The sequence below is a fragment of the Halopseudomonas sp. L-58 genome, from assembly GCF_056859475.1.
Window position 1 is genome coordinate 1 of record NZ_JBSXON010000085.1, and the last position, 57,671, is coordinate 57,671.

Below are 57,671 nucleotides of genomic sequence, written 5' to 3' on the forward strand. Positions count from 1 at the left end.
TGACCCGCACAGCCCCTGGCAGCGCGGCAGCAACGAGAACATCAACGGACTGATCCGCCAGTACCTTCCCAAAGGCACGGATCTGTCGGTATACAGCCAGGAGCAGTTGGATGCTATTGCCTACGAACTGAACATTCGGCCACGTAAGCGCTTCGGCTTCAGGTGCCCCATCGAGGTCATGACCGAGCTGATGGCTACGTATCATGAGGCTCCTGCCTCAATCCAGTAACCGTGTTGCACTCAGTTCCTGCAACCGCCCTGCATATGAGTGACTTCTTCATAACAACACCTCCCTCCGCCCCGCCATAAAAATAAAACTCTTTATAAGCAATAACTTACGATCAGCAGCGCAACCCAATCCGTATTCGCTTGACCGCTTCATATTCACGCTTCAATCACTCCCCTACCCGCCAATGTCGAGCGCGCAGGCGCGGGTACGCCGCCTCGACCGAGGTTGCTGATAGATGAACATGGCACCATCCTTGGGCTCTCGTGACATGGCGGCTTGCCATATAAAGAAAATAGCGCTGTCTCCCTGACGGGTAAAGCACTTATTCCCTGTGGGGTTACACAGGTGAAGCTCCGTTGGTACGCCGCTCTGCCCGCAAACCGCAGATTGCCAAACCCACTGCCAGCGGCGGGTGTCCGGCGGCCAGTAGGATTATTTGCCCTGCTCCACTGGCTGCGCCCGGCCAGCCGGTTGACGTAGCTGGAGTGCACCCAACATCAGTAGATCACGCACTTGAGCTGGGAGCAGTCCGACTGGATGTTCAGCTCGTTGGCGGTACGTATCTGCCCACCGCCTGTGGCAATACGTGCAGCAGTATCTCTCTGCTGCGATGCCAGAACGCTGACAGCAGCAACAGCATGGAGCCGATAAACAGCCCGGAGATAGCCAGGCTGGAGCTAAGCGAGCCGTAGGTCTCGAACAGTTCGCCGAAGGCGTACAACACGTAGATCAGTGACGACACCATCAATGCACGGCGATCCACGGTGATGGAAACCACCGCCAACAGCAGGTAAAGGACAATGACGGCAGCGATGCCGAACAGACCGCCATTGCCGTCAAACAGACCCAGCGCAGAAAACACCGGATGCACGATCAACGGAGCAGCCAGCAGGTGCAACCAGAAGGCAACATCTGACTTTCTGGTGGTTCTATCAACGTCCTGCGCGTCCCAGCGCATCGCCAGCAGGAAGGTGGCCAGCCCTGCGCAGCAGAGGAAGTAGTTGGTGAACTCGCGCAAGCCTTCAATCTGCATCAGCAGCGCCAGCAGGAACGCAAGCAGGCTGGCGACACCGGCAGCGACGGTGATCGGTACATGAAACTGGTGCCAATGCGCCCAGGCCGCGATCGCACCGATGGCGGTAGCAACCATGATCGCGGTGTCTTTCTCTATTCCCGCCGCAACCTGCGCGAAGACAAGGAACGCAACCGTACTGAGTACAAAGGATGCCAACAGCAGCACCGCAGGCAGTGCCAGCTTGCGGCGTTTGACGAAGAATACCGACAACCCCCACGACAGCAGCGCAACCACACAGAAGCCCAACGCAGGCGACTGCAGGCCAAACACCCAGCCCGCCGACGCCAGCAGGATGAACGCTGCAATGCTGACGAAGATGTCGTTAAAGCCGGATATCAGCCGGAAGTTCTCTTCATCCACCAGGCGGGTATGGGCGCGGCCAGACACAAAGCTGCGGAAACGCTCAACTGCCGTTTCATCCAGCACACCGTCCTTTACTGCTGCGTACAAATCTTCGTCTGTGTACATCGCGTTGTTCGCTCCTTGATCAGGTATCGGGCCAGATTGGCAGCATCCCTTGCACAGTCGCTGCGCGATGAGTGGTTTGGCTCAGCCCGAATGCTCCTCAAACAACTTCATCGCCAGCAACCCATGCCCCACCGCAGCACCGGCACGCAGCGCAGAGGCGATAAATACCGTTTCGGCCAGTTCTTCCTTGGTGGCTCCTGCCTTGACCGCGTTCTCGACGTGGGCATCGATGCAGTAGGAGCACTGGGTAGACAAAGCAACAGCGATAGACATCAGTTCACGGTATTTCTCTGGAATCGCGCCGTCTTTGCGCTCGGCTGTGGCCTTGAGATTGAGGAAGGCGGTGGCTTCTTTGTTGGCGGCCTGCATCAGTTGCTTGGCGTAGGCCTTGTCACTGCGGGACTGGTAGTCACTCATTGGTATGGTGCTCTTGTTATTGTGATCTGAGGGTATAGCTGGGGTTGGCACAGGAGCGCTCAAGTGCCCTTGCGTTCGTAAGCCGGCTGGTCGTAGTGGTTGTAGTCGATGGTCGCTTGCGGCCAGAGGCTAGCGCTTGACTCTCGCCGCTCGGCGATGGTTTTGCCGAACACCGAGAAGTGCACCCGCTCCATCAGGTCGGCCAGTTGCTGGCTGGTGGCAAAGCCCATAAAGACGGCGCCTTGCATAAAGCCTTCGAGGCGATGCCGGTCCTGATCGGGGAGTTTGTAGCCATCACGCGAGGCTGAAAAGTGTTTGCGCAGGCGTTGTTCGATTTCGGAAAGATACTGGTCTGCAGTCATGGGCTCGAACTCGCATCGGGATTGGAGACAGAACCCCTATCTTGCGTCGGGTTGACTGCAGGCGGCAAGCCGGAATACCAGGTGACCAGTGCCTGCTTGCCAGCCTAATGCCCGCGCAACACCTTTGAAGGGCTTAAACGCAGGCACCCGGCAGCATCAGGGCGTCAGGACAGTGCGGCGATAAACCCGACAGCAACAAACCAGAGCAACCACAGCACAACGCCGATGTAACCCAGAATCAGGCCGGTCAGGGCCATGCCGTCACCAGTCTGGGTACCGCCGCTGCTTTTAATCTGCGAACGCGCAATGTGGCCGCAGATAATCGCGATGATCGAGCCGAAGATAAACAAGCCGGCAATACCCGCGATAAGGCTGACAATGGCCAGTGAGGAGGTGGACGCAACCTGCGGCTGCTGCACAGGCTGTGCAGCCGCGCCCTGCGGTGCGGTATTGGCAACGCCGTACACATCGGTTGCTTCATTGCCGACAGCAACAAAGTCGACAGCGACGCCGGGCACTGGAACACCTGCGCTCTTCCACTGGGGGCGCGTAAAGGTGTATCGATTGCCTGCTTCGCAGCTGATCACACCGCCACCACTGATGGAATTGAAATCCAGTACTGTCCCTTTCATATTCTTTACACCTTTCCCCTGAAACCCAAGTCGAGTACGACACCAACGGCGCCACCACCGCATCCGCCTGATGCTCTCGGATGCGTTCGGCGATTATAAGGAATGGAACGGTGAAGGCATACGATGACAGCCACCTTGGTAGCTGTCATCCAGGCAGAGCAGACAGCTCAGATACAGGTACTGCCGCCGTCAACCGGCAGCGCGATCCCCGTGGTGAAGCCGGAGTTTTCGCCGCAAAGATACATCACGGCGGCCGCGATTTCCTCGGCGCGGCCAATGCGGCCAACCGGGTGCATGGCAGCAGCAAACTCGGCCTTGCGCGGTTCGATGGCAGCGGCGCGGCGGAACATGTCGGTGTCGATTACCGCGGGGCAAACGGCGTTGACGCGAATACCCTGCTTGGCGTATTCAACAGCCACAGAGCGGGTCAGGCCCAGCACTGCGTGCTTGCTGGCGGCGTAGATGCTCATCTTCGGTGCGGCGCCCAGGGCAGCGACAGAGGCGGTATTGACGATCGAGCCACCACCGTTCTTCAGCATCAGCGGAATCTGGAAGCGCATGCACTGCCAGACGCCCTTGACGTTGACGTCCATGATGCGGTCGAACACGGCTTCATCGCCGTCGGCCAGTTTGCCCTGCTCGATTTCGATACCGGCGTTGTTGAAGGCGCAGTCCAGACGACCGTAGTCGGCTTCGATTCCGGCGATCAGCGCTTTGACCTGCTCTGCATCGGCAACGTTGCAGGCAACAAAGCGCGCATCACCGCCGGCCGCGCGAATGGCTTGCGCGGTGGCTTCGCCCTGTTCGGCGTCGATATCGGATGCAATGACCCGCGCGCCTGCCGCGGCGAAGGCCTCAGCGGTAGCCTTGCCGATGCCGGCTGCTGCGCCGGTGATCAGAACAACCTTGCCGGAAAACTCCATGCTCATACGTTAACTCCTGACTCTAAAAGAGCGCCCACCGGCGCTCGGACACGCAGGATAGTAGCAACGCTGCGAGTCACAGTTCGACCAAAGTCAGGTCTGTTGTTCATGCATCATGCCTGGCGCTGATGCTGGTCACGCAACCACGCGACGATCTCCGCCTGATCGCCGCTGAACACCACACGGGAGCGCTTGTTTTCGCGCTGATAGACGTACATCGGGTCGTAGTAGTGGGTCAGCAGCCCTTCGATCCAGCCGCGGTGGGCATGCACATCGCCGGTGCGCTTCTGCTCGACCAGCGCCGCTTCCATCAGCGCGTTCAGCTCGCTGTGGCGGTCGCCGCCAAGCCGCTTGTAGATGCGCTGCAAGCTGCCCAGCAGATAGGTTTCAAACGCAGCGAAGGCAGCTTCCGGGTCGCCCGGCTGCTGCGCGCGGTATTCGGCCAGCATGTTGACCACATAGTCGCCAAGGATACGGGTAACGCGGTTCTCAAAGCTGTCTTCCAGCCAGACCAGCGGTGCTTCCTGCATTTCCCGGTAGAGCGTCAGCGGCAACGAGCAACTGCCGACGATGCGGCCTTCGTCTTCCAGCACGATCTGTGTTACGCCGGCGGCGCGCAGCTTGAGGGCGTCAATCGCCAGCCGGTTTTCAAAGTCGATCTGCGCCGGCTGCGGCGTGGCATGACGGCCAAAGCTGGAACCACGGTGATTGGCGCGCCCTTCCAGGTCCAGGCTGTTATCCAGCGCGGTGATCACTTCAGTCTTGCCGGTACCGGTCATGCCGGCCACCAGAATCGGCGAGCATTCCAGCGCAGCGGCGTTCAGGGTATCGATCAGAAAGCGGCGCATGGCCTTGTAGCCGCCAACCACCCGCGGATACTGCACGCCGGCGTCGGCCAGCCACTGCTGAACCAGTTGCGAACGCAAGCCGCCGCGAAAGCAGTACAGGTAGCCTTCGGGGTTGGCCTTGACATGCGCCAGCCAGGCGTCGACCCGCGCCTGCTTGACCTTGCCGCAGACCAGGCTGTGACCCAGCGCAATGGCGGCCTGCTGGCCCTGCTGCTTGTACATGGTGCCGACTTTCTGCCGCTCCACGTCGACCATCAGCGGCAGGTTGACCGACTGGGGAAAGGCTCCCTTATCAAACTCGACCGGCGCCCGCACATCCATCAACGGCACATCGTTGAGGAACAGTGAGCGAAAGTCCTCGGTGTTGTCGCGCATCACATTACCTCGACGCGCGGGCCCTGATCGTACTCGACCAGCTCACCAATACAGCCCAGCTCAAGCCCCAGATCAGCCGCCAGCGCCAGAAACTCGGCTTCACCGTCAGGCGCAACCGCGACCAGCAGCCCGCCACTGGTCTGCGGATCACAGAGCAACTGCTTCTGGGCTTCGCCAAGGGCGCCGATCTTGTGGCCGTAGCTGTCGAAATTGCGCAGCGTGCCGCCGGGCACACAGCCCTGCTCAAGGTAGTAGTCGACCGCCGGCAGCCTGGGTACGGCGGCAAACTGCAACTGCGCCTTGAGGTTGGCACCTTCAGCCATTTCGGTCAGGTGGCCAAGCAAGCCAAAGCCGGTGACATCGGTCATCGCCTGCACCCCTTCCAGTGCAGCAAAACGGTGGCCCGGGCTGTTCAGCCGGCACATCAGATCACGGGCTACGCCGGCATCCTCGGGGCGCAGTTTCTTCTGCTTTTCTGCGGTGGTCAGGATACCGATGCCCAGCGGTTTGGTCAGAAACAGGCGCGCGCCCGCTTTGGCCTGATCGTTTCGCTTGAGCTGGCTGCGCAGCACGTGGCCGGTCACAGCCAGGCCAAAGATCGGCTCCGGGGCATCAATCGAGTGACCGCCCGCCAGCGGCATGCCGGCCTCGGCGCACACCTGGCGGGCCCCTGCCAGCACTTCGCCGGCAACCGCGGCGGGCAGCAGATTGACCGGCCAGCCCAGAATGGCAATGGCCATCATCGGCGTGCCGCCCATGGCATAGATGTCGCTGATCGCATTGGTCGCTGCAATGCGGCCGAAATCGAAGGGGTCATCAACAATGGGCATGAAGAAATCGGTGGTGCTGACAATGCCCTGCTCGGCGTCAAGGCCGAATACGGCGGCGTCATCACGGCTGTCATTGCCTACCCAGAGCCGTTCAAACGCCGGGCCGGGCTGGCCGACCGCGAGCATCTCGTCCAGCACCTTGGGTGAAATCTTGCAGCCGCAACCGGCGCCGTGGCTGTACTCGGTCAAACGAATGGTCTGGGTCATGCTGCTCTCCACCGACGGGACATCAAACTCAATCGGCGGATTCTAGCAGCGACAGGGTCACAAGCCTATTTTCCTGCCGCTCAGCAGTGGCGACGCTCGAACTGGTCCAGGGTATCACTGGCGACCATGCGGCCCAGTTCGATCAACTCCGGCGCGCGGTAGAACTCGAAGAACCGGCACAGCCGTTTGGGCACATTGAAGATGACATCAGGCGGATAGCCGGCAATCTTGTATTGGGTGAGCGAGGACTGCATGGCCTCAAACGACAGGTTCACCAGCTCGAGCATGCTGGCCGGGCCCGGTGGTGGCTCCACCTCCACCGGTGCACGCGTATCCTGACGGCGTGAATGCACCAGCTCCATCGACGCTTCACCTTCGGCCGCCAGCAGCGCGAGATCGTCGTCAGAGCCGGCCTCGTCGACCCTGCGTCCCAGCCAGGACGGCTTGATTGCCGCCATCCACTGATCCCATTGCTGACGTATTGGCGCCGGGCGCTCGATGACCGGCATACGGTAGTGGGTACTTTCAATCGAGTTGAGGTTGACCGCCATGATCAGATCGCAGTGCGCCGACACCACCGGGACAATCGGCAGCGGGTTGAGCAGACCGCCGTCAACCAGCACACGATGGCCCTGCTTCACCGGCGAGAACAGGCTGGGAATCGCCGCCGACGCGCGCATGGCCTGATGCAGACAGCCGCTTTGAAACCAGACTTCCTGCTGATTGGTCAGGTCGGTCGCCACCGCGGTAAACGGGATACGCAGGTCCTCGATCTCCATTTCGCCGAGAATCTCGCGAATACGGCCAAATACCCTTTCTCCGCGAATGGCGCCGAGATTGCCGAAGCCGATATCCAGCAACCGAATCACATCCAGATAATCCAGCCCGGAGACCCAGTCCCGGTAGTCGGCCAAGCGGCCGGCAGCATGGATCCCCCCCACAACCGCGCCCATCGAACAGCCTGCGATGCAGGCAATCTCGTAACCCCGGCGTTCAATTTCTTCAATCACGCCAATGTGCGCATAGCCCCGCGCACCGCCGCTGCCCAAAACCAGGGCGACTCTCTGTGCCATCTTGCTGTTACTCCTTAACAATCCCGGCTGAACCTGATTGACGCAGCCCACCGGCGTGATCATCATGCCGAAACTCTTTTTTGCTGCACAAGGCTCATCGTGAACGCTCGTACCAACCGCTCTGTGAAATTGCTGATCTGTCTTGTCGTGCTGTTGACCTTAGCCGCACTGACGGTGCTCTGGATAGTGCATTCGGCTCAGGCAAAGCGCGAAGGTGAGCTGCAACTGGAGGGCCTGCAAGGGCCGGTAGCGGTGTTTTACGACGCCTGGGGCGTGCCGCATATCGACGCGACCAACGAGGAAGATGCCTACCGAGCGCTGGGTTATGTGCACGCGCAGGACCGGCTGTTCCAGATGGATCTTCTGCGCCGCATCGGTGGCGGGCGCCTGGCAGAACTGTTCGGTGCCGACTCATTCGAAACCGATCGTTTCTTCCGCTCACTCGGCATCAGCCGCCACGCGCGAGATTATGCGGCGCGCCTGGACGCCGAGCCGGATAGCCCTCACGTTCGACTGATTCACGCCTACCAGGACGGCATCAACCAATACATCGATCACGGCGGCATGCCGGTCGAGTACCGGCTGCTGCTGACGCGACCGGACTACTTCTCTACCGAAGACATCGCCAACACCATGGGCTACATGGCCTACTCCTTTGCCGAGGCCTTCAAGACCGATGCCCTGGTCGACAGTATCAGGGGTACTCTGAGCGAGCGCCATTACCGCGATCTGGTGCCCAGCTGGCCGGACCAGTTGCCGCCCGTACGCTCTTCGGGTCAGCCCTATATCGAGCTGCTGACACCGATGCTGGAGCAGATCAGCCAGGTCGAACGCACCTTCCCGAGCGGCCAGTTCCTTGGCAGCAACGCCTGGGCCGTCAACGCCGAGCACAGTGCCAGCGGTGCGCCGCTGCTGGCCAACGACCCGCACATCGGATTCGCCGCTCCGGCAGTGTGGTACGAGGCCCACATCCGCACGCCGGACAGCGAGGTCTATGGCCATTTTCTGGCAGGCATTCCCTTCCCGCTGCTCGGCCAGACCCGTCATCACGCCTGGGGCCTGACCATGCTGATGAACGATGACGTCGACTTCTACCGCGAGCGCGCCAACCCCGATAATCCTGAGCAGGTCTGGGCGGTTGATCACTGGGAGCCGCTCAAGGTTCATGAGGAAGTGATCAAGATTCGAGGTCAGGAAGATCGTCTGATCCGCACTCGCAGCAGCCGCCACGGCCCCATCATCAACGACCTGCCGGGCAGTATGGAGCGTCAGCCGGTCAGCCTGTTCTGGAGTTTTCTCGACCCCGACAGCGACTCGACACGCGCCTTTTACGGCTTTACCCGCGCTACAAGCATGAGCGAGTTTGAAGCGGCTGCGGCATTGCACGGCGCGCCGGGCCTGAACCTGCTGTATGCCGACGTAGACGACAACATTGCCATGTGGGCGATCGGCAACCTGAAACGCTGGCCGCAGAGCAGCAACGGCTTTTCGCTGCTCAATGGCGGCTCCGGCCGTGACGATTTCCTCGGCTATCAGCCTTTCGAAAACAACCCGCGGATCATCAACCCGCGCGACGGGATTCTGTTCTCGACCAACAACCCGTACCCGGAACGCAATCCGCGGCGCAAGCTGCCCGGCTATTACGCCCCGACTGATCGCGCCCAGCGGCTGGAGCAGCTACTGGCGAGCAAGGATCAATTTGACCTGTCGGATTTCAAGGCCTTTCAGCTGGACGACCAACGCCCGGTTGCCCTGAGCATGGTCGCCGATGCCTTGCCGCTGCTTGACGCCGAGCAATTGCCCGAGGATCTGCGCGAACCGGCAGCCGCTGCCGCCGTCCTGCTCGCCAGCTGGGACGGGCGCTACGCCCAGGACAGCGCTGCGGCCAGCATCTTCCAGCGCTGGCAGGATGCGCTCTCGGAGGCGCTGTTTGCCGACGAACTGGGGCCGCGCTACAGCTTCTTCCGTAACACCTTCATGGCCGAGAAGACCCTCGCCAGCCTGTACTGGAAACCCACCTCGCCCTGGTGGGATAACCGCCAGCAGCCAAGCCTTGATGGCCGCCAGTCGGCTATTCAGCACGCCTGGCAGAACGCAATTGCGGGTCTGGTTGCCGACTTTGGCAAGGAGCCCGGGCAGTGGCAATGGTCACGTCTGGCCAGTTTGCAGCACCAGCACGCACTGGCCGAGCGCCTCCCCTTTGGCAGCTATCTGAACAGCGAACCGGTAGCGGTCAATGGTGGCAACGAGACGCTCAACAACATGGCCTTCGACCGCGGCGAACAGCATTACCGCATCAAGGCCGGCCCGTCCACCCGGCGCCTGATTGATCTGTCGGACCCCAATGCCAGCCTGGGCATCAACCCGCTGGGGCAGGCCGGCAACCCGCTGGATGATCACGCACGCGATCAGGCCGAGATGTTCAATGAGGGCCGCTATCGCACGCAGTTGTTCGATTGGCTGTCGATTCAGGCCTTGCCAGATCGACTGCTGCTGCAGCCCGCCAGCCGGCAGCGCTGAAACGCTCAGCGTACCTGCCGGATGATCGCGCCCTCTGCCGGTTCCGGGCTGCCCAGGGTCAGGCGCTGCGCAGCCACGCCCGCTGCCTTGAGGGCCTCTGCCAGCGCTGGCGCATCGGCGCCATCGAGCTGCACCCGCAGCAGCGAGTCCAGGCGCATCATGCGTACCAGCAAACGGCTCCAGCTGGCCATCAGCTCGGCGTCTCCGGCCATCGCCGGCAGCGTCAGCTGCTCTTCCGAGCGCAGCACCTTGAGCAGCGTCGAAGGTGTCGGATACAGCGCCTGTTCGACCGCAGCAGTCGGCGTGGTCTGCTCGAGATTCAGATAGCTGCGGCGGTTGCCACGGGTAATAGAGTAGAGCGAGACAAAGCGCTGCGGTTCGGTATCCAGCCGCAGCGCCAGGTAGCGCTGACCGTCCTCCGGACCATATAACTGTGAGTTGTGCAGAACCTGATTGGCCCACAGGCTGCTGCTGCCGCATTCACGGCCGTCGCAGGCGTAAAGGAGGGTGTGGGGTTGCTCGACCAATTGACCGAGAACGTGGCGAAAGGCATCTTCGGGTGGGTAACCGTCGGTGATCTCCCAGGTGACCTGCGCCAGCTCGCCGCTTACGCGGATCTCACGTTCAGCGCGCAGCTGGTTGTTAATGCGCCTTACACTGCCGATCACGACCGGGTGATCGATCTGTGCAGAGAGGCCTTCGCTGACAATCCGGGAATGGGGAAACGGACTGACCACCAGTTGCTCCAGCGCCTGCGCTGCCTGAGCCCCCGAGCCACCCGCCAACATGAAGCCACCCACCAACAGCGGCAGAGTACGAACCAATAAAGCCATGCGTCTCCCTAGACGCGCTCCGGCACACCCGGCCGTAGCGCACAGAACTGGTTGCCGAGAAGCCAGCAACGCAATGAACCTGCTCAGAGAATAGCGCGTGACGCCCTGGCGGTCAGCTCAAGCTTGTGTAGAAGTCTTTCAGAATCGCCGCGACCTGCGGCGCCGGCTCTTCCAGATGCAGGTGGTGGCCGCCGTCGACCCGGTGCACGGTCAGGTGCTTGAAGGCATCAATGCGGGCCAGCACCTCGGGGTGTTTGTGCATGACACCCTGATTGGCGAGTACCAGACAGGTCGGCGCCGTGATGTTCTCGATGAATGAAGATGCATGACGCTGGGTAAAGCGCAGCGGCGACGGCAGCATCAGCTGCGGATCGGTACGCCAGGTCCAGCCGCCATCGTGGGGCATCAGCCCACGCTCGACCAACGCTGCGGCCGCATCCCTAGAGATTGGCGTGGTGCCGCCCAGCACGCGGGCAGACACGGCCTTTTCGACGCTGTCGTATACCGGCTTGCGCTTGTTGCCCAGCTGCAGCGTGGAGTTGAAGAAGCGCGCCATCTGCCGCGGAGCGTCATCGGCTTCGGAGGTAAACGGCATCAGACCGTCAATCATCGCGGCGGCAATAATGCGGTCCGGCAGACTGCCGGCCAGTACGCCACTGATAATCGCCCCCATTGAATGCCCAAGCAGGGCAAAGCGCTCCCAGCCCAGATCCTCAGCCACCTGCAACACCGTGGCTGCCTGCTGCCAGAGGCTGTAGCCGGTCGCCGGCATGTGTCCGGAGAGGCCGTGGCCCGGCAGATCCAGCGCGACCAGATAGACCCCTTCCAGCGACGGTGCGATGCGATCAAAGGTCGCCGCGTTATCGAGCCAGCCATGCAGCGCGATCACCGGCAGGCCGCCGGGCTCTCCCCAGACCTTGCCGGCGACTTCAATATGCGGCAGGGAGAAGCGAATTTCGTGACTGCTGATGGGCATGGGGGCCTCCGGGACCGTAGCGGAATTAAGCAGAACGCAATCTAACGGCCTGCACCGCGTCGGACAAGCGCCCACGTCTGCGTGAATGCATGCCCATATTTGGCACTTTTGCCCTGTTCTACTCGGCTTTCAACGGCACAATGGCCATGGTCAGGCGGGAAATACAGGTTTGATTGCCGGCATCGTCATGCAGCCGAATGTCCCAGACATGCGTGGTTCGGCCCAGGTGCACGGCTTTGGCCACCGCCGTGACACGCCCGGAACGCACCGCGCGCAGATGATTGGCGTTGATATCGAGGCCGACGCAGTAATAGCGGCTGGTATCAATGCACTGATAGGACGCGATGCTGCCAACGGTCTCGGCCAGCACTACCGAGGCACCGCCATGCAAAATGCCATAGGGCTGATGGGTCCGCTCATCCACCGGCATACTGGCGCTGAGCCAGTCGTCGCCGGCGGCTTCGATACGAATATCCAGCAGGCTGTTGATGGTGGGTGACGGCGCATTCAGCCGCTCAAGATCAATCGGGGTTTTCCAGATACTGCTCATGTCGTCTCCTGCCGCTGCTCAGACTGATGCCAGACAACACTCTGGCCGCTGACCAGCCAATCGTGAAAGTGAGCCTGCCAGGTGGCTTCCACCACGTTCCGGCGCAGCTTGTGCGTTGGCGTACGAAAGCCGCCGTCTACATCCCAGAGGGTATCAACGACGACAACGCAGCCCAACCGCTCGCTGCTCGCCAGTGTTGCGTTGAGACGTTCCAAAGCCTCTGCCAGCGCGCGCCTGACGGCATCAGCCCGCTCGTATTGCCCGTCGCCAAGCCGAACCAATGCCAGCGGCTGCGGCAAATCCTGCCCGACCACACAGGCTTCGTCGACCTCTGGCAGATCCATCAGCGCCTGCTCGATCGGTGCCGGCACCACGTAGCGTCCGCGAGACGTTTTGAAGATATCCTTGACGCGTCCGGTCAGACGCAGAAACCCCTCCTGATCAATCTCACCAACATCTCCGGTATGCAGGAAGCCCTGTTCATCCAGCACCTCGGCGGTACGCGCCGGCTCCTTGAAGTAGCCCATCATCAGCGTTTTGCTGCGCACCAGAATCTCACCCTGCTCACCGAGTCGGCACTCGACACCCGGATTGGGCAAGCCGATATATCCGGCCTTGGGGCGGCCGGGCCGGCCCAGATGGGAATAGCCGCAGTTTTCGGTCATGCCATAGCCCTCGACAACGACCAGACCGAGACGGGCAAACCATTGCTGCACCGCCGGCGCCAGGCGGGCCGCACCGCTGACTGCATAACGAACCTGATCCAATCCTAGCCAGGCCAGCACGCGCCGCGCCTGCCAAGGGCCAATAACAGGCAAGCGAAGGGCCAGCTTCAACCAGCGCCCACGCCCGCTCTGTTCGACCGCGCGCATGCATTGCTGCCATACCCGAGGAGATCCAAACAGCAGCGTTGGCCGGGCACAGCGGGCATCCCGGACAAAGGTCTCCGCAGACTCGACAAAATACACCTGCTGCCCGCCCAGCAACGACGACTGTTCAATGAACTGGCGCTCACCAATGTGGCTGAGAGACTGAAAGGAAAGCATGCGGTCAGTCGCCGAAATCACGAAAAGCCGCTGGTAGTTGGTCGCAGCCAGAAACATGCTGGCAAAGCTGAGCATAACCCCCTTGGGCATGCCGGTTGTACCGGAGGTATAGATGATTGTTGCCAGTTGGTCCGGACGCGGAAGAACCGGCTCGGCAAGTGGTTCGCAGGTTGTCAGCAGCTGCTCCCAGCCTGCCAGGCCCTGCCCTTTCGGCCCGTTTGGCAGGCTCACACAGGCAACCCCGTCTGGTACTGCATCGGCGATTTTTGACCAGGCCGGAAGCGGCCCGATAAACAGCGCGCGCAACTCCGCGTGCTCGATCAGCTTGCCGGCAGCATCGGGGGTCAGGTGAGGGTGCAGCGGGACCGACACATGCCCTGCCATCCAGATCGCCAGGTCGGCGATGATCCAGTGCGCGCAGTTCTTTGCAAGCAGACCGATGTTGCTGGCCGCAGGCAGGTCAAGCGATTGCAGATAGCGGGCAATACGACGGGCCTGATCGCCCACCTCGGCCCAGCTGTATCGGACGAGTTGGCCATCGCGCCCGGGCTCGAGAAGGAAGTCGCTGCGCGGACGCAGGCTTTCGTGCCGGAAAAAAGACTCCAGCGCGGTCTCTGGTTGCGTTGTCAGTGCGCCCATGCCGTGTCCCTTGAGGATTGTTATTGTTATATGTCGTCATATTGCGGTGACGGTGCGTCACTCGAATGGGGGAACACTATCCCAGCAAGCGGTGGCCTACAAGCGTCTTTGTCAGGCGCCTTGCTCCGCCGGCGTGCGCTGCAGCACCAGTGATCCCAGTCCGGCGGCAACAAAGTCGGTTTCGATACAGACCAATGCGGCGGTGGGCATCGGCACATGGGCACGGCGATGCCCCTCGCACAGCAGACTCACCAGTTGACTGACGAGCGGCTGATGGCTGACCAGCAGCAGATTCTGCTCCGGTCGCTCGGCCAGATAGCGCAGTACGTCGTTCGGCTCATCATCCGGCGTCAGCCAGGGTGCGGTGGCTATTGCGCGCTCAAACCCAATCTGCGAGCGGACCAGTGCGGCGGTCTGCTGGGCTCGCACATAAGGGCTGGCGAGAATACCGTCCAATGATTGCCCCTCAAGCAGCGAGGCCATCAGACGCACTTCAGTTTCTCCGGCGACCGTCAGCGCACGTTCCGCGTCGGTGGCAGCCTGCGCCGCAGCCTGGCCGTGGCGCATGATCCAGACTCTCACTCAGCCTCATCCTCCGACTGCCGCGTCCAGCGCGCGCCTGACGCCGGCCAGTCGCTGAACGGCCAGGGTTTCTGCTCGCTCACGCCAGTCAGATAGCGCCCAGTCTGCCAGGCATACTGGGAAAAACTGTCGCCCCAGCCGGCACAATCGGCGTCGGGCGCCCCGGTAAACAGGCGGTAGCCAATCTGCACCAGCGCAATCACCGCAATCGCAACTTCGGCGACCTGCCAGGCGAGAGCAAAAAACAGTACATAGACCAGCCGCAACCAGAAGTCGGCGCTGCACAGGTTATCGATAAACGAATTCACGAATTTTCCTCACGATTGATGGGCGCGGTCGACATCACGGCAGCGAACTCGACATCACTCTTCTGCTCGGCGGACATCAGCTTGGCAATTACGGCAGGCAACGGCTGGTTGTCGAAGACAATGGCGTACAGACCGGCCACCAGCGGCATGTAGACGCCCTCCTGTTCCGATTTCTGCTTCAGCACCTTCAAGGTATTGACGCCCTCTGCCACCTGCCCCAGCCGGGCTACGCCCTGCTCAAGGGTTTCGCCCTTGCCCAGGGCAAAGCCCACCTGGAAGTTGCGCGATTGCGGCGAGGTGCAGGTCACAATCAGATCACCCACCCCCGCCAGACCAAGGAAGGTCAACGGGTTGGCACCCATATGCACGGCAAAGCGGGTCATTTCAGCCAGTGCCCGGGTTATCAGCATGGCCTTGGTGTTTTCCCCCAGGCCGAGCGCCGATGCCATGCCGGCAATGATCGCATAGACATTCTTCAGCGCGCCGCCCAGTTCAACGCCATAGCGGTCCTGGCTGGCGTACACCCGCAGGTTGCGCCCACCCAGTACCGCCTGCACATCACGGCACAGTTGCTCGTCCTCACTGGCCACCACGGTAGCCGTCAGTTCTCCGGCCGCCATCTCCTTCGCCAGATTGGGACCGGACAGCACAGCTACCCGAGCCTGCGGCGCCTCCTGCTCGACGATCTGACTCATCATCAGAAAACCGGGCTGCTCAATTCCCTTGGTGGTACTGACCACCTGTTTGCCGGCGAGCAGAGGTCCGATGTCCTGCAGCACACTGCGGAACGCACTGGACGGGATAGCCAGAAATACCAGGTCCGCCGAAGCGATAGCTGCTTCAATGTCGGTGGTAACCTGCAACCTGTCGTCAAGCACATAGCCCGGCAGATAGCGCGGATTTTCATGGGTTTCAACAATCTGACGGGCCACATTCGGGTCGCGCAGCCAAAGTGTGACAGGCACCCCTTCCGCAGCCATCAAATTGGCCAGCGTGGTGCCGAAACTGCCGCCACCCAGAACGCAGACGGGCGCTTTACGGTCGGTCATGCAACATCCTTGAACAATGAATCTGGCGCCAGTATAAGCCGAGCACGTCAGATCGCGCGATTTGGCTGTGTAAAAAGGGCGATGGCTGGGTAATATGAGCGAGCTTAAACCAACAAGAGCACAGTGCCGCCACCTATGCCTGCTTTCAGACGAACACTTCCGATCGCCCTGCTGGGTGCCATTCTCCCGTTACATGCTCAAGCGCTGGATGACGCGCTGTTGCTGGGGGAGGTGAAACTGCCAACGGTACTCAGTGCGACGCGCCTGAAGCAAAGCGCGGCCGAAGTCCCCGGCAGCATGACGGTCATCGACCAGCAACTGATTCGCGCATCCGGAGCCCGTGATGTGCCTGAATTGATGCGCCTGGTCCCAGGCATGATGGTCGGCTACAACAGCGGCAACGTAGTCAACGTCAATTATCACGGCACCAACATCACCGAAGCCCGGCGCATGCAGGTGCTGGTAGACGGTCGCTCTGTCTATCGCTCGGGTCTGGCTACTGTTGACTGGACCGATATCCCGCTGGCTATTGAGGATATCGAGCGCATCGAGGTGTTCCGCGGCCCCAATACCGCGGCCTATGGCGCCAATGCCCTGATGGGCGTAATCAACATCGTGTCCAGCCGACCGGAGTTCGGCCAGGGCAGCCGCATCAAAGTCACGCGCGGCAACCGCGGTGTCAGCGACGTCTACGCCAGCCAGGGCTTCAGTTTTGCCGGATCGCACGCGCGTCTGAGCCTGTTCGGCAAACAGGATGACGGTTTTGACTTTGATGAAGATGGCGCGGACTACCGCGACGGGCGCCGGCTGGATGCCTTAAATCTGCTCGGCACCACCAACCTTAACGCAACCCAGACCCTGACCTGGCAACTCGGCGCCAAGGAAGGCACCAAGCAGCGCGCCAACGATTATTCCGAGATGGCAGAGCCGATAGACTCAAGCTACGAGTTCGACCGGCAGATGTACCTGCAGCAGAGCACCGACTCCGATATTTCAGCCAAAGACTATTTCGTCCAGCTGAACTGGAAAAACGACATCAGCCCGAACCATCAGATTCAGGTCAACACCTACGCCCAGCATATGGAGCGGCTCAGCCAGATGCGGGCGTGCGACTCGCCCATTGTTTTTTCGCCGGAAATGCGTGAGCTCTACCTGATCGGCAATGTCTATACACGGCGCATGAACTACATCCTGCGCAACCGCAACGGCGTATGGGGCATTCGGGAAAATTATAGCGACTGGCTGGTCAATTGGGATGGTCTGGACCCGGCCTATCTGCCGCTGGTCGACAGCATCGTTACGCAGCACAACGCCATCCGCAACGGTCCGCCGACCTGCTTCAACCTGAACGAAAACCTGCGCGAAACCCGCTACGAGGCCGAGGTTCAGAACACCCTGCAGATCAACGACGCCCTGCGAACGGTGTTCGGGGCCAATCTGCGTTACGATCAGGCAAAATCCGAAACCTACTTCGGTGGCAAGATGGAAAACTCGGTTGGCCAGCTGTTCGGTAACCTCGAATATCGTCTGGGCGAGCGCTGGCTTCTGCACGCCGGGGCCATGGCCGAGCAGGATCGACTCAGCGGGTTTTCCTTTTCCCCCCGCCTGGCCGCGCACTACTTTCTCGCACCGGCCCACAGCCTGCGAGCCGTCTACTCTGAGGCAGTGCGCTCACCGGACATGTATGAAAACAACGCTTACTGGACCTATAAGCCCAGCAATCTGACTGGCGCCCCAACCACCGGTGATAGCTACTACGCCCTGGCCAAAGGCCCGGGCGACCTTGAGCAGGAGGAAATGCGCTCTTGGGAGCTGGGGTATAACGGCACATTCCACCGGATCGGTCTGAACGTCGACATCAAGGCGTTTTACGACGAAATCGACAACATGATCAGCCAGCCGCTGCAGGTAGTGAACTTCGAGCCGGATAACAGCAGTTTCGCTCACTTCAGCGGCGTGGAAGCCCAGACAGACTGGCGCCTCACCGGGCAGGACCGCCTGCGCCTGACCTATGCCTATGTCGACTTCTATGCCAGCAATCGCCTTGACCAGCGTCTTACCGCCCGCAACAGCGGGTCAGCTGCCTGGCTGCGCAGCTGGGGTGGCGGCATCGACACCAGCCTCATCTATTATGGGTCAGACATGCTCAATGAGCGCCGCTTCGAGCGTCTTGATGGGCGAATCGGCAAGCGTTTCGATATTGGCCGAACCAGCCTGGAGCTTGCAGCAAACTGGCAGTATCGACTGGACGACGAGGCACTGACCTGGTCAGAGAACCTGTACGACAGCCCCAGTCAGTTTTATCTGACAGCTGACTTCAGGTTTTGAGCAAGCGCTTGGAGCGAACCTACCGATTGACAAGACACGGACTGTCACCATGCTTTTTTGTGCATTCAGGAGCAGGCGAGTGAAACGCTGGCTGGCGGCGCTGCTGGTGTGTTGCCTGCCGGCGCAGGCTACCATTGCCGAGCAGTATGCCGTGATCATGCCCGGCACCTCGGCACTGACTCAGCAGTTCATGGCGTCACTGGGCAATGCCCTGCCCGAAGACCGAATCATCGAGTTGTCAGTAAACGACGCGGTACCGGAAGGTACCGATCTCGTCATCACCATGGGTCGGCAAGGCCTGGAGGCTCGCCTGCAGCAGCCCGACGGGCTGCCTACACTTGCGACCTACGTCACCGCCGAAAGCCTGCTCGCCACAGCCGCAGCAGACAAGCCGATGCACGCCCTGCTGGCCAACCCCAAGCCCGCGCGCCAGGTGGCTCTCGCCAAACTGCTGGTACCCGGTATACGACGCATCGGCATCCTGCTGACCGAGCAAACCCAGGCTGGGCTGCCAGAATGGCGCCAGGCCGCCGCGCAACAGAACACCGACCTGGTAAGCGTCACGGTTGACCCCCAGCAGAATCTGACCCGCAAGCTGGTCGACATCATTACCGACAGCGACATCCTGCTCGGCACCGATGACTCGCTGATCTACAACGCAGACAATCTGAAGACAATCCTGCTGACAAGTTACTCACGCAGCAAGGTGCTGATCGGCCCCAGCGCACCATTCATCGATGCGGGCAGCCTGACCACGACTTACAGCAGCCCCGACGACATGGCGCGCAGCACCGCCTGGCTGATCAAGCAGGGAGTGCCCGGCAGCGGCAGCTCCTACCCAAAACATTTCTCCGTTCTCAGTAATGCCCAGGTAGCACGCTCACTGGGTATCCCACTGCCGGACGACGCCACCCTCGCCCAACGCCTGGCCGAGCTGGAGCACGCGCAATGAGCTTTCTGCAACGTGGAACCATATACAGTCGCCTGATCCTGATAGCGACATTACCCGCCCTGCTGATGGGCGTGGTCGGTTTTACCTTTTTCACCACCGCACGCCTGGACGACGTCAACCGGGAGCTGCAGGTGACCGGTCAGCTGATTGCCGACCAGCTTGCCCCAGCGGCCGAGTACGGTGTGATCAGCGGTAACCTGGATACGCTAGAAAGTATGGTGACGGGCGCACTGAACGTACCGCATGTACGGGAAGTAACGGTCTATGACCGCTCAGGCAAGCAACTGCTCAAACTCAACCGCGACCACAGCGAGGAGACAGAGCTGCAGGTATTTGTCGCCGATATCATGCGCCAGCGCATCCCGCTGCAGAACGACCTGTTCCTGCTTGATGCCCCGGCGGCGTATCAGGACGAACAGCAACGCTACCTGGGTCAGGTACAGGTCAGCCTCAGCAACGCAGCCTTCATCCAGCGCCAGCAAAGCATACTGCTTAAAACCCTCGCCCTTGCCGCACTGGTACTGGCAGCAACTCTGGTGCTGGCCATCCGTCTGGCCAAGGTACTGGCCGACCCGATGGAGCGAATGGGGCACGCCGTCTCGCAACTCCGCAAGGGCAAACTGGACACCCGTCTGGACGTTACCGATGAACACGAGATCGGGCATTTGATGCACAACATCAACAGCCTTGCAGCGACCCTTGAGCGCGCCGAGAGCCAGCAGCAACGGGCCATGCAGGATCTGGTGACCGCCCGCGAGGGAGCCGAAGCAGCCAACCGCGCCAAATCCGAGTTCCTGGCGATGATGAGCCACGAGCTGCGAACCCCCATGAATGGAGTTCTGGGCATGCTGCAGTTATTGGAAACCACCGATCTGAACAGCGAACAGAGCGAGTATGTGCATATCGCCGGCGAGTCGACCGACCATCTGCTCAAGGTGATCAACGACATCCTCGACTTCTCGCGCATTGAGCGCGGCGCGCTGGAACTTGAAGAAATTGCCTTTAACCTGCCCCAACTGATCACGTCATCGATCAATGTCTTCGAACACACCGCGCGCCAGAAAGGCTTGCGCCTGCTCTGCAACCTTACCGGGCACGAGAGCTGCGAGGAAGTCATCGGCGATCCGACACGCATTCGTCAGATTCTGGTCAACCTGGTCGGTAACGCGCTGAAGTTCACCGAACAGGGACAGATTGAAGTCAATGCCAGCTGGCGGATGACCAGCACCAACGAACTGTGGCTGGAGTGTGCGGTAATCGATAGCGGTATCGGCATCTCACCCGACCGTCTGGAAAGCATGTTCGACGCGTTCCAGCAGGCCGACAGCAGCACCTCCCGGCGCTTTGGGGGCACCGGCCTCGGGCTGTCCATCGCCCGTACCTTCGCCCGCAAGATGGGGGGAGACCTCACGGCCAGAAGCCGCGATGGGGAAGGCTCTTCCTTCATGTTCAGCATTCCGCTCAGAACCACCGGGCACGCCACAGGGCAATCGCTGGAACCGGCACTTCCCCGCCAAGCCTTCAATCAACGCCCAGTCCTTCTGGTGGAAGACAACCCGGTCAACCAACTGGTCATCCAAGGCATGCTGAAGCAGACGAATATCCTGTTAGACATCGCCGACACCGGCGAAAGCGCCCTGCGGATGCTTTGCGAACGCCCGGAGCGCTACGCCGCCATCTTGATGGACATTCACCTGCCGGACATCGACGGTCTGGAGGTCTGCCGACGCTATCACGCCCACTGCCGGGCCGAGGGCTGGATGGCTGCACCCTGTGTTGCTCTGACCGCCAGCGCCCTTGATATTGACCGCCGGGACTGCGAAGCCGCCGGCATGCAGGGTTTTCTCAGCAAGCCGATCAGCCGCCCGGCGCTGCTTGGCGCATTGGCCGCCTGGACAGAAACCGACAGCCATCATTCAAGCTGATCGCTTAACATTTCATCAACAATTAAGCGCCCCGGGACGCTGGATTCGACTTGACCAAATCGGGAGACTAGCTAACGCAAACGACTGTCTCATCCCGACACAGACAGCCTGCTCTAATAAACCCAACAAACTCGAGCGTCCAGATCATGTCAACCGTTACCCTTGAATCGCCCTACACAACCCTTCCCGCCCTGATTGCCATTCATGGCAAGGATCGCGCAGAGCATCCCGCGCTGATCGAAGGCGAACAACGGATGACTTATCGGCAGCTGGACGCGGAAGCAAACCGCGTTGCGGCAGCATTGCAGCGCGACGGTGTAGAGCCCGGCGATGCTATCGCCATCTGCGGCAGCAACTCGATCAATTATGCGGTGCTGTTCGTCGGCGCCCTGCGCGCCGGCGTCACCGTCGCCCCGCTGGCGCCTTCATCCACCCCGGAAAGCCTGCTGGGCATGCTCGCCGACTCCGCCGCGAAACTGTATTTCGCCGATGCCAGCGTCCAGAGCGCCATGGCCGGCGTCCGGGATCGCCTCAGCATGCCGCTGATCAGCATGGACAACAGCGGCAGTGAAACGCACTACAGCGACTGGCTGGCAGAAACGGGGGCGGTACCGACCGCGGTAGAGATCACACCAGAGATGACTTTCAACGTCATCTACTCCTCCGGCACCACCGGCGAGCCGAAGGGCATCGTGCAATCCCATGGCATGCGCTGGTCGCACATCCAGCGCGGCTTGCCGTTCGGCTATGGTCCGGACTGCCGCACCCTGATCTCCACCCCGCTGTACTCCAACACCACCCTGGTCTCCTTCCTGCCGAGCATCGGTCTGGGCGGCACCGTTGTGCTGATGGCCAAGTTTGACGCCGAGCGCTACCTGAAACTGGCCGAACAGCACCGCATCACCCACACCATGCTGGTACCGGTTCAATATCAGCGCATCATGGCCCGCCCTGACTTCGACAGCTATGACCTGGACAGCTACGTCATGAAGTTCAGCACCAGCGCCCCCTTCCATGCCGAGCTCAAGGCCGACATTCTCAAGCGCTGGCCGGGCGGCCTGATCGAGTTCTACGGCATGACCGAAGGTGGTGGCTCCTGCATGCTGGCGGCCCACACCTACCCTGACAAGCTTGCCACCGTGGGTATGCCACTCGACGGCCACGACATGCGGGTTATCGATGAAGACGGCGTTGAGCTGCCGCGCGGCGAGATCGGCGAGGTAGTCGGTCACTCGCCAGCGATGATGGCCGGCTACCTGAACAAGCCGGAGAAAACCGCAGAAGCCGAGTGGTACGACAGCACCGGCAAGCGCTTCATCCGCACCGGCGATGTTGGCCGCTTCGACGAAGAAGGTTTTCTGACCCTGATGGATCGCCGCAAGGACATGATCATCAGCGGTGGCTTCAACATTTACCCCAGTGACCTGGAGGCCGAGCTGCGCCAGCATCCGGACCTGCAAGACGTCACCGTGGTCGGCGTCGCCTCAACCAGTTGGGGCGAAACCCCGGTGGCCTACGTCGTGCCCTTTGCCGGTCGTGACGTCGATGCCGAACAAGTGCAAGCCTGGTTCAACGAGCGCGTCGGCAAGACCCAGCGTCTGAACCGCGTCATCATCACCGACGAGCTGCCACGCAGCGCTATCGGCAAGGTACTCAAGCGCGAACTGCGCGACCAGTTCCTGGCCGAGAACGGCGTTCTGGCCTGATCCTTCCTGCTCTCCCGCAGGCGGGTCAGGACACAGAAACTTTGTCCTGACCCGCCTTCGCGGGTATCCTCAACGCCTCATCACACGCAAAACGTGGATGTTGTGACTTTCTTGGCAGGCGCTGAGTCTGAGCTTACGCGAGCAAAAAACGCTCAGCAGCCAACCGAAAGTGCAGTGCAGGCCGGCCTGCAGCGTGCATTAGCTTGACTCAGGTCATGCCAATGGCACAGCGAACGCCTTCAAGCTCATTTATCATGAGTGACCGCGCGCACTTTCGGATGCTTGCTGACACAGAACAAGCCGAATCAATAGTGCCCCGAAGACGGGGACGAGCAGGAGCCTCTATGACACGACAGAATGCGTACACCCGGGAAGAGCTGCTCAAATGCAGCCGTGGCGAGATGTTTGGCCCCGGAAACGCACAACTTCCAGCCCCCAACATGCTGATGATTGACCGTATTACCCACATCAGCGAGACCGGCGGTAAATACGGCAAGGGTGAAATCGTTGCCGAGCTGGATATCACCCCTGACCTGTGGTTTTTCGCCTGCCACTTCGAAGGTGACCCGGTCATGCCCGGTTGCCTCGGTCTCGATGCCATGTGGCAGCTGGTTGGCTTCCACCTTGGCTGGCTGGGCTTCCAGGGTCGCGGTCGCGCACTGGGCTCCGGTGAGGTGAAATTCTTCGGTCAGGTCCTGCCTACCGCCAAGAAAGTGACCTACACCATCCACATCAAGCGCACCATGAACCGTGCCCTGACCCTCGGCATCGCCGATGGCAGCGTTGCCGTCGATGGTCGCGAGATCTACAGCGCAGAAGGTCTGCGTGTGGGTCTGTTCACTTCTACCGATAGTTTCTGAGGATCATCACTATGCGTCGCGTCGTGATTACCGGCATGGGCATCGTTTCCTGCCTGGGCCAGGACCTGGACTCCGTTTCTGCCACTCTGAAAGAGGGCAAATCCGGCATCCGTTTCAATCCCTCGTACGCCGAGATGGGTCTGCGCAGCCACGTTTCCGGCTCCGTGGACATCGACCTTGATGCCGCCATCGACCGCAAGGTCAAGCGCTTCATGGGTGATGCTGCCGCCTACGCCTACCTGTCCATGCAGCAGGCCATCGCCGATGCAGGCCTGGCTGACGATCAGGTGAGCAACGTGCGCACCGGTCTGGTTGCCGGCAGCGGTGGCGCCTCCACTCTGAACCAGATGGAAGCCATCGACATTCTGCGCGAGAAAGGCGTCAAGAAGATCGGGCCCTACCGCGTGCCGCGCACCATGGGCAGCACCGTTTCTGCCTGTCTGGCGACGCCGTTCAAGATCAAGGGCGTCAACTACTCCATCTCCTCTGCCTGCGCCACCAGCGCGCACTGTATCGGCCACGCAGCTGAACTGATCCAGCTGGGCAAGCAGGACATCGTCTTCGCTGGCGGTGGTGAAGAGGAACACTGGTCTCAGACCATGCTGTTCGACGCCATGGGCGCCCTCTCCACTCAGTACAACGAAACGCCCGAAAAGGCGTCCCGCGCCTACGATGCCAACCGTGACGGCTTCGTCATCGCTGGTGGCGGCGGCATGGTCGTTGTTGAGGAGCTGGAACACGCTCTGGCCCGCGGTGCCAAGATCTACGCTGAAGTGGTTGGCTACGGTGCCACCTCCGACGGTTACGACATGGTCGCACCGAGCGGCGAAGGCGCAGTACGCTGCATGCAGCAGGCGCTGGCGACCGTCGAAGGCACTATCGATTACCTGAACACCCACGGCACCTCCACTCCAGTCGGCGACGTTGCCGAACTGAAGGCGATCCGTGAGGTATTTGGCGATAAGGCACCCAAGATCAGCTCCACCAAGAGCCTGTCGGGTCACTCGCTGGGGGCTGCCGGCGTACAGGAAGCGATCTATTGCATGCTGATGCTGCGAGACAACTTCCTGACCGCCTCGGCCAACATCGAGGAACTGGACGAAAACGCCGGCGATCTGCCGATTCTGCGTGAGCGTCTGGATCAAGCCGTTGATCTGATCATGTCCAACAGCTTTGGTTTCGGTGGTACCAACGCCACCCTGATTCTCAAGCGCTGGAACGACGCGTGATCCTGATCCGCTGAAAAAGAGCCGCAGCTTTCGCTGCGGTTTTTTTTGCCCACCGATCAGGCATCCTGCCCCACCTTCTGCACCACAACCACGCACGCTGCGCAGCCAGGAGCGGCACAATACCCCACTGCACGCATTATCCAGGCACTGGCTTGGTTTTTGCTTGCCCCTTGCATGATGGCAGAGTGATACAAACCGCCGACAAGGAGTACGTATGGGGATCTTCAATATCGCCCGCTACAACCGCGAGTCAGGCAGCAGCACAGATGCACTGTTCAAGGATATGAATCTCGCTGCCGAGCTGCCGCAGCAGTACGGCCCGCTAGCACACCTCAACACATTTGCCCGGGAACTCCAGAAACGCATCACCCTGAGTCTGCATGCCGCGGTGGGTATTGCTGCACACGCCCCCGAGTTGGCGCGCATCGCCGCGGACAGCCGTGCCCACGGCGAGCAGCTGGCCCAGTCTTCAGAGGAGATTGCCAGCGCCACCGAACAGGTCAGTACCACCCTGGACTCTGAGCTGGTTCCCGGAGCAACTGCGGTTTCACAACTGTCCAGCGAAGTCAGCACACAATTGCGACAGTGCGAGCAGGACAGCAGTAATGTTCTCAGCCAGGTCGATACCATTAATGGCTGCGAGAGCGAGCTGACCGCCCAGATCGGTGAAATCGGCAAACAACTGGAAGAAATCACCCAGGTCATCGGCATGATTGCCAACATCTCCCAGCAAACCAACCTGCTGGCACTCAATGCCGCCATTGAAGCGGCCCGGGCTGGTGAACAGGGACGCGGCTTTGCCGTGGTCGCCGATGAGGTCCGAACACTCGCTGGCAAGACCACCGCTGCGACCGACAAGGTGGCCGAGATCATCGATAACTTCCGCTCCGGCATGCAAAGCCTTAACAATGCCAGCGCCCAGATGCAGGCAGCGGTCGCCAACGGCCGCGAACGCATCATCAGCATGGATCGCAGCCTGAGCGAAGCGACCTCAGCCATGGGGCAGCTGGATCAGCGTATCGCCAGCATTGCCAGCGGTGCAGAGCAAATCGGCGCTGCGGTGCGTTCGGTGAGCCAGGATGTGCAGAGTGTTGCCGGGGTGGCCAGCGCGATGATGCAAAAAGCCTCCTCGGTACTGGAGCACAGTGAGGCAGTGCGCAGTGAGGGCGACCGGCTACTGGAAGGTCTCGGCGGCTTCCAGCTTGGTGTTCATCAGGTGATCCGCCAACGCGTCACCGAAATGGCCGCCAGCGCCGAGCTGGCCCGTGGCGGTGCCAGCGCAGAGCAAGCCATGCGGCGCTGGATTGATCAGGACGGTCGATTTGAGCTGCTGTATCTGGTTGGCGCAGATGGTGTGCAGGTCAGCGAGAACATTCTGAGTGCCGACCTGCAAGACGGCAGCCGCAGCAGTGCACGGGGTAAAAACTGGTCAAACCGCCCGTGGTTTTCAAACGTACGCGATACGCTTTCGCCGTTTATCAGCGACGTTTACCGCTCCGCCGCTACCGATGGCTTCTGCTTTACCCTGTCGGCGCCGGTGCTGGATGAACGCGGACAGCTGCGATACGTTCTGGGGGCCGATATCCGCCTTTCTGCGCTGCTCCAGGAAGGACACTCGCCGCAGGCGCATGGCAGAGTAAACGCGCCTGAAACGCATCCAGTCTGGGCGTAGAAACCAATAAGCCATAGCCGGGCAGCCGCGACAAGGCTGCCCGGCCTGCACTCAGAAGCGGTAATTCATACCCACTTCAAACGAGCGCTCGGGGCCGACATAGATACCCTGACGCAAGCCGGTAATGTAGCGCTTGTCGGTCAGATTCTTAACCGCACCCTGCAGACGCAGATGATCGTTCACCTGATACTGAGCCAGCAGGTCGTACAGGGTATAGGAGCGAATCTGACCACCCCAAATACCACCCTCGGCGCCAGACGGAATATCCTTGCGATTGCCGGCATCACCAAACTGCTCGCCCCGATAATGCACATTGAGCGCACCACTGAAGCGACCATCGGTGTAATTAAGCCCAGCGTTGGCCAGGTATTCCGGCGCATAAGGCAGACGGTTACCTTTGTTGTCACCAGAGCGGAATTCGGACTCGGGCACCCAGGTCAGGTTGGTATCGATACTGAAGCCACCACCCAGCTCAACGCTCAACGCAGCTTCAAGACCGTAATGCAGTGTCTTGCCTGCATTGGACTGCGACAGGTTCGGATCACTGTTGCCCGTTACGACCTGATTATCGAAGTTCATGTAGAACGCAGTGACGTCGTAAGTGTAGGCACCATTGCTGCCACGCAGACCAAACTCATAGTTGTCTGAACGCTCACCGTCGAGCTTCTGATCTACCAGGCCGTCCAGTGCAACGCCGTTGGATGCAGGAGAGAACGCGCGGTAGGCACCACCGTAAAGCTGGGCAGCGGGCATCAACTGATAGGTAAAGCCGATTCCGGGCAGCCACTCGGTGTTGGAGGTGGTTTCAGATGCACCGTTATCGGTAAGCACCTTGCGCTTCTGCTCGTAGGACTCAACGCGCAGACCGGGCGTAATGGCCAAGCGCTCGCTGAGCACAAAGCGGTTTTGCACATAGGCGGCAACGCTCTCAGCACTATCCTCCAGATGACGGTCGTTGATACCGGTACGATCCTGATCGCGCGTGGCCCGGATACGCTTGCCATCCGACTCTTCCTGCATAAAACGCAAGCCAAACTCGGCCTCGCTCATCAAGCCGAATAGATTGTGATCCAGCATCAGCCGCGTTTCTGCACCCAGGCGCTCAAAGCTGCGATTGTTTCCAGTCAGCGAATCGGTATAAACCCAGCGACCAGCCGCATTGGAGGCCGCGGTATCTACCGAGTAACGCCAATAATCACGTGTCATCTCGCTCCAGTAGACCAGCGTCTGAAGAGTCGCCTGGTCGGACAGGAACCATTCGTGGTTGATATCAAAGGCACGGCGGTCAGTCAGAAAGTAATCGTCCGGTGCAGGATTGTATGTACGACCATCCCTGTAGTCCTGCAGGAACATTCCGCGATAGGAGATATTCGCGTCGTTCTCGTACCATGAGAATTTGACGCCGAGGTTCTGGTTCTCGCCAATCGCGCTACCGGCCTTCAGCATCAGATCGGTCATATCGTAGTCGCGGTCAAGAAAACCGTCGCTGCGCGCCTTAGTTGCGACCAGACCTGCGTAGGCATCGCCTGACAGGATGCGACCACCGGCTTCGAGGGTAGCCTCACGAGTGTTGAACGACCCGATACGGGTGGACACTGCAACACCCTCAGGTGTTTTGGTCTTGTAGTTGATCACCCCGCCGATCGTCGAGGGGCCGTAGCGCAGGGACGACGATCCCTTGAGCACCTCAACACCTTCCATGCGCTGAATACGGGGATTGTAGTAGCGGTCATTTCCGATGAACAGGCCGGGCGCAACCGGAACACCGTCTTCCAGCACCAATGACTTGGACTCGCTGGCCGACAATCCGCGAATACCGATATTGCTGACCACTGCAGACTCTTCCTCGGTCTTGACATTAATCCCGGGAATGCGACGCAGCACATCCTCTGTCGAACTCGGCTGCAGACGTTCAATTTCTTCCCGAGTAATAACCACGACGGCGCCGGTCTGGCGTGAACGGTCGTCTTCACCGTAACCGACAACATCGATTGCAGGAAGGGTCAGCGTAGTTTCAGAGTCGGCAAGGGCATTGGCCGGCAGGGCTGCAGCGACTACGGCAATCGCCACCAGGTCGCGCGCAAAAAACGGTGTTGTTTTCATGTGTGTTCCTGTTACTGAAATAGAATCTCCCCTCCCGGAGAGCACGAAACTGCACTATCCAAAGGCAAGGGCAGCACCAATCTCGGCCAGCAATCTAAATGCAAATGATAAATATTGTAAATTAGATAAATTGTTTAATTATATTTCGGTAGCGAAACATACTGCGCAAGGGAATAAACTGCAGGCGCGGCGCACCGCCCCGCCGGATCAGGCTGGCAGCACAACTGCAAGAGAGGTAGAGCGCCACATACCCGTTATGACATACACAGGTGCAGCAAAGGATCAGAGCTGGTCGTCGCTGCGACGACCAGCGTCAGCACAATACGATGACCTCAAGCGGTCAGGCAGGCTCCGTTGATTGACGAGCACTCACGCGCCGGGCCATCAGAGCCATCAGCACGGTCAGCCCCCCGCAGACCGCCATCACCCCCGCCATCGGCATGGCGCTGTCGTCGTGCAGCACCCCGACCAGCGCCGAGGTGATACCGGCGATGATGAACTGCATGGTGCCCATCAGCGCCGAGGCTACACCGGCCTGATGGCCGTGTCCCGCCAACGCGCAGGCAGACGCATTCGGCAGCAACAGGGCGATAACACCAACACTGGCGTACAGGGGTGGCATGAACAGCCACAGGCTATCCACATCAAGCCAGGCAACCAGCAGCAGCGTCCAGGTTGCCAGCATGTAGACAGCGGCGATGCGCCTGATCAGTTGCAGCTGGGTCCAGCGGCGTAACATGCGGCTATTGAGCTGTGCCGACAAAATAAAGCAGGTCGCTACACTGCCAAACAACCAGGCGAAGCTGTCTGCCGGAACCTGAAACAGCTCCATGAACACATAAGGCGAACCGGCGATGTAGGCAAACATGCCCGCCATCGCGACCCCGCCGGTCAGCGCATGAAACATGAACAGAGGCTCGCGAAGCAGCTCCAGGTAGCGTCCAAGCGACGTTCTCAGCGGCGGTGGCGTCAGATGCTGCGGCAGGGTTTCCGGCAGGAAGAAATACACCGCCAGGGCAAAGATGGCGGAAAACGCGGCCAGAAACAGGAAGATGCTCGACCAGCCGGCGAAAATCAGCAAGGTGCTGCCCAGCATCGGCGCTAGAATCGGCGCCACCCCCATGATCAGCATCAACTGGGAAAACGCCTTGGCTGCATCAATTGGCGCACACAGATCGCGCACCACTGCCCGGTTGACCACCATGCCCGCACAGCCACCCAACGCCTGAGCGAAACGCGCGGCAAGCAGCCATTCCAGAGTCGGGGCGAACGCACACGCCAGCGAGGCGAGGCAAAACAGGCCGATACCGAACAGCAGCGGCCCCCGGCGCCCATACAGGTCAGCTAGCGGACCATAAACCAGTTGCCCACTGGCCAGCCCGAGGAAATAGACCGACAGGCTCAACTGAACCTGCTCGGGGTCTGCCGCCAATGCGGCGCCAATGGCCGGAAAGGCAGGCAGATACATGTCGATGGCAAGCGGGCCAAAGGCACTCAGGCCACCCAGAATGAGCAGGATGTAAAACGGCATGAAACGGATATCCGTGGTAGCAATCGCCGTGCAACAGCGCACTGGTGCCATTGCAGAGACAGTCAGGGTCAGTCAGCAGACCGACATGATGCCAGAGTATGCCGCCTACTGCCCTGCCGTGTCGCTGTCACAGACTGCCTGGTGGTACCGAAACGATCGGCGCTCGCCTGCTCAGTCTTCGTGCAAGCGTGCGTTCAGCTCATCAACCAAAGGTGCCCACTCGGCGTCTTCGCGCATCTGCTGGCTGAGAAAGGCCGACTGTGAGGGTGTCCAGAACGGCGCATCAACCAAGCGGGTATCGTGCGCCAGTGAATGACTGGCAAAAAAGGCATCGATGCTCTCTGCATCCGACGCCAAACCGAGCTGCTCAAACAAGGTGCCGAGGTCTTTCTGGTGCAGTTCCATAATGATTCTCCCTGCTGGGGTTGAACTCAGATCCTGTTTACACAGAGTAGCCCGTTTTGCTCAAGTTCCTTGCCCTGATGCCGGATCGTAACGATCAGCAGCAGCCTGCAGCCAGGCCTCCAGGTCCCTGCGACGCACCTTTTGCCGTTTCGCATCATTCAGACAGGCCAGCATGTAGTCGCGTCGGGCCGGGTCCTCGCCTGCCATCGACAGGGCCAGATCGCGATCGGTCCAGCGGCGAATGCGCACAAACAGCCACCAGTGAAAATACAGACCACTCAGGGTCGCGATCGCAATAATCAGATAATCCATGACTCCCGCCCTTGTATGCTTCTCAGCGCAAGCATGGCACAGTCACTCAGCTGCGGGTACCGCTGCGGCACTGGGTCGCGGCCGGTAGAACATCACCAGATTGCCGAACAGGATCAGCACCAGACCGATCACCGCCATGCCGGACCACTGGTAGCCCTCAAACACGGTTGACAGGCCCAGCGCAATCAGGGGAAACAGCACCGTTGCGTAGGCAGCCGCTCCGGCACCAATACGCCCAACCAGCGCAAAGTAGGCGGCAAAGCCGATAATCGAGCCGACGATCGCCAGATACAGCAGCGAGCCAATGTAGGTCGGACTCCAATCGACTGTGAAAGCGTCACCGCGCAACAGCGCCAGCAGCAGCATCGCCGACGCGCCGTACCCCATCGCATAGGCATTGGTGGAGAGGATATCCAGCCCCCGGCGTTGATGACGCACGCTGATCATGTTGCCGAGTGAAAAGCCATAGGTGCCCAGCAGGCTCAGGCCGATGCCGGTCAACACCAGCGCGCTGAGATGGGCCGAACGCAGGTCGTGCCAAAACAAACAGACAATGCCGACCAGCCCCAGAAGGTTGGCCCAGAGCAAACGCCGCCCCAGGCGCAGACCGAAAAACAGCGCGCTGTTGGCAGCATTGAACAGGGTCGCCAGCGAAAACAGCACCGACTCCAGACCGCTGTTGATATAGGCATTGGCCGAATAGAAACAGTAAAAGTTCAGCCCGAACACGCACACACCCTGCAGCATGCAGAACAGATGATCACGCCCGCCGATGCGCCGCAGCCTGCCCAGGAGCGACAGCACCACCAGCATCAGCGCAGCCGCCAGCGCAAAGCGATAGAACACCGACACCAACGGCGCAACCGTGCCGGTCTGCATGGAGATGGCGATCCAGGTGGTACCCCAGATCAGGACGGTAGCGGCATACAGCAATACATTCATGATGCTGTCTCTGGTAATGGCGGCCCAGTATCGGCCCTGCGCGCTGCGCCGGCTTGCGCGGTCTTGCTGGCGACTTGCACAATCCTGCGCTTATTTGCCGGCCGGCGCGCTGCCCGCTTGGCGCAGCGCACCGGCCCGCATACCATGGACAGCAGGTCACGGCGCACGGAGCAACCATGTCAGACGAACGCTTTCAGGTATTCGACAGCCTGCAGCGGCACAACACCCGGCTGCGGGACAGCACGCGGCTGGGCAATGGCGTCGGGCTGGCCTCCTGGTACAACGAGCAGGACCTGATCGACCTGGAAAACGCCGATCACCACACCCTCAGCCTGTATATCGCCGATGGCTACCAGTCCTACTTCAAAAGCACCGACGGCTGGCACAACGGCGGCGGACCAGATCGGCTGTGCCTGATGCCCCGGCAGTACGCATCCACCTGGAATATCCGCGGACCGCTGTCGTTCGTTCACCTGTATTTCACCGACGCTCACCTGCGCCAGCTGGCAGAACAGACCTGGGATCGCAGCCCGCTGGAGCTGAGCGTCAACGAGCAGCTGTTTGCAGACGACCCGCAGATCGCCCTGCTCTACCGCCATTTTCTGCTGACCAGCAACTGGCACGACCGCAGCGACAGTCTGACCCTCAGCAGCGCCAGCAATCTGCTGCTCAATCACGTGCTCAAACACTACACCCAGGTCAGCTGGCAGGCCCCCGCCATCAAGGGCGGGCTTGCGCCGACGCAGGTACGGCATATACGCGACTACATCGACAGCCATCTGGATCAGCCACTGCAACTGGCCGACCTGGCCACCCAGTGCCAGCTCAGCGAATACCACTTCGCGCGGATGTTCAAACAGAGTATTGGCCTGCCTCCGCACCGCTACGTGCAGCAGCAGCGTCTGGCAAAGGCGCAACAGTTGCTGCGTTACAGCAGCGCCAGCCTGCTGCAGGTCGCACTGCGCTGCGGCTTCAGTTCAGCAGCCCACTTCAGCAATCGCTTCCGTCAGCAGACCGGTATCAGCCCGTCGCAGTACCGCAGCCAGTGGCAACAAGGCCACTAGGCACAGGAGGCATCAGGTTGCGCGGCGCACCAATGTCAGCATCCCTGCGGCCGCAGCAAACAACCCGGCAAAGGTGCGATTGAGCAGCCGCTGCTGACGTGGTGAGCGCAACAGGCGCAGCACCCTCGCCGCCAGCCCCGTGTAACCCGCCATGACGATCAGGTCGACGGTAATCATGGTCAGCCCCATGATCAGATACTGACTAAGCAGCGGCCGGGAGACATCCAGAAATTGCGGCAGCACGGCCAGCATGAAGACCACCGCCTTGGGATTGCTGACATTGATCAGCAAGCCCCTGAACACCAGCGCCAACGGTTGCCCCAGCGCACGCGGAGCCTGCGTCTCGTCCACCTGCATGGTCGGCGCTCGCCACTGGCGCCAGGCCAGATGCAGCAGATACAACACCCCGAACCACTTGATCAGCGTGAATGCCAGCGCAGATGCAGCCAGCACCGCACCGACGCCCGCCGCCACCACCGCAATCTGCACCACCAGCCCCAACTGCAAACCGAGCGCAGTCCAGTAACCACGGGCAAAACCGTAATTCAGACCGCTGGACATTGAGGCAATGGCACCAGCGCCCGGTGACAGGCTGATGATCCAGCATGCAACAAAGAACGCCAGCCAGGTTTCGATCGACATCGAACGGCTCCAGAGAAATTCAGGTAAGCGGCAATGCTAGCAAAACCACCGGAGGCCGGCGCGATACAGCTGGCAGCAAAATCAGCCCTGAGCTGTACTGCGGCCCACCACCGCCAGAGGAACCACCCGCGCCTCGCGCTGAGCCAGATAACGGGTGCAGCTCACCCGCAGGAAAGACGCAAAATTCACCACCTCACCGCGCAGCTCCATCACCTCGTCATACAGCTTGGTGATCAGCTGATTGGTGGTCATGTCGTCCACCTCGGCGATCTCCTGCAGAATGTCCCAGAACTGGTTCTCCAGTCGCAAGGTGGTAACCACACCGCGAATACGCAGCGAACGCGAGCGCGACTCATACAGAATCGGGTCCGCCTTTACGTAGAGTTCACACATGCAGCTCTCCTCTGCAGGGGCTGACCGCAGCCAGCCCCCGGCAGCAATCAGAGTTCGATTCGGGCGCCCAGCAACTTCACGAACGCGGCCAGCCAGCGCGGATGCGACGGCCAGGCCGGCGCAGTCACCAGATTGCCCTGAACATGGGCCTGATCGGCAGCGATATCGATATAGGTACCGCCCGCCAGACGCACGTCCGGCCCGCATGCAGGATACGCACTGCACTCACGCCCTTCCAGCACACCGGCCGCTGCCAGCAGCTGTGCACCATGGCAGACCGCAGCGATCGGCTTGTTGGCCGCATTGAACGCCCGCACCAGCGCAATCACATCGGCGTTCAGCCGCAGATACTCCGGCGCCCGACCGCCCGGAATCACCAGCCCCACATAGTCATCGGCCTTAACAGCGGCAAAATCATGGGTCAGGGCAAACAGGTGACCCGGCTTCTCGGTGTAGGTCTGATCACCCTCAAAGTCGTGAATCGCAGTCTTGACCGTCTGACCAGCGGTCTTGTCCGGGCACACCGCATGCACCTCATAGCCCAGCATGCTCAGCGCCTGAAACGGCACCATGGTTTCGTAGTCTTCGGTAAAGTCGCCGGCCAGCAGCAGAATCTTCTTGGTGGACATCACTGTTCCTCCTTGCGGGTGTTTGAGCGCCCATCATGCGCCCTTGTTCGCGCCGACGGGTAACAGCGGGGTACTACATCACCTTGAGCGAGCGGATGCAGTCTGGTTCACAGATTCCGCCCCACCAACAACACCGGCACACATCCTGAATAGAACCTCAATAAATACTCACAACCTATTGATTTTATTTAATTTAATAACCAGCGAAGCGGGTAGAAAACTGATAAATCTCCAGTCGTAACGCGAACCCGATCACAGGGTGGCCGTTTGGCAGCCCCGCACCAGCTCACTAGCATGCGCCAACCCGGTTCGATTCGACCAGGCTGGGCGGACAGGGGGTCCGTCGGCACCCAGGAAAGGAAACCAGCATGGCATCAGTCGCTGTCACACCCGGCAACCGCCCCGCCGCAGACCTGCCCGATCTGCGCGACTGCGACGCCTATGTGCGACTGGAGCAGGTATTCTCGCTGCTCGACTCTCCACACCAACAGCCCCAGCCTGATTGGCAGCAGCTGGCCGATACTGCCAGCGATCTGCTTGCGCGGGGCATGGACCTGCGCGTTGCCGGCTGGCGAACGTTTGCGCTGATTCGGCTGCAGCAACTCGAGCAGGCAGTTGGCAGCCTGCAGCAGATTGCCAGCGCTCTCAGCAGCGCCTGGGAAAGCAGCCTGCCGGCGAGGGAGCGCGCCAGACTGGCAGCGCTGCAGTGGCTCCAAAGGTCGCTGGTGCGCCAAGCGAGCGCCTTGTGCTGCGCCAAGCACGAGCTGCCCGTGCTGCAAAGTGCGATGCACGCCATTGGTTCAGCCCTGCATGCCCACTCCGTGCCGCTCAGCAAGGACTGGCATCAGTTGGCAGGCAGCCTTGCACCAGCAGCGAGCGAGCGCACGGAGAGCGCAGCGCCGGAACCGGCCTCATCCGCTCCCAGCCGGGAGCCGGCCCCAGAGCGCGACTCAATCGGCAACGAACGCGCGGCGCAACAACAGCTACGTCGCCTGCAGGAAGCGGCGACGCCCCTGCTGCAGTGGTGGCTCAGCCAGCCAGATCAGCGCGTCAGTGCACTGCAGATGAGCCGCTGCCTCACCTGGGGCGGCATTGGGCAACTCCCCCGGCACGACGAACAGAAGCATACCAGCCTGCGTCCACCCCCGGCCGAACGGATCAAGCACTATGACACGCTGTGGCAGCAGCAAGAGTACGCCCGGCTGTTGCACAACCTCGAAAACAGCTTGCGCAAAGCGCCGTTCTGGCTCGACGGGCACTATCTGGCCGCTCGCTGTTGCCACGCCATGGACGATGCCAACGCGGCGTCAGTCATACAGGCCCATACCCGGTCGCTTGTGCAGCGCCTCCCCGGCCTGGAATGCCTGTGCTTCGACGATGGCAGCCCTTTTGCCAGCCGGGCCACCCAAGCCTGGCTTCAGCCCCCCGCGGATGCACAGCAGCAGAGCCAGCCAGATAACGCTACGGAGGGCGACACCGCCGCACCGCTGCGCTCCTCTGTCCCGGCTGATACGGCCATGCCGGCAGGCCAGACCGACGAGCGCCAGCGCGCGCTGTCACGGCTGCAATGGGCCCGCCGGCTGCTGGCCAACGCCCGACACCGGGAGGCAGAGGCCATGCTGGAGCCGCAACTGGCGCAGCTGCAGCAAAGCATGCCGCTTGCCATCTGGGACAAGCAGCTACTCAGCGAGACCCTCCAGCTGTTGCACCAGAGCCTTGTCCCACGGCGCGACAGCACCAGTCAAGAACGCTGCCAGGCGTTGCAGCAACAGCTGCACTGGCTGAGTTTCCAAGATCCCCTTGAGCAGGCCACCCGGCCTGAACCGCATGGAGAAGCCCTATGACAAAAGACACCACGGTCGCCCCGCGCGAGCGCATCAACGTGACCTTCACCCCAAACACCGGTGACCAGCAACAGGAGATTGAACTGCCCCTGAAGCTGATGGTGCTGGGTGACTTCACCCAGCGCCGGGACGAACGCAGCATTGAGCAGCGCAAGCCCATCGCAATCGACAAAAACAGCTTCGAGGATGTGCTGGCCAAACAGGATCTGCGCCTGACCTTCAATGTTCCCAATCGATTGCAGGAGGAGGACGCCGACAGCGAGTTGCCGGTCGAACTCGACATCCGCTCGATGTCCGACTTCAACCCGGCCAGCGTGGTCGAACAGGTCCCGGAACTGCGTCAACTGATGGAGCTGCGCGAAGCCCTGGTCGCCCTCAAGGGGCCGCTGGGCAACACACCGGCCTTCCGCCAGGCAATTGAAGCGCTGCTGCGCGACGACCATTCACGTGAACAGATCCTGACCGAACTCGGCCTCCCTCCGACCCCGTGACGCACCCTACAGGAGCCCTCTCCATGCAAAGCCAATCCACCGCTCGGGCAAACAAGCCGGTGACCAACGGCAGTCTGCTCGACCGCGTTATCGCCGAAACCCAGCTGCCCCGGGAGGACGAGTCCTATGCGATCGCCCGCCGGGGCGTGGGCGCCTTCATCAGCGAACTGCTGAAACCCCACAACCGCCAGGAGCCAGTCAAGAAGGCACTGGTCGACCGGATGATCGCAGAAATCGACAGCAAGCTGAGCCGTCAGGTTGACGCCATCCTGCACCATCCCGACTTTCAGCAGTTGGAGTCGGCCTGGCGCGGCCTGAAGCTGCTGGTTGCGCGCACCGACTTTCGGGAGAACATCCGCATCGAGCTGATCAATGCCTCCAGAGATGATCTGCTGGATGACTTTGAAGACAGCCCGGAACTTGTGCAGTCCGGTCTTTACAAACACGTATACACGGCCGAGTACGGGCAGTTTGGTGGGCAGCCGGTCGGCGCCATGATCGCCAACTACCAGTTTGGTCCGGGTACGCGGGATATTCGCCTGCTGCAACAGGTGGCCGGCGTGGCCGCCATGGCACACGCCCCGTTCATCGCAGCAGCCGGCCCCGCCTTCTTCGGACTCGAGAGCTTCCACGGCCTGCCCGACCTGAAAGACATGCAGGACCATTTCGAGGGCCCGCTTTTCAGCAAGTGGCAGGGGTTCAGGGAGAGCGAGGATGCACGCTATGTCGGTCTGACGCTGCCCCGTTTCCTGCTGCGCACACCCTACGACCCTGAAGACAATCCGGTCCGTAGCTTTGCCTACCGCGAAACGGTCAGCGACAGCCATGAAGACTACCTGTGGGGCAATGCTGCATTCGCCTTCGCCAGCCGCCTGACCGACAGTTTCGCTCGCTATCGCTGGTGCCCCAACATCATCGGCCCGCAGAGCGGTGGCGCCGTTGACGATTTGCCATTGCATCATTTCTCCAGCATGGGCGAGATTGAAACCAAGATCCCCACCGAAGTGCTGGTCTCGGACCGTCGAGAATACGAGCTGGCAGAAGCCGGTTTTATTGCCCTGACCATGCGCAAGGGCAGCGATAATGCGGCGTTCTTCTCCGCAAACTCGGCACAGAAACCCCGCTACTTCGGCAACAGCGCCGAGGGCAAGGCAGCCGAACTCAACTTCAGGCTGGGTACGCAACTGCCCTACCTGTTCATCATCAACCGCCTGGCCCACTATCTGAAAGTGCTGCAACGCGAGCAGATCGGCGCCTGGAAAGAGCGCACCGACCTGGAGTTGGAACTGAACCGCTGGATTCGCCAGTACGTTGCTGACCAGGACAACCCGAGCGCAGAGGTGCGCGGGCGCCGACCACTGCGGGCTGCCTCCATCGGCGTCGAGGATGTTGCCGGCCAGCCGGGCTGGTATCGGGTCAGTCTCAGCGTTCGCCCTCACTTCAAGTACATGGGCGCCGACTTCACGCTGTCGCTGGTCGGCAAGCTGGATCGCGAATGATGACCAGGCCCGGATACGGCTCCTTACTGGAGCGCCTCAGCGGCAGCGACCGGTCCCGCTCCGGTCTGCCAGGCGCCGAGGCCGCCAGTGTCTCGGTGATGGCCCAGCTGGCGCGCATGCTCAGTACCCGCGCCGGCAGCGTACAGATGCTGCCCGACTACGGCCTACCCGAACTGAACGATATGCGACTGACGCTGCATGACACCCGGCAGCAGGCACGCGCGGCGATAGAGCGCTTCATCAGCCGTTACGAGCCGCGTCTGCGCGAGGTGCGGGTCAGCTGTCTGCATGATGCTAGTGACCCGCTGCGCCTGGCCTTCATCATCAACGCCCGGCTCAACTTGCCGGAGCTGCAGCAGCCAGTCACCTTCAGTGTGCAACTCGACGGCCAGGGCAAGGCTGCAGTGACCCTGCAGCGAGACGACTCCGACAGTTGAATCCACCATGACCTTCAATCACTACTTTCAGAGCGAGCTGAGTGAACTGCGTGAGCAGGGCCGGCGGTTTGCCGAACATCACCCCGCGCTGGCGCCCTACCTCGCCGGCACCAGCACCGACCCGGATGTAGAGCGGCTGCTTGAGGGCGTTGCCTTTCTTACCGGGCGCCTGAGGCAAAAACTCGATGACGAGTTGCCCGAACTGACCCACTCGCTTATGCATCTGCTTTGGCCCAACTGCATGCGCCCCATGCCGGCACTGGCCATGCTGCAGTTCGAACCGTTGCAACGACCGCTCAAGGCACTACCCATTGCACGCGGCACCGGGGTGGAGTCACGCCCTGTCGACGGTATTCGGTGCCGCTTTCGCACAACCAGTGCGGTGACCTTGCTGCCCGTCGAACTGGCAGGCTGCCGTTACCAGAGCCATGCTAGCGGCGCACGCTTGACCCTGACACTGCAGATGACCTGCGAAGGCAGCCTGACAGACCTCGATCTGCGCCGACTGCGCCTGCACCTGAACGGCAATGCCTATTCAAGCCGTCAGCTGTACCTGCACCTGTGCCGCCATCTGGACGCCATTACCCTGCAGCCGCTCGATGCGGCAGGGCAACCGCTGACTCAACAACCATCACTCACCCTGCCCGCCGACCACCTGCAGCCCTGCGGTTTTGCGACTGAGGAAACCCTGCTGCCGGATACCGATCAGGGGTTCAACGGCTATCGGCACCTGCAGGACTACTTTGCCTTCGCCGAGAAGTTTCTGTTTGTCGAGCTGAGCGGCCTTGAGCGCGAGGTCACGCCGGACAAACCTCTAATGCAGCAGGCACGCGGGCTGCGCATCGAATTCGACCTGCACCATCCGGACTGCCGCCAACTGACGCCAGACACCGATATGGTGAAGCTTTACTGCACACCTGTCGTCAACCTGTTCAGCCACGACGCCAGCCCGGTCAGACTCGATGGCCGACAGGATCGTTACCTGCTGCGCCCTGCGGGCCTTGCACCAGCCCAGTGCGGCGTCTTTTCGGTCGATCGGGTAACCGGCTGGAAGCCGGGCGGCATGGGTTACCGGACCTACGTTCCGTTCGAATCCTTCGAGCACGACCACACACTCGCAGGCCCCGATGCATCGCCGCACTACAGCTTGCGACAACTGCCGGCTCTGGATGGCGAACATCTGGAAACCCACCTTTGCTTCGGCCTCCAGCAGCAGGATCAGCAGGAAACCCTGTCCATTGAGCTGACCTGCACCAATCAGCAGTGGCCTGGCAAGCTGGCCCAGGGCGATATCTGCCATCCCTGCGAGGGCACGCCCGAGTTTGTGCAGTTTCGCAATATCGGGCGCATTACCCCAAGCTATGCACCGGCGCTGCACCGCCAGGGGTTGTGGCAGTTGATCAGCAGCATGGCGCTCAACTACCAGACGCTGGAGAACATCAGTGCCCTGCGCGAAGCACTCAGCTGTCACGACCTGCCAAGGCACTGCGACCAGAACGCAGCCAGGGTCAGCGAGCGCCGTCTGAACGCGCTGCGCTCGGTGCGGCACCGTCAGACCGACCGTCTGTTTCGAGGGCTGCCGATACGCGGCGTGCAGTCGGAACTGGAGATTGACGCAGAGGGCTGTAACGGCTCCGGGGAACTCTTTCTGTTTGGCTCGGTGCTGAACGAATTTTTCGCGCAGCATGCCGGCATCAACACGTTTCACGCCCTCTCCATCATCAGCTTGCAGGGAGAACGCTACCAATGGGTACCGCGTCTGGGTCACCAGCCCCTGTTCTGATTCGCCTGCAACGGGACATCCAGCATTACAGCCTGTATCAGGCACTGCTATGCCTGCTGGATCAACTGCAGCAGAGCTATCCCGGCGAGACGCCGGAAGCGCACTACCGACGTGTCCGTTTTTGTGCCAACCCGGGATTGGGGTTCGCTGCAAGGGACATTGAACAACTGCAGATTGAACACGACGAGCACGGCCTGTATTTCGTCCTGCAGCTGAACCTGATCGCCCTCAGCGGTGCCAGTTCACCCCTGCCTGCCCACCAGGTTGAGCTGGCGCTGGGTGATGATCCGGGCTGCGGCAACGTCAGGGCCCTGTTCGACCTGTGCAATAACCGTCTGCAACGGCTGCTGTTGCCGATCTGGCAGAAGTATCGCTACTACAGCCGCTTTCGCAGCGGCGCCAGCGACCGGTTGTCCGGCAGCCTGCTGGCTCTGGCCGGCTTGCACAATGCGCCCGATAGCGGCCCCCTGCAGGCCCACCGTCTGCTGCCCTGTCTGGGGCTGATCAGCGGCAAGGCTCAGTCGGCCGACAGTATCGCGGCGGTGCTGCGTCAGTACTTCCGCTCTCCCTCAATCACACTGGAACAATGCCTGCCCAGACAGGTTTCCATCCCGGACGAGCAACGCTCGGCGCTCGGCCGCAACAACAGTACTCTCGGTAATGAGCTGATCCTGGGCAGCCATATCATGTCCATCGCCGGTGCATTTCGAGTGCATCTGACGCAGCTCGACTGGAACGACTTCCACCGATTCCTGCCACCCGGACAGGATCACCAGACACTGCATAACCTGCTCGCCTTTCTGCTGCGCACGCCGCTGCAGTACGACCTGCGACTGCAGCTGCAGGCCAGCGAGGTGCGGGCCCTGCAGCTGGGCAGCCGCAACACCTGCCGACTCGGCTGGACAACCTGGCTGGGCAGCCCGGCCGGCGATCCCGCCATTCTTCTCTGTTCCACGACCAAGGACGGTCTGCATGATTGCAATTGATATTCACCAACTTGTCAGCCTGCTCGATAGCGAGGTACACAGCGCCCTTGAGCGCGCCGCCGAACAGTGTCTGCAACGCGGCAGCGCCAACGTGGAGCCGGAAGACCTGATCCGGGCCCTGCTGCAACAGCGCGGCAGCCTGCTGCATCAGGTGCTTGCTGTCAGCGAGATTGACGCCGATGCACTGCTCGCCAGCTGCCATCCACCAACCCAATACCAGCAGAGCGGCCGCAACCCGAGCTTGTCCGGCACTCTGGTCAACTGGCTGCAACAGGCACTACTGGTCGCCACCACCGAGCTGCAGCAGCAACGAATAAACCTGCACGCACTGCTGCTTGGCTGGCTGCGCAACCCTTTGCTGCACCCTGATCCCCTGGCGCCGCTCAGCATTGATCAACTGCAGCAGTTGGCCAACGCGCAAGACACCAGCCCTCAGGCCGACACATCACTGCTCAAGTCCTACACCCACGACCTGACAGAACAGGCGGAGGAAGGCGCTCTGGACCCGGTCCTTGGGCGCGAGCGCGAGATCAGGCAACTGGTCGACATTCTCTGCCGACGTCGCAAAAGCAACCCGATCATCATCGGCGATGCCGGGGTTGGCAAAAGCGCACTGGTCGAGGGGCTGGCACAGCGGCTGGTCGCCGGCAGTGTCCCGGAATCGCTGCTCGGCTGGCGACTGCTCAGTCTTGATCTGGGTCTTCTGCAGGCAGGGGCCGGTATGCGCGGTGAGCTCGAACGACGCCTGCAAGGCATACTGGCAGCCGCTGCCGACCCTGATAACCGGGTCATTCTGTTCATCGATGAAGCCCATACGCTGATCGGCCATGGCGGTGATGCCGGTACTGCCGATACCGCCAACCTGCTAAAACCCGCCCTGGCGCGCGGCACGCTCAAGGCCATCGCCGCCACCACCTGGAGCGAGTATCGGCGTCATATCGAAAAGGACCCGGCTCTTGCACGCCGCTTCCAGCCCTTGCAACTGCGCGAGCCCAGCCCATCCGACGCGATAAGCCTGCTGCGCGGACTGGCGCCTCGCTATGCCGAAAGCCACGGACTGCATGTAAGAGACGAGGCGGTTGTGGCAGCGGTCGAGCTGGCAGTCCGCTATCTGGCCGACCGCCAACTGCCTGACAAAGCCCTGGATCTGCTCGATACCGCATGCGCGAGAACGCGGGTAAACCTTGCAGCCGTGCCCGCTGCGCTGGACCACCTGAAGGCACAACAGGCTGACCAGGCACGCCAGCGCGAATCGATCGAGCGCGACCGACAACTCGGACTGCCAACCGACCCTTCCCTGCTTGAACATCTGAACCAGCAACATCAGGCCGGCACCGATACCCTGCAAAATCTGCAGCAGCAGTGGACCGCACAGCGGGAGCTGGCGCTGCAACTGGTCGGCTTGCGTCATCAGCGCGAGGCGCCGCATGCCGAGCTGCGCCAGGCGCTGCAAGACCTGCAACAGGCGCCGCAACCGCAACTGGTCTGCGCCGAGGTCGATCGCAATGCGATTGTCGAAGTAGTACATGAGTGGACAGGCATCCCGACCGCACAACTGAGCGGGCACTACCACGAACGCATCGCCCGTTTCGGGGAACACCTGCATGAGCGGCTGCATGGTCAACCCGAGGCGGTAGAGCAACTGAATCGCAGCCTGCGTGCCAGCGCACTGGGCCTGTCCCGCCCGGACCGTCCTGCCGGCGTATTTCTGCTCACCGGTCCGAGCGGCGTAGGCAAGACGGCAACCGCGGAGGCCATTGCCGACCTGTTGTATGGCGGAGACGCGTTTCTTACTGTGATCAACATGGGTGAGTATCAGGAGCGCCATAGCCTGGCCCGGCTGATCGGCGCTCCGCCCGGCTACGTGGGCTACGGTGAAGGCGGCCAGTTGACCGAAGCGGTACGTCGCCGCCCTTACTCGGTGATCCTGCTGGACGAGGTCGAGAAGGCCGATCCGCAGTTGCTCAATCTGTTCTATCAGATCTTCGACAAGGGCCTGGCGAACGACGGTGAGGGTCGTGAAATCGACTTTCGCAACACGCTGATTCTGCTTACCTCCAATCTTGGCAGTGAGCACATTGAACGACTCTGTCGCGACGCTGAACGCCCTACCCCTGAGCAACTGGTCGAAGCCATCCACCCCCATCTGAACGCTCATTTCAAACCGGCGCTACTCGCCCGCATGCGTGTTTTGCCCTACTACCCGCTTGCAGCGCAAAGCCTGCAATCCATCGCCAGTCAGCGCCTTCGCGCGCTGCAGCAGCGTATGCAGGCGCGTGCGATTGGGTGCCGGTTCGATCCCCGGCTGCCTTCACTGATTGCCGAGGCGTGCAGCAATACGGGTGGCGCTCGTCATATTGAGCGCTGGCTTGAAGAGCGTCTGATAAGCCCCATCGCAGATAGGCTGCTGCAGAGCGACGAGCCGAACCACTGTGCACTGAACCTGTACGCCCGGGTTGACAACGAAGGAGAGGTGACCTGTGAGCTCGCGTGAAATGCTGCCGTTCAATGCGGCAGCTGCCGTACCCGATGTGGCAAGCGTACTGACCGGACTGAGCGCGCTCGCGCAGTGCCAGAGCGCCGCCGAGCTGCAGCAAAAGCTGGTCGGATGGCTCGCAGAGCTGGGCAACTGCGCGCTGGTTCAGCTGTATCTGCTCGACGCCAGCCATAGCCGGCTGCCGCTGTGTTGCCAGTGGCTGGACGGCCAGCTCGGTGGCGAGCACGGCGAGGATGGCCTGACGGCACCGTTGCTTGCCTACAGCCTGAGCCAGAACACCCCGCTGCAACTGGACGAACTGGATCGCAGCCTGCATGCAACCCCCTTCCTGCCGGCGAGTTCGGCTGCCTGGCGCAGCCTGCTGTGTCAGCCCATTCTGGATCGCAGACAGCAAGTGGGCGGGCTGCTGGTGCTGGCCAGCCGGGCACGGGGTCTCGGCAGAGCACTAACCCTGCCGCTGGACATGGTCGGCAATATTGCGTTGGCGCAACTGCACGCAATGCAACAGGCCGAGCTGGCGCTGCAGGCACCCGATCTGCCACTGCCCGAGCCGGCAACAGCCAGCAAGCTCGGCAGTTTCGGGCTGATCGGTGAGAGCCCCGCCATGCAGCAGGTATACCGACTGATCAGCAAGGTACTGCACAACCCCGTCACGGTGCTGCTCGGCGGCGAGACCGGTACCGGCAAGGAGCTGGTCGCCCGCGCCATCCACGATTACGGCTCACGCCGCAGCCAGCCCTTTATTGCTCAAAACTGCAGCGCGCTGCCCGAGCAGCTGCTGGAAAGCGAACTGTTCGGCTACCGCAAGGGGGCCTTCACCGGCGCCAACCAGGACCGGGAAGGGCTGTTCGACGCGGCCAATGGCGGGACCTTGTTTCTGGACGAAATCGGTGACATGCCGCTGGCCCTGCAAGCCAAGCTGCTGCGGGTGCTGCAGGAGGGAGAGGTGCGACCGCTTGGCAGCAACCAGAGCCATCGTGTCGACGTCCGTATCGTCGCCGCCACCCACCAGGATCTGTTCAGTCAGGTCGAGCAGGGAGGGTTTCGTGAGGACCTTTACTACCGCTTGAGCCATTTCCCGATCAGCCTGCCGCCGCTGCGCGAGCGCGGCAGCGATATCCGACAGCTTGCCCTGCAGTTTACCCAAGAGACCTGTGCCTTCCTGCAGCGCTCGCACTGCCGCTGGTCAGACACCGCGCTGGCCTACCTCGCGACTCAGCGTTTCCCTGGCAATGTGCGTGAACTCAAGGGATTGATCGCCCGGGCTCTTTTGCTGTGCGACGGCAACCTGCTGCTACCGGAGCACCTGGACCTGCCCAACACGCCAACCCAGGCTCACCGCCTGACGCTGCGCGAACAACTGGAGGAGGTAGAGCGCAACCTGCTCAACGAAGCCCTGCAACAGCACAACGGCAATCAGACCCTGACCGCCCGGATGCTCGGTTTGCCCAGACGGACCCTGCTCTACCGCATGCAGCGGCTCGGCGTAGCGCTGCGGCCACGATCACAGGCTCAATGCCTACCAAAATAGTATTGCGCCGCGGGTATATTCAACGTCTCATGGCCTCTGGACCTCGCCATGGAGTAACCATGCAACTGCCCAAGGCAACCCTGCTGACCACGCTCGCCATGCTGGCCTTTGCCGGCAATTCGGTGCTGTGCCGGCTGGCGCTGGACACAACCGCCATCGACCCGGCCAGTTTCACCAGTCTGCGGCTGATCTCCGGCGCCGCTGTGCTGTGGCTGCTGGTAACGCTGCGCGGCGGCGGCGCCTTCAGCCACGGTAGCTGGCCCTCTGCGCTGGCGCTGTTTGCCTATGCCGCAGGCTTTTCCTGGGCGTATATCCACCTGGATGCGGGCCTGGGCGCGCTGCTGCTGTTCGCCGCGGTACAAGTCACCATGATCGGGACGAGCGTTGCGCGCGGTGAGCGGCTGACGCTGCCGCAGCAGGTGGGTATGACGCTGGCGCTCCTGGGCCTTATTGCCCTGCTGCTGCCCGGTTCCAGCGCCCCGCCCTTGCCAGCCGCGCTGAGCATGCTGGCTGCCGGTATTGCCTGGGGCATTTACTCGCTGCGCGGACGCGGTGCCAGCAACCCTACCGCGGTGACTGCGGGCAACTTTCTGCGCGCGGCACCGCTGGCCATTCTCCTCAGTCTGGCGCTGCTGCAGAGCCAGAACCTGGACAGCCAGGGGGTGCTCTATGCGCTGGCCTCCGGCGCTGTTACCTCGGGGCTGGGCTACGCTGTCTGGTACGCCGCACTGCCGCATCTGCGCGCCAGTGTCGCGGCAACCGTACAGCTGAGTGTGCCGGTCATTACCACACTCGGCGGCGCGCTGTTACTGGCCGAACCGCTGACCCTGAGGCTGCTGCTCGCATCGGCGATGATCCTCGGCGGTATCGCGCTGGTGTTGCGCAAACAGGTGGCCAATAACTGAACCTCGGGGCATGGCCGTCGTCACAATGCCTGGCATAAAACATCCTGCCTGATGCAAGATGGGCAACCGCCCCGCCCTGTCGCCTGCCTCCGAGGAAGGATTCCATGCAACTACTGTCCCGCCGTGCGACCTGGCGCATCGCATCCGTTACCCTGCTGCTAACCGTTCTGGTTATCGCCTGCAGCGCCGTTCAGACCTACCCGCACGCCGAACCGGTGGTGGCGACGCACCAGAGTTTCGACTATCAGCGCGACATCAGGCCGATTCTGGAAACCAGGTGCATGGCCTGTCACGGCTGCTACGACGCCCCCTGCCAGCTCAAGCTGACCAGCGCCGAGGGCATTGAACGCGGTGCGTCCAAGAAGCAGGTCTACGACGGCACGCGAATTGACGACGCCGAGCCGACTAGACTGGGTATTGATGCCGACAGCACCGAAGCCTGGCGGCAAAAGGGGTTTTTCTCGGTATTGCATGACGCCAACGCCGGCGCAGCCCAGCAACTCGACGGATCACTGCTTTACCGCATGATCGAGCTGGGCCACCGCAACCCGTTCCCGGCCGACAGCACACTGCCGGAAGCGATCAAGATCGGCACCAAACACACCTTCAGTTGCCCTTCCCCGGGCACCTTTGACGACTACGCCGAAGAGAACCCGCACGGCGGAATGCCCTATGCCACCAGCGGCCTGAGCGATGAGGAATTTGCCACCCTCAGTCGCTGGATCAGTGAAGGCGCGGTCACTGCGCCACAGCCCTGGAACCCATCGGCACAGGAGCAGGCAAGCATCGAGCGCTGGGAAACCTTCTTCAACCAGCGGGGTGCCCGAGAACAACTGGTCTCACGCTACCTGTTCGAGCACCTGTTTATCGCCCATCTGCACTTCCCCGACATCGCCGGCAGCAGCTTCTATGAGCTGGTGCGCTCCGCAACGCCGCCGGGCCAGCCAGCCGAGCCACTGGCCACAGTGCGCCCCAATGACGATCCGGGCCAGCCGTTCTACTACCGCTTGCGCCCGCTGCGCGAAACGCTGGTCGAAAAGACCCACATCACCTATGCCCTGGATGCTCAGCGCATGGATCGCTGGCAGGAACTGTTCCTGCAGAACGACTGGGCCGTTGCCACCCCGCCCGGTTACGCCTACGCAGAACGCTCCAACCCGTTTATCACCTTTACCGCCATTCCGGCCAGGGCGCGCTATCAGTTCATGCTCGATTCGGCGGAGTACTTCGTTCGCTCCTTTATTCGCGGCCCGGTGTGCCGCGGCCAGATCGCTACCGATGTCATTCGCGACCAGTTCTGGACCGTGTTCGAAGATCCGCAGCAGGAGGCCTACGTCAATGATCCGCTCTATCGCAGCCTGACCACGCCACTGCTCGGCCTGCCCGGGCAGGACAGCGATCTCTCCGCGCTGGGTGCGGCGTGGCTGGAGTACAGCAGCAAACGCAATCGGTATCTGACGCTGCGGCACGGCTATTATGCCGAGCGCAAACCCGCCGGGGCCGATATGGCCGAGATCTGGGACGGCGACGGCCACAACCGGGACGCGCTGCTGACCATCTTCCGCCACCACGACAGCGCATCGGTGCGCCGTGGGCTATGGGGCCAGGTGCCGGAGACCATTTGGGTCATGGACTACCCGCTGCTTGAGCGGACCTACTATGAGCTGGTCGTCAACTTCAACGTGTTCGGCAGCCTGTCGCACCAGGCTCAGACCCGGCTGTATTTTGACCTGATTCGCAATGGCGCCGAGCACAATTTCCTGCGTTTTGTCCCGGCACAGGCCCGCAAGGCCCTCTACGAGCAGTGGTATCAGGGCCATGCGCTGCTCAAGGACCGCATTGCCTACGCCGATGTCAGCCTCGATACCCCGGTCGCCATCCGCTACACAGAGGAAGATACCCGCAGCAACCCCGCTGTCATGGCCGCCTTCACCCGACAACTGATGGCCCGTGCAGATACGGTAGACAGCGGCCCGGACACCCTGAACCGTTGCCCGCAGAACACCTGTCAACGTCCGGAGCTGAGCGACCAGCAGCGCCACATCGATCAGCTCCTGCGCCCGCTCGGGCAGGGCACCGCTGCCAACGTTCCGGTCATTGCACTGCTGCCGGAGGTCAGTTTCATGCGTATCCATGATGGTAAGCAGCGCTGGGTATACACCCTTGTCCACAACCGCGCCCACAGCAACGTCGCCTTCATGTTCGGTGAAGACGCCCGTCTGCAGCCGGAACGTGACACGCTCACACTGATGCGCGGCACGCTCGGCAGCTATCCCAACTTCAGCTTCGACATTCCCCTGCAGCAACTGCCGGATTTTGTCGCCGCCTTGCGTGCCACACGCGACGAAGCAGGGCTGGGCGCGGTCGCCGCCCGCTGGGGTGTGCGTCGCACCAGCCCCCACTTCTGGGACATCATGGCGGACTTCAGACGCTATGTTGAGGAAACCGATCCGTCCCAGGCAGGTCTATTCGACATCAATCGCTACCAGAACCTGTAAACCCGACATTCCACGCAGCCCCACGGCTGCGTGGATGCGGACAACCGCAAAAACGGGTTTACACTGAGGACACGGCCGGTCGACGAAAACACGGCCACACAGAAGAGGATTCTCCATGCTGCTTTCCCCGTCACGTCTGCTGCTTGCTGCAGCCTTCGGCTGGCTGCTGGCGGGCTGCGCCCATAACGCCGCCCCGGAAGACGACAGCACGCCCGCCACCACGGCAGAACAGCAAGTAGTGCCACAGACCCGGCAGGTGAGCGGAGCGATAAGCTACCGCGAGCGTATTGCCCTGCCGCCGGGCAGCGTCGCCCACGTCCGACTGCTGGATGTGTCACGCGCTGACGCCCCGGCCACCGTGCTGGCCGAACAAAAAACCACGCTGATCGGCATGTCGGTTCCGGTGCCGTTCGAGCTCAAGGTGGAACCCCGCATGTTTCTGCCGCAGGCGACCTACACCGTGTCCGGCCAGATTCGCGGGACCGACGGAAAGCTGCTGTGGACTACCGACACCCACTACCCCATTGACCTCAGTCAGGCGATCAACGACCTGGGCACCCTGATGATGATCAAGGTCAGCGGGCGGGTGCCTGACGACGCCGAGGTGATTGATGTCAGCACCCTGCTGCCACTGCAGGCACGGGGTAACGAGCCCGGCTGGATGCTGACCATCGACAGCGAACGGATGCGCCTGACCCGTCAGGACAGCAGCGCCGCCCAGCTTACACCGACGCCGACAGCAACCCGTCAGGGCGACACCATACGCCTTGATGCCGGGACGACACATCAGATGGTTGTCGAGATAACCCCGGCGCTGTGCCACGACAGCATGACCGGCATGCCATACCCCTACCGGGTTCGGGTTCAGCGCGAAGCGACGGAGCTGACCGGCTGCGGCGGTGCGCCGGAAGCCCTGCTGACCAAACACACCTGGAAAGTGCAGCATATCGATGACAAGGCAGTGCAAAGCGACACCCCGGTAACCCTCAGCTTCACCGCGGACGGGCGTATGGGTGGTCAGGGTGCCTGCAACGGCTTTTCCTCCGGCTATCAATTAACCGGAGAGAACCTCACCACCAGCGCGATTGCAGCCACCCAGAAAGCCTGCATGGATGAGCTGATGGCTCAGGATCAGGCGTTGTTCGACGTGTTGCAGCAGCTGTCGCGCTTCGATATCGATGCGCAGGGCCATCTTCTGCTGATAACGGCAGATGGCCGCAAGATCGTCGCAGAAGCCCTATAACATCAGCTGCAGCATGGACAGTCAGGCCGCTATCGGGCATTATGCCGGCGCCAATGACCCTGTACTCCGCAGGGTCAATCCCGCCATACCGAGGTACCCGCATGAGTGATCTGCCCCAATGCCCTGCCTGTCAGTCCCCCTACACCTACCAGGACGGCTTGATGTTCATCTGCCCGGAATGCGCCCATGAATGGTCGGCAGAGACAGCAGACACCCAGGCCGCCAGCGACTCGGGTATCAGGGATGCAAACGGCAACCCGCTGCAGGACGGTGACACAGTGACCGTGATCAAGGATCTCAAGGTCAAGGGCTCATCGCTGGTGGTCAAGGTCGGCACCAAGGTCAAGAACATTCGTCTGGTCGACGGCGATCACGATATTGCCTGCAAAATCGACGGTATCGGCGCCATGAACCTCAAGTCCGAGTTCGTCAAAAAGGTCTGAGCCCCGTTAGCGGCGAAAGCGCACGTGCTGACGCAACGGGCTTTCGCCGCGCCAGACAAACCCTTCCCAGTAATAATGCATAAACGAGATCAACAGGATTGCGATCCCGATGACGGCATGCTGCTGATGGGTATTGAGTAGCCAGGCGATCAGAATCGACGCCGCGGGCAGCACCACGAACGGCGTCACACCGGCCGCGGGCAGCCAGCGATACAGCCAGCCTGTTGCGGTACGCGCCTGGCGATTGCGGTCATGGGTGATGTACACGCTGAATGCGGTCAGATCATGTATCAGGCGCGGCATCAGGATCACCAGCAAGGTGTACCCCAACTGATTGATCATCAGTGCACTGACCAGCAGCGCACCATTGGCCCAGATAAACCAGCACCCGAGGCGCCCTTCGCAAGCCCCCGCCAACCGCCAGGTCAACAGCAGCAAGATCACACAAAGGGCACCAGCCAACCCGGCCAGCAACGCATAGACATCCGTGCCGGCGACCCGAAAATGCCCCAGATACTGCCCCCCATAAACGTTCAGATAGATCGCCAGACCCGCGGCGACGGCTACCCACTTCCAGAAACGAAACAGGCGTCCTGGCCTGCGCCCGCTCAGCACAAGGGCAATGCCCAGCTGCTGCGACAGCACATGCAAGACGGTAAAGCCGGCAAAGAACACAAACAGCAACTGATAGCTCAGCGGTTGCGGCCCATACCATCCGACCAGACAGATCAGCAGAAATGCCAGCAATGCCGGTAGCAATTGCCGACGGTAATGCCGCAGGTAGGCGCGATCCGACAGCGTCAGTGCGCTGGCGATGATATGCGGCAGGCCGAACAGCAGCGCCCACAGAGCCCAGTCATTGGGATCGTCCGGCAGCAGGTTGTGCAGCAGTGCTCGCTGCAACACCAGCGCATCGAACGCGATGACGGCAAACGAAAGCGGGATAACCGCATAGAGCGCCAACAGCCAGCGCCCATCAACGTAATGGAAAGAAGGATCGGATTGCACGGCAGGCCCGCATGAACAAGTGTGCGACCTACTTGATCACACCCTGCCCTGCGCGCCCATCACCCGAAACAGTGAACCTCAGCCCACCACCAGCGTTGCCAGCCAGGCAACCAGCAGCGAACAGACCACGATAATCGTCAGCGGCTTGCGCAGCGCCGGGTACCAAACCGGCGCGACCCCGTGATTGACCGCCCAGATGTCGGCAAAATACAACGCTGCAAAGGCGACCAGAATGACCGGCAACCCGAGGACGTTAGGCAATGCCAAGGCTACCCATCCGAGCAACGGCGGGATGACCGAAAGCCCCAGCTGAACAGGAGCCTTGTCGCTGTTCTCCTCGGCGCGCATCGCCAGGCCCCAGTGAATGGCGCCCATGAAGGCCAGAATGATGGCGGCATAGGCCAGCAGCTCCTCGAGCACCCTGTCGCGCCAGGCCTCGGGGGTGAGCCAAAGGCCCAATGCCCCGGTTACAAAGGGAATGAGCCCCGCCAGGCCAAGCCCTAACGCCAGACGAGGGGGACGCGTTGCGCCGAATGGATGCATGCAAACTCCGCTGCCAACTATGCCGGGATAGGCCCAATCGATTATAAGAGTCGACGCTTGACTGGCAAGCCCGCCGAACGCCGCCGTGGCAGATTGCGCAGCAACCGCTTGAGGTGCGCGCGCAGCAGCGCCGCATCAGCGTTACCACCCGCATACTGCTGGGCAACGAAGCAGTCAAAAAACGCTGCCAGCAGGTCAGTCTGCGAGGGCAGTGCGCACCCAATACGCTGCTGCCAGTCCCGCGGCCCCTCCCCGGCCTGCGCGCCAAGGCCAAGCGGGCGCAGACGCCGATCAAGCTGCTGCCAGGCGCGTTGCGCCGGTGTGCCGGTACGCCGGGCGGGCCGCAGCCAGAAAAACGCCTGTACTGCCATCAGGGTAAACACCAGCGCCAGCACAATCACACCGATCCGCTGCCAGTCGGCAGTGCCAAGCCAGCGTCGGAACAGGGCCAGCTGCTCCTCCGAACGAAAATTCAGCACCCGCCGCTGCCACTGATAGTTCAGATCATCCCAGCTAAGGCGCAGGCTGTTGAGCCAACTGACGCCGCGGTAGCGCGCTCCTGACAGCGGCGCCTCGGCGAGGAAGCTGCCTTCCTCGCGCATGGCCTCTTCCAGTCCGCGCTCGATGCGCGTGGGGGCAACCTGAAAAGTCGGATCAAAGGCGGTCCACCCGGTTCCCGGCAGCCACGCCTCAACCCAGGCATGGGCATCAAACTGATGTACCAGTAAATATCCACCCCTGGGATTCAGCTCGCCGCCCTGATAGCCGGTGACGATACGAGCCGGAATCCCGGCCGCACGCAGAACGAATGCCATGGCACCGGCGTAGTGCTCACAGAAACCACGGCGGGAATCGAAGAGGAACTCGTCATTGGCATGCTGGCCAAGCGGCGACGGCTGCAGCGTGTAATAGAACGGCTGTTCGGAAAAATGCGCCAGCACCGCCTGGATCAGTTGCGCATCACTGCCATACTCGGCACGCAGCTGTCGGGCCCAGGCACGGGCACGCGGGTCACCGCTGGGCGGCAGTTGCAGCTCACGGCGACGCTCACTGACCGAGAGCCCTTCCGGTTGCAGCAGGGCATCGCTATGGGCCGTGGCCGTATAGGCGAAGGTACCGCTGAGCGGCCGCAAGGCGCGCAAGGTGTCATCGGCCAGCCGGTTGACCTGGGGCGTACTGCTGACGCTCCCGCTTAAGCTATACAGCCAGTTGCGACCGCTGGGCTCGGCAACCACCTGATAAACGAGCGCAGCGCCTGCCGTACTAAGGGGGGGCACGGTACGCTGTTCCAGACGCTGATCGTAGGACCAGGTGCGCCCATCAAAGCGACTGAGTGTCAGGGCCCGCCAGTACAGGGTCGATGCCGGCGGCACCTGTCCGTCGAACTCAACCCGAAAGGCCAGCTCCGGCGACTGCGCCAGATTGGCGATGTCCGCCGGCGCCATACTCTCGGACAGGCCGGTGCGGGCGCTGCTGCCGGGTACATTGACCGACCACAGCGGTGCCAGCCGGGGAAAGAACAGAAACAGCACCAGCATCAACGGCAGCGACTGCAAGACCATAGCGCCGGCCCGGCGCAACGCGGCGGCCGGATCATTGCGCGCCGGGCTCTGCTGCAGGCCTACAAGCGCCGCTACCAGAATCAGCGCGCAGAATCCCTGGTAAAGGGCCAGCGGAATGCCCTGATCAAACAGAAACGCGGTCGCGACAATGAAGAAGCCGAGGTAAATCACCACCAGCGCGTCACGCGGGCTGCGCATTTCCAGCAGCTTGAGCATGAACAGCAGGAGCAGCAGCATCACGGTGGCATCCAGCCCGATCAGCGTGCCCTGGGAGAGATACACCGCCAGCCCGGTCAACAGCAGACCGCCTGCGCGCAGCAGACGCCCGGGGTAGCCCCAGCGCATACGCTGAATCTGCACCCGCCAAAGTGCACAACCCAGCCAGAGCACCGCGATCCACCAGGGCAGGCGGGGCAAATGCGGCACCAGTACCACCAGTTGGGCAATCAACAGCCAGGCAAGGCTGTTACGCGGAATCAACGCGGTCATCGCTGCGGCTCCAGACCATACAGCGCCAACGCCCGCAGGCACTGCTCACGATGCGCAGGGCCGAGCGCCGGTTCGATACGCTGGCCGGGCAGCCTCAGTCCGTAGGCGCGGCGAGCGTTCTCCAGCGCCAGCACCCAACCGGTCATTACCCCGAGCCGTTCCTCCAGATCACGACCGACCGCGCTGGTCAGGTCAAGCCACAGACTCTGCTGCTGCGGCTCGGCGAATATTTTGCTGTGCAAACCCTGGCCGCGCGACCAGGCGCGCCAATCGAGACGCCTGCGCGAATCACCCGGCTGATAGGCGCGCAGGCCCTGAAAATCGTCCACCCCTTCGACCAGCGCCTGATCCTGATCGTGCTCCGCGCCCTCCGGCGCACTGCCGCGCGGCAACGGGCGGCTGACCGGTCTGGGGTAGACCAGCACCTGCCAGTCCAGATCGACCAGACTCCAGGCCTGAAACCAGCCAAGCGGAAAGCGCGTCTCGACCCTCAGCCGCTCAAGTGTTAACCAGCCTCGATGATCGGTCGGGTAATACAGGGTCAGTGCCTGCTCGCCGCCGGCGGGCACATCAACCGTATGCAAGCCAGCCTTCGGCCAGCTCAGACGCAGTGCCTGATGTTCCCGCCGCGAGCTGCTGAGCACCAGGCCCAGCGGGGCCTGCTCCCCCGCAAACACCGGCCTGCCACCGGTTGCCCTGAGCTGCACCCCGGCCAGATTGCGGTAAGTATGATGCAGGGCCACCCAGAACAGGCTGAGCAGCGTGAAGGTCAGGCCGTATACCAGGCTGTTCTGATAGTTGATAGCGCCTACCAGCATGATCGCCAGCAGCAATAGAAAGCCAGCGCCGGCCTTGCCCGGAATAATGAAAATACGCCGGTGATCGAGCCGAATCTGCTGCGCGGGCGGTATGCGGCGGCGCAACCAGCCACGGTGCCACTGGCGCAGGCGCTCACGTATTGCGTCGCTCACACCGGCGACACCTCGCTCAGCAACCAGCGCGCCAGACTGTCGCCGCCATGCCCGGCCGGATCGTGGGTGGCGCGCAGACGATGGCTGACCACGGCAGGCAATACCGCCTGCACGTCTTCGGGAATGACGTAATTGCGCTGTTCCAGCAGTGCCCAGGCGCGGGCTGCGGCCAGCAGGCCCAAACTGGCCCGTGGCGACAGCCCCCAAGCGCAGGCGTCACTGTTGCGGGTGTGGTTGACCAGCCGCAGGATGTAGTCGATCAGCGCTTCACTGGCGGTAACCTGCGGCACCAGCGCCTGCAGTGCACAGAGCTGCTCACGACCAAGCACGGTTCTGATGGCGTCCAGGCGGACCCGGCGTGCATCGCCCTGCAGCAGGCTCTTCTCGGCCGCCTCGCTGGGGTAACCGAGCGACAGACGCATCAGAAACCGATCCAACTGCGACTCGGGCAGCGCGAAGGTGCCGGACTGGGAAACAGGGTTCTGGGTAGCGATCACGAAAAACGGATCGGGCAGCGGGCGGGTCGCCCCGTCAACCGTCACCTGGCCTTCCTCCATTGCTTCAAGCAAGGCGCTCTGGCTCTTCGGGGTCGCACGGTTGATCTCGTCGGCCAGCACCAGCTCGGCAAAGATGGGCCCGGGATGAAACACAAACTGGGCGGTATTGCGGTCAAATACCGAGGTGCCGAGGATGTCACCGGGCAGCAGGTCACTAGTGAACTGAATACGCTGGTAACTCATGCCCAGTACCCGGGCCAGCGCCTGCGACAGCGTCGTCTTGCCCATGCCGGGCAGATCCTCGATCAGCAGATGCCCCTTGGCCAGAATGCAGGCCAGCGCCAGCTTGATCGCCTGGGATTTGCCCAGCAGCACCTCACCTATGGCGTCCTGCGCCGCACTCAACACATCCTTCATGCTTACCTCTTCTCCGGGCTACCATGCCATGGTAGGTGCAAGCGCTGTTACGCGAAAGCCAAATGCAATAGCTTGTAACAGCCTGCACATCACCCATCAGGAAATCCGAGGGGGTTGAATGTCACTGTTTCGCACGATGGTCCTGCTGCTGACAAGCCTGCTGGGCGGCTGCTCGGCGCTGGCCCCGGTCAATTGGCTGGTGCCTGAAAACGGCTACAAAACCCTCACCGATCTGCCCTACGGTGACTTGCCACGCCAGCGGCTCGACGTATACCTGCCGACGGACCTGAAAGCCAACGCCCCGGTGGTGGTGTTCTATTACGGTGGTAGCTGGCGCAACGGCGAACGCGCAGACTACCGGTTTGTCGGCCAGGCGTTGGCCAGTCGCGGCATTATCACCGTGATCCCGGACTACCGGCTGTATCCCGAGGTCCGCTATCCCGATTTTTTGCGCGACAGCGCCAAGGCACTGGCCTGGACCCAGGCCAACCGCAGCAACTGGCAAAGCCCTGCCGGTCCGCTGTTCGTCATGGGCCACAGTGCCGGCGCCTACAACGCCGCCATGCTCGCGCTAGATCCGCGCTGGCTGGCACAGGAACAACTTGCCCCCGAGGTGCTCAGTGGCTGGATCGGTCTCGCCGGGCCCTATGACTTTCTGCCGATCATCAATCCCAATGTGCAGCCGGTTTTCTATCACCCGCAGACGCCGGTCGACTCCCAGCCGCTGGTCCACGCCAGTGCCGCCAGCCCGCCGGCCCTGCTGCTTGCCGGAGCCGATGACAGCCTGGTTGACCCGCAGCGCAACACCCGGCAACTCGCCGAGGCCCTGAGCAACTATCAGGTTGCCACGCAAAGCGCGATTCTGAGCGACATGGGGCACATCAAAATTCTGCTCACACTGGCAGCGCCCTTTCAGGACCGGGCTCCGATGATTGAGCAGATCACCGGCTTCATAAGTAGGCACGGCACGCGGGATGGCGGGCAGCAAGTCAGCACGGATCCGGCTGTCGCCTCAGCCAGAACCAACTAGGAAAAAACGGCACAAGCAAGGGAAGTCAGGGCAACGCCGTCAACCGGACAAACCGAAAAACCCGAGAAGGCCGGGTGATGCTGGAAGGAAAGAGAACGAAGAGGTTAAGCGCAGAGACGCGGTACCGGCGAGTCAACGCCGCCGGTACCGCAGCCGATTACATGCCGACGGCCATACCGACGCCAGCCAGACTGATCAGGGCGCCCAGGCTGCCCATCACGACGCGCGCGGCCTTGCGCTCCTGCAGCCACAGGCCGCCAAACAGACCGGCTGCGTGCAATGCTGCGGTAGCGACCGCGAAGCCCAGCGCGTAGCTCAGCGCACCTGCAGCAGCAGGCATTTCAGCACCGTGGGCGTAGCCG

At 61.6% G+C, this 57,671-nt stretch carries 52 protein-coding genes (1 of these 52 running past the window's edge); 23 read left to right on the forward strand and 29 right to left on the reverse strand.

Annotated features, from left to right (window positions below):
* Nucleotides 1-229: transposase (locus AC13EY_RS16725; RefSeq protein WP_482876868.1), on the forward strand; the 229-nt coding region annotated here is incomplete at its 5' end.
* A 541-nt stretch (nt 230-770) separates the two neighbouring features.
* On the opposite strand, the gene AC13EY_RS16730 is transcribed toward AC13EY_RS16725, so the two are convergent.
* The 8 genes from AC13EY_RS16730 to AC13EY_RS16765 all read right to left on the reverse strand — a co-directional run bounded on the left by AC13EY_RS16730 (nt 771) and on the right by AC13EY_RS16765 (nt 7,439).
* Nucleotides 771-1,772 (reverse strand): hypothetical protein, encoded by a 1,002-nt coding sequence (locus AC13EY_RS16730; RefSeq protein WP_233049471.1) that lies wholly within the window; start codon nt 1,770-1,772, stop codon nt 771-773.
* 81 nt (nt 1,773-1,853) lie between these two features.
* On the reverse strand, nt 1,854-2,189 hold the full coding sequence (locus AC13EY_RS16735) for a carboxymuconolactone decarboxylase family protein (RefSeq protein ID WP_088275236.1): 336 nt from the start codon (nt 2,187-2,189) through the stop codon (nt 1,854-1,856).
* A gap of 59 nt (nt 2,190-2,248) precedes the next feature.
* Nucleotides 2,249-2,551 (reverse strand): hypothetical protein, encoded by a 303-nt coding sequence (locus AC13EY_RS16740; RefSeq protein WP_233049470.1) that lies wholly within the window; start codon nt 2,549-2,551, stop codon nt 2,249-2,251.
* Nucleotides 2,552-2,715: 164 nt separating this feature from the next.
* Nucleotides 2,716-3,183 carry a DUF4190 domain-containing protein gene (locus AC13EY_RS16745; RefSeq protein ID WP_228246267.1) on the reverse strand — a complete coding sequence of 156 codons (468 nt, stop codon included), beginning with the start codon at nt 3,181-3,183 and terminating at the stop codon, nt 2,716-2,718.
* Between the two features lie 167 nt (nt 3,184-3,350).
* Complete coding sequence (locus tag AC13EY_RS16750) at nt 3,351-4,112, reverse strand: SDR family oxidoreductase (RefSeq protein WP_228246266.1); 762 nt, start codon at nt 4,110-4,112, stop codon at nt 3,351-3,353.
* Nucleotides 4,113-4,219: 107 nt separating this feature from the next.
* Entirely contained in the window at nt 4,220-5,329 is a 1,110-nt protein-coding gene (gene mnmH / locus AC13EY_RS16755) for a tRNA 2-selenouridine(34) synthase MnmH (protein WP_233049469.1), read from the reverse strand.
* A complete protein-coding gene (gene selD / locus AC13EY_RS16760; protein WP_233049468.1) occupies nt 5,329-6,366 on the reverse strand; it encodes a selenide, water dikinase SelD in 1,038 nt (345 codons plus the stop codon). Before selD ends, mnmH begins: the two co-directional genes overlap by 1 nt.
* A gap of 80 nt (nt 6,367-6,446) precedes the next feature.
* Complete coding sequence (locus AC13EY_RS16765) at nt 6,447-7,439, reverse strand: patatin-like phospholipase family protein (RefSeq protein ID WP_088275248.1); 993 nt, start codon at nt 7,437-7,439, stop codon at nt 6,447-6,449.
* A 99-nt stretch (nt 7,440-7,538) separates the two neighbouring features.
* Between AC13EY_RS16765 and AC13EY_RS16770 the strand changes: the two genes are divergently transcribed.
* A complete protein-coding gene (locus AC13EY_RS16770) occupies nt 7,539-9,959 on the forward strand; it encodes a penicillin acylase family protein (protein ID WP_233049467.1) in 2,421 nt (806 codons plus the stop codon).
* A gap of 5 nt (nt 9,960-9,964) precedes the next feature.
* On the opposite strand, the gene AC13EY_RS16775 is transcribed toward AC13EY_RS16770, so the two are convergent.
* The 7 genes from AC13EY_RS16775 to AC13EY_RS16805 all read right to left on the reverse strand — a co-directional run bounded on the left by AC13EY_RS16775 (nt 9,965) and on the right by AC13EY_RS16805 (nt 15,942).
* On the reverse strand, nt 9,965-10,792 hold the full coding sequence (locus AC13EY_RS16775) for a DUF4892 domain-containing protein (RefSeq protein WP_233049466.1): 828 nt from the start codon (nt 10,790-10,792) through the stop codon (nt 9,965-9,967).
* A gap of 112 nt (nt 10,793-10,904) precedes the next feature.
* Complete coding sequence (locus tag AC13EY_RS16780) at nt 10,905-11,768, reverse strand: alpha/beta fold hydrolase (RefSeq protein WP_088275254.1); 864 nt, start codon at nt 11,766-11,768, stop codon at nt 10,905-10,907.
* Nucleotides 11,769-11,886: 118 nt separating this feature from the next.
* Nucleotides 11,887-12,318 (reverse strand): hotdog fold thioesterase, encoded by a 432-nt coding sequence (locus tag AC13EY_RS16785; RefSeq protein WP_228246260.1) that lies wholly within the window; start codon nt 12,316-12,318, stop codon nt 11,887-11,889.
* The gene (locus AC13EY_RS16790) at nt 12,315-14,003 is read right to left on the reverse strand and encodes an AMP-binding protein (RefSeq protein WP_233049465.1); all 1,689 of its coding nucleotides are present in this window, start codon (nt 14,001-14,003) and stop codon (nt 12,315-12,317) included. The genes AC13EY_RS16785 and AC13EY_RS16790 overlap by 4 nt, the downstream gene beginning before the upstream one ends.
* A 111-nt stretch (nt 14,004-14,114) precedes the next feature.
* Entirely contained in the window at nt 14,115-14,585 is a 471-nt protein-coding gene (sixA, locus tag AC13EY_RS16795) for a phosphohistidine phosphatase SixA (RefSeq protein WP_233049464.1), read from the reverse strand.
* Nucleotides 14,582-14,893, reverse strand: a complete 312-nt coding sequence (locus tag AC13EY_RS16800) for a DUF4389 domain-containing protein (RefSeq protein ID WP_088275261.1) — start codon at nt 14,891-14,893, stop codon at nt 14,582-14,584. Before AC13EY_RS16800 ends, sixA begins: the two co-directional genes overlap by 4 nt.
* Nucleotides 14,890-15,942 (reverse strand): NAD(P)H-dependent glycerol-3-phosphate dehydrogenase, encoded by a 1,053-nt coding sequence (locus AC13EY_RS16805; protein WP_088275263.1) that lies wholly within the window; start codon nt 15,940-15,942, stop codon nt 14,890-14,892. Before AC13EY_RS16805 ends, AC13EY_RS16800 begins: the two co-directional genes overlap by 4 nt.
* A 135-nt stretch (nt 15,943-16,077) precedes the next feature.
* On the opposite strand from AC13EY_RS16805, the gene AC13EY_RS16810 reads away from it, so the two are divergent.
* The 7 genes from AC13EY_RS16810 to AC13EY_RS16840 all read left to right on the forward strand — a co-directional run bounded on the left by AC13EY_RS16810 (nt 16,078) and on the right by AC13EY_RS16840 (nt 26,614).
* Entirely contained in the window at nt 16,078-18,270 is a 2,193-nt protein-coding gene (locus tag AC13EY_RS16810) for a TonB-dependent receptor plug domain-containing protein (RefSeq protein ID WP_233049463.1), read from the forward strand.
* 79 nt (nt 18,271-18,349) lie between these two features.
* Nucleotides 18,350-19,222 (forward strand): hypothetical protein, encoded by an 873-nt coding sequence (locus AC13EY_RS16815; RefSeq protein ID WP_088275267.1) that lies wholly within the window; start codon nt 18,350-18,352, stop codon nt 19,220-19,222.
* Nucleotides 19,219-21,147, forward strand: coding sequence for an ATP-binding protein (locus tag AC13EY_RS16820; protein WP_233049462.1), 1,929 nt, complete (start codon nt 19,219-19,221; stop codon nt 21,145-21,147). The genes AC13EY_RS16815 and AC13EY_RS16820 overlap by 4 nt, the downstream gene beginning before the upstream one ends.
* 146 nt (nt 21,148-21,293) lie before the next feature.
* Entirely contained in the window at nt 21,294-22,853 is a 1,560-nt protein-coding gene (locus AC13EY_RS16825) for a class I adenylate-forming enzyme family protein (protein WP_233049461.1), read from the forward strand.
* A 344-nt stretch (nt 22,854-23,197) separates the two neighbouring features.
* Nucleotides 23,198-23,713 (forward strand): 3-hydroxyacyl-[acyl-carrier-protein] dehydratase FabA, encoded by a 516-nt coding sequence (fabA, locus tag AC13EY_RS16830; protein ID WP_088275273.1) that lies wholly within the window; start codon nt 23,198-23,200, stop codon nt 23,711-23,713.
* An 11-nt stretch (nt 23,714-23,724) separates the two neighbouring features.
* Nucleotides 23,725-24,942 (forward strand): beta-ketoacyl-ACP synthase I, encoded by a 1,218-nt coding sequence (gene fabB, locus AC13EY_RS16835; protein WP_233049460.1) that lies wholly within the window; start codon nt 23,725-23,727, stop codon nt 24,940-24,942.
* Between the two features lie 214 nt (nt 24,943-25,156).
* Nucleotides 25,157-26,614, forward strand: a complete 1,458-nt coding sequence (locus tag AC13EY_RS16840) for a methyl-accepting chemotaxis protein (RefSeq protein WP_335600853.1) — start codon at nt 25,157-25,159, stop codon at nt 26,612-26,614.
* A gap of 51 nt (nt 26,615-26,665) precedes the next feature.
* Here AC13EY_RS16840 and AC13EY_RS16845 read toward each other — a convergent pair whose 3' ends face one another.
* The 5 genes from AC13EY_RS16845 to AC13EY_RS16865 form a co-directional block, all read right to left on the reverse strand.
* Nucleotides 26,666-28,717 carry a TonB-dependent receptor family protein gene (locus AC13EY_RS16845; RefSeq protein ID WP_482876876.1) on the reverse strand — a complete coding sequence of 684 codons (2,052 nt, stop codon included), beginning with the start codon at nt 28,715-28,717 and terminating at the stop codon, nt 26,666-26,668.
* A 340-nt stretch (nt 28,718-29,057) separates the two neighbouring features.
* The gene (locus tag AC13EY_RS16850) at nt 29,058-30,248 is read right to left on the reverse strand and encodes a multidrug effflux MFS transporter (RefSeq protein ID WP_482876878.1); all 1,191 of its coding nucleotides are present in this window, start codon (nt 30,246-30,248) and stop codon (nt 29,058-29,060) included.
* Between the two features lie 171 nt (nt 30,249-30,419).
* Nucleotides 30,420-30,653, reverse strand: coding sequence for a DUF2789 domain-containing protein (locus AC13EY_RS16855; protein ID WP_088275423.1), 234 nt, complete (start codon nt 30,651-30,653; stop codon nt 30,420-30,422).
* A gap of 60 nt (nt 30,654-30,713) precedes the next feature.
* Entirely contained in the window at nt 30,714-30,965 is a 252-nt protein-coding gene (locus tag AC13EY_RS16860) for a hypothetical protein (RefSeq protein ID WP_088275283.1), read from the reverse strand.
* A 42-nt stretch (nt 30,966-31,007) separates the two neighbouring features.
* Nucleotides 31,008-31,907: a DMT family transporter gene (locus AC13EY_RS16865; protein ID WP_482876880.1), complete on the reverse strand. Its 900-nt coding sequence runs from the start codon at nt 31,905-31,907 to the stop codon at nt 31,008-31,010.
* Between the two features lie 176 nt (nt 31,908-32,083).
* Here AC13EY_RS16865 and AC13EY_RS16870 point away from each other — a divergent pair, with 176 nt between their 5' ends.
* A complete protein-coding gene (locus tag AC13EY_RS16870; protein WP_482876882.1) occupies nt 32,084-32,971 on the forward strand; it encodes a helix-turn-helix domain-containing protein in 888 nt (295 codons plus the stop codon).
* A 12-nt stretch (nt 32,972-32,983) separates the two neighbouring features.
* On the opposite strand, the gene AC13EY_RS16875 is transcribed toward AC13EY_RS16870, so the two are convergent.
* The 3 genes from AC13EY_RS16875 to AC13EY_RS16885 all read right to left on the reverse strand — a co-directional run bounded on the left by AC13EY_RS16875 (nt 32,984) and on the right by AC13EY_RS16885 (nt 34,635).
* On the reverse strand, nt 32,984-33,613 hold the full coding sequence (locus AC13EY_RS16875) for a LysE family transporter (protein WP_464383136.1): 630 nt from the start codon (nt 33,611-33,613) through the stop codon (nt 32,984-32,986).
* 81 nt (nt 33,614-33,694) lie between these two features.
* Complete coding sequence (locus AC13EY_RS16880; RefSeq protein WP_088275291.1) at nt 33,695-34,006, reverse strand: ribbon-helix-helix domain-containing protein; 312 nt, start codon at nt 34,004-34,006, stop codon at nt 33,695-33,697.
* A gap of 47 nt (nt 34,007-34,053) precedes the next feature.
* Entirely contained in the window at nt 34,054-34,635 is a 582-nt protein-coding gene (locus AC13EY_RS16885; RefSeq protein WP_228246244.1) for a DJ-1/PfpI family protein, read from the reverse strand.
* A gap of 368 nt (nt 34,636-35,003) precedes the next feature.
* Here AC13EY_RS16885 and AC13EY_RS16890 point away from each other — a divergent pair, with 368 nt between their 5' ends.
* The 12 genes from AC13EY_RS16890 (at nt 35,004) to AC13EY_RS16945 (ending at nt 50,792) form a co-directional block, all read left to right on the forward strand.
* Nucleotides 35,004-36,479 (forward strand): TssA family type VI secretion system protein, encoded by a 1,476-nt coding sequence (locus AC13EY_RS16890; protein WP_233049456.1) that lies wholly within the window; start codon nt 35,004-35,006, stop codon nt 36,477-36,479.
* The gene (tssB, locus tag AC13EY_RS16895; RefSeq protein ID WP_228246242.1) at nt 36,476-36,970 is read left to right on the forward strand and encodes a type VI secretion system contractile sheath small subunit; all 495 of its coding nucleotides are present in this window, start codon (nt 36,476-36,478) and stop codon (nt 36,968-36,970) included. Before AC13EY_RS16890 ends, tssB begins: the two co-directional genes overlap by 4 nt.
* 23 nt (nt 36,971-36,993) lie before the next feature.
* Nucleotides 36,994-38,469, forward strand: a complete 1,476-nt coding sequence (gene tssC, locus AC13EY_RS16900) for a type VI secretion system contractile sheath large subunit (protein ID WP_228246241.1) — start codon at nt 36,994-36,996, stop codon at nt 38,467-38,469.
* On the forward strand, nt 38,466-38,906 hold the full coding sequence (gene tssE, locus AC13EY_RS16905) for a type VI secretion system baseplate subunit TssE (protein WP_482890428.1): 441 nt from the start codon (nt 38,466-38,468) through the stop codon (nt 38,904-38,906). The genes tssC and tssE overlap by 4 nt, the downstream gene beginning before the upstream one ends.
* A 7-nt stretch (nt 38,907-38,913) precedes the next feature.
* Entirely contained in the window at nt 38,914-40,689 is a 1,776-nt protein-coding gene (gene tssF, locus AC13EY_RS16910; RefSeq protein WP_482876888.1) for a type VI secretion system baseplate subunit TssF, read from the forward strand.
* Nucleotides 40,653-41,675, forward strand: coding sequence for a type VI secretion system baseplate subunit TssG (tssG, locus tag AC13EY_RS16915; RefSeq protein WP_482876890.1), 1,023 nt, complete (start codon nt 40,653-40,655; stop codon nt 41,673-41,675). Before tssF ends, tssG begins: the two co-directional genes overlap by 37 nt.
* Nucleotides 41,662-44,169 carry a type VI secretion system ATPase TssH gene (tssH, locus tag AC13EY_RS16920; RefSeq protein WP_482876892.1) on the forward strand — a complete coding sequence of 836 codons (2,508 nt, stop codon included), beginning with the start codon at nt 41,662-41,664 and terminating at the stop codon, nt 44,167-44,169. Before tssG ends, tssH begins: the two co-directional genes overlap by 14 nt.
* Before the next feature lies 1 nt (nt 44,170).
* On the forward strand, nt 44,171-45,703 hold the full coding sequence (locus AC13EY_RS16925) for a sigma-54 interaction domain-containing protein (protein WP_482877040.1): 1,533 nt from the start codon (nt 44,171-44,173) through the stop codon (nt 45,701-45,703).
* A 59-nt stretch (nt 45,704-45,762) separates the two neighbouring features.
* Entirely contained in the window at nt 45,763-46,608 is an 846-nt protein-coding gene (locus AC13EY_RS16930; protein ID WP_482876894.1) for a DMT family transporter, read from the forward strand.
* Nucleotides 46,609-46,712: 104 nt separating this feature from the next.
* Nucleotides 46,713-49,106, forward strand: coding sequence for a fatty acid cis/trans isomerase (locus AC13EY_RS16935; RefSeq protein WP_482876896.1), 2,394 nt, complete (start codon nt 46,713-46,715; stop codon nt 49,104-49,106).
* 115 nt (nt 49,107-49,221) lie between these two features.
* Nucleotides 49,222-50,349 carry a YbaY family lipoprotein gene (locus AC13EY_RS16940; protein ID WP_285676686.1) on the forward strand — a complete coding sequence of 376 codons (1,128 nt, stop codon included), beginning with the start codon at nt 49,222-49,224 and terminating at the stop codon, nt 50,347-50,349.
* A 101-nt stretch (nt 50,350-50,450) separates the two neighbouring features.
* Nucleotides 50,451-50,792 carry a zinc ribbon domain-containing protein YjdM gene (locus AC13EY_RS16945; protein ID WP_335598872.1) on the forward strand — a complete coding sequence of 114 codons (342 nt, stop codon included), beginning with the start codon at nt 50,451-50,453 and terminating at the stop codon, nt 50,790-50,792.
* 6 nt (nt 50,793-50,798) lie between these two features.
* Here the strand turns inward: AC13EY_RS16945 and AC13EY_RS16950 are convergent, their stop codons facing one another.
* The 5 genes from AC13EY_RS16950 to AC13EY_RS16970 all read right to left on the reverse strand — a co-directional run bounded on the left by AC13EY_RS16950 (nt 50,799) and on the right by AC13EY_RS16970 (nt 56,279).
* Nucleotides 50,799-51,800, reverse strand: a complete 1,002-nt coding sequence (locus tag AC13EY_RS16950) for a hypothetical protein (protein WP_482876898.1) — start codon at nt 51,798-51,800, stop codon at nt 50,799-50,801.
* Nucleotides 51,801-51,878: 78 nt separating this feature from the next.
* Entirely contained in the window at nt 51,879-52,343 is a 465-nt protein-coding gene (locus AC13EY_RS16955) for a DUF3429 domain-containing protein (protein WP_088275318.1), read from the reverse strand.
* A gap of 41 nt (nt 52,344-52,384) precedes the next feature.
* Complete coding sequence (locus AC13EY_RS16960) at nt 52,385-54,394, reverse strand: transglutaminase TgpA family protein (RefSeq protein ID WP_482876900.1); 2,010 nt, start codon at nt 54,392-54,394, stop codon at nt 52,385-52,387.
* Nucleotides 54,391-55,392: a DUF58 domain-containing protein gene (locus AC13EY_RS16965; RefSeq protein ID WP_373315097.1), complete on the reverse strand. Its 1,002-nt coding sequence runs from the start codon at nt 55,390-55,392 to the stop codon at nt 54,391-54,393. The genes AC13EY_RS16960 and AC13EY_RS16965 overlap by 4 nt, the downstream gene beginning before the upstream one ends.
* A complete protein-coding gene (locus AC13EY_RS16970; protein WP_269687611.1) occupies nt 55,362-56,279 on the reverse strand; it encodes an AAA family ATPase in 918 nt (305 codons plus the stop codon). The genes AC13EY_RS16965 and AC13EY_RS16970 overlap by 31 nt, the downstream gene beginning before the upstream one ends.
* Before the next feature lie 118 nt (nt 56,280-56,397).
* Here AC13EY_RS16970 and AC13EY_RS16975 point away from each other — a divergent pair, with 118 nt between their 5' ends.
* Nucleotides 56,398-57,309 (forward strand): alpha/beta hydrolase, encoded by a 912-nt coding sequence (locus AC13EY_RS16975; protein ID WP_088275326.1) that lies wholly within the window; start codon nt 56,398-56,400, stop codon nt 57,307-57,309.
* A 157-nt stretch (nt 57,310-57,466) separates the two neighbouring features.
* Here the strand turns inward: AC13EY_RS16975 and AC13EY_RS16980 are convergent, their stop codons facing one another.
* Nucleotides 57,467-57,671 carry the 3' end of a HupE/UreJ family protein gene (locus AC13EY_RS16980; protein ID WP_482876903.1) on the reverse strand. Its footprint extends 383 nt past the window's final position, so the window shows 205 of its 588 coding nt (coding positions 384-588); its start codon lies beyond the right edge, outside the window; its stop codon occupies nt 57,467-57,469.

Bases quoted from the DNA above. Each gene is read 5' to 3' on its own strand.
- AC13EY_RS16845 (WP_482876876.1), bottom strand. From the start codon at position 28,717: ATGAAAACAACACCGTTTTTTGCGCGCGACCTGGTGGCGATTGCCGTA.
- AC13EY_RS16735 (WP_088275236.1), bottom strand. From the start codon at position 2,189: ATGAGTGACTACCAGTCCCGCAGTGACAAGGCCTACGCCAAGCAACTG.
- AC13EY_RS16785 (WP_228246260.1), bottom strand. From the start codon at position 12,318: ATGAGCAGTATCTGGAAAACCCCGATTGATCTTGAGCGGCTGAATGCG.
- AC13EY_RS16930 (WP_482876894.1), top strand. From the start codon at position 45,763: ATGCAACTGCCCAAGGCAACCCTGCTGACCACGCTCGCCATGCTGGCC.
- tssB (WP_228246242.1), top strand. From the start codon at position 36,476: ATGACAAAAGACACCACGGTCGCCCCGCGCGAGCGCATCAACGTGACC.
- AC13EY_RS16790 (WP_233049465.1), bottom strand. From the start codon at position 14,003: ATGGGCGCACTGACAACGCAACCAGAGACCGCGCTGGAGTCTTTTTTC.
- AC13EY_RS16880 (WP_088275291.1), bottom strand. From the start codon at position 34,006: ATGTGTGAACTCTACGTAAAGGCGGACCCGATTCTGTATGAGTCGCGC.
- AC13EY_RS16805 (WP_088275263.1), bottom strand. From the start codon at position 15,942: ATGACCGACCGTAAAGCGCCCGTCTGCGTTCTGGGTGGCGGCAGTTTC.
- tssH (WP_482876892.1), top strand. From the start codon at position 41,662: ATGATTGCAATTGATATTCACCAACTTGTCAGCCTGCTCGATAGCGAG.
- AC13EY_RS16865 (WP_482876880.1), bottom strand. From the start codon at position 31,907: ATGAATGTATTGCTGTATGCCGCTACCGTCCTGATCTGGGGTACCACC.
- mnmH (WP_233049469.1), bottom strand. From the start codon at position 5,329: ATGCGCGACAACACCGAGGACTTTCGCTCACTGTTCCTCAACGATGTG.
- selD (WP_233049468.1), bottom strand. From the start codon at position 6,366: ATGACCCAGACCATTCGTTTGACCGAGTACAGCCACGGCGCCGGTTGC.
- AC13EY_RS16730 (WP_233049471.1), bottom strand. From the start codon at position 1,772: ATGTACACAGACGAAGATTTGTACGCAGCAGTAAAGGACGGTGTGCTG.
- AC13EY_RS16740 (WP_233049470.1), bottom strand. From the start codon at position 2,551: ATGACTGCAGACCAGTATCTTTCCGAAATCGAACAACGCCTGCGCAAA.
- AC13EY_RS16750 (WP_228246266.1), bottom strand. From the start codon at position 4,112: ATGAGCATGGAGTTTTCCGGCAAGGTTGTTCTGATCACCGGCGCAGCA.
- AC13EY_RS16825 (WP_233049461.1), top strand. From the start codon at position 21,294: ATGTCAACCGTTACCCTTGAATCGCCCTACACAACCCTTCCCGCCCTG.
- AC13EY_RS16765 (WP_088275248.1), bottom strand. From the start codon at position 7,439: ATGGCACAGAGAGTCGCCCTGGTTTTGGGCAGCGGCGGTGCGCGGGGC.
- fabB (WP_233049460.1), top strand. From the start codon at position 23,725: ATGCGTCGCGTCGTGATTACCGGCATGGGCATCGTTTCCTGCCTGGGC.
- AC13EY_RS16960 (WP_482876900.1), bottom strand. From the start codon at position 54,394: ATGACCGCGTTGATTCCGCGTAACAGCCTTGCCTGGCTGTTGATTGCC.
- AC13EY_RS16970 (WP_269687611.1), bottom strand. From the start codon at position 56,279: ATGAAGGATGTGTTGAGTGCGGCGCAGGACGCCATAGGTGAGGTGCTG.
- tssF (WP_482876888.1), top strand. From the start codon at position 38,914: ATGACCTTCAATCACTACTTTCAGAGCGAGCTGAGTGAACTGCGTGAG.
- AC13EY_RS16870 (WP_482876882.1), top strand. From the start codon at position 32,084: ATGTCAGACGAACGCTTTCAGGTATTCGACAGCCTGCAGCGGCACAAC.
- AC13EY_RS16925 (WP_482877040.1), top strand. From the start codon at position 44,171: ATGCTGCCGTTCAATGCGGCAGCTGCCGTACCCGATGTGGCAAGCGTA.
- AC13EY_RS16955 (WP_088275318.1), bottom strand. From the start codon at position 52,343: ATGCATCCATTCGGCGCAACGCGTCCCCCTCGTCTGGCGTTAGGGCTT.
- AC13EY_RS16775 (WP_233049466.1), bottom strand. From the start codon at position 10,792: ATGGCTTTATTGGTTCGTACTCTGCCGCTGTTGGTGGGTGGCTTCATG.
- AC13EY_RS16885 (WP_228246244.1), bottom strand. From the start codon at position 34,635: ATGTCCACCAAGAAGATTCTGCTGCTGGCCGGCGACTTTACCGAAGAC.
- AC13EY_RS16975 (WP_088275326.1), top strand. From the start codon at position 56,398: ATGTCACTGTTTCGCACGATGGTCCTGCTGCTGACAAGCCTGCTGGGC.
- AC13EY_RS16810 (WP_233049463.1), top strand. From the start codon at position 16,078: ATGCCTGCTTTCAGACGAACACTTCCGATCGCCCTGCTGGGTGCCATT.
- AC13EY_RS16875 (WP_464383136.1), bottom strand. From the start codon at position 33,613: ATGTCGATCGAAACCTGGCTGGCGTTCTTTGTTGCATGCTGGATCATC.
- tssC (WP_228246241.1), top strand. From the start codon at position 36,994: ATGCAAAGCCAATCCACCGCTCGGGCAAACAAGCCGGTGACCAACGGC.
- fabA (WP_088275273.1), top strand. From the start codon at position 23,198: ATGACACGACAGAATGCGTACACCCGGGAAGAGCTGCTCAAATGCAGC.
- AC13EY_RS16860 (WP_088275283.1), bottom strand. From the start codon at position 30,965: ATGGATTATCTGATTATTGCGATCGCGACCCTGAGTGGTCTGTATTTT.
- AC13EY_RS16945 (WP_335598872.1), top strand. From the start codon at position 50,451: ATGAGTGATCTGCCCCAATGCCCTGCCTGTCAGTCCCCCTACACCTAC.
- tssG (WP_482876890.1), top strand. From the start codon at position 40,653: ATGGGTACCGCGTCTGGGTCACCAGCCCCTGTTCTGATTCGCCTGCAA.
- AC13EY_RS16850 (WP_482876878.1), bottom strand. From the start codon at position 30,248: ATGCCGTTTTACATCCTGCTCATTCTGGGTGGCCTGAGTGCCTTTGGC.
- AC13EY_RS16820 (WP_233049462.1), top strand. From the start codon at position 19,219: ATGAGCTTTCTGCAACGTGGAACCATATACAGTCGCCTGATCCTGATA.
- AC13EY_RS16855 (WP_088275423.1), bottom strand. From the start codon at position 30,653: ATGGAACTGCACCAGAAAGACCTCGGCACCTTGTTTGAGCAGCTCGGT.
- AC13EY_RS16780 (WP_088275254.1), bottom strand. From the start codon at position 11,768: ATGCCCATCAGCAGTCACGAAATTCGCTTCTCCCTGCCGCATATTGAA.
- AC13EY_RS16940 (WP_285676686.1), top strand. From the start codon at position 49,222: ATGCTGCTTTCCCCGTCACGTCTGCTGCTTGCTGCAGCCTTCGGCTGG.
- AC13EY_RS16745 (WP_228246267.1), bottom strand. From the start codon at position 3,183: ATGAAAGGGACAGTACTGGATTTCAATTCCATCAGTGGTGGCGGTGTG.
- AC13EY_RS16935 (WP_482876896.1), top strand. From the start codon at position 46,713: ATGCAACTACTGTCCCGCCGTGCGACCTGGCGCATCGCATCCGTTACC.
- tssE (WP_482890428.1), top strand. From the start codon at position 38,466: ATGATGACCAGGCCCGGATACGGCTCCTTACTGGAGCGCCTCAGCGGC.
- AC13EY_RS16890 (WP_233049456.1), top strand. From the start codon at position 35,004: ATGGCATCAGTCGCTGTCACACCCGGCAACCGCCCCGCCGCAGACCTG.
- AC13EY_RS16840 (WP_335600853.1), top strand. From the start codon at position 25,157: ATGGGGATCTTCAATATCGCCCGCTACAACCGCGAGTCAGGCAGCAGC.